The organism is Streptomyces sp. A0592 (genome assembly GCF_004795115.1).
Classification (GTDB): Bacteria; Actinomycetota; Actinomycetes; order Streptomycetales; family Streptomycetaceae; genus Streptomyces; species Streptomyces erythrochromogenes.
The window spans coordinates 56048-112305 of record NZ_SSBM01000012.1; the positions used below are offsets into that span (position 1 = coordinate 56048).

The 56258-nt window shown below is 73.5% G+C and carries 52 protein-coding genes (2 of these 52 running past the window's edge); 24 read left to right on the plus strand and 28 right to left on the minus strand.

Going from position 1 to position 56258, the window contains the following annotated elements:
- The 4 genes from E6U81_RS18885 to E6U81_RS18900 form a co-directional block, all read right to left on the minus strand.
- Positions 1-248 carry the start of an aldehyde dehydrogenase family protein gene (locus E6U81_RS18885; protein WP_136231270.1) on the minus strand. It extends 1276 nt beyond the left edge of the window, so only the first 248 of its 1524 coding nucleotides appear in the window; the start codon lies at positions 246-248; its stop codon lies beyond the left edge, outside the window.
- A gap of 53 nt (positions 249-301) precedes the next feature.
- Positions 302-1612, minus strand: coding sequence for a helix-turn-helix domain-containing protein (locus E6U81_RS18890; protein ID WP_136231271.1), 1311 nt, complete (start codon positions 1610-1612; stop codon positions 302-304).
- A gap of 154 nt (positions 1613-1766) precedes the next feature.
- Complete coding sequence (locus E6U81_RS18895) at positions 1767-3113, minus strand: SWF or SNF family helicase (RefSeq protein WP_136231272.1); 1347 nt, start codon at positions 3111-3113, stop codon at positions 1767-1769.
- Positions 3110-6061, minus strand: coding sequence for a DEAD/DEAH box helicase (locus E6U81_RS18900; protein WP_240803898.1), 2952 nt, complete (start codon positions 6059-6061; stop codon positions 3110-3112). Before E6U81_RS18900 ends, E6U81_RS18895 begins: the two co-directional genes overlap by 4 nt.
- A 127-nt stretch (positions 6062-6188) precedes the next feature.
- Here E6U81_RS18900 and E6U81_RS18905 point away from each other — a divergent pair, with 127 nt between their 5' ends.
- Positions 6189-6371 (plus strand): hypothetical protein, encoded by a 183-nt coding sequence (locus E6U81_RS18905; protein ID WP_030845327.1) that lies wholly within the window; start codon positions 6189-6191, stop codon positions 6369-6371.
- A 129-nt stretch (positions 6372-6500) separates the two neighbouring features.
- Here E6U81_RS18905 and E6U81_RS18910 read toward each other — a convergent pair whose 3' ends face one another.
- The 3 genes from E6U81_RS18910 to E6U81_RS18920 all read right to left on the minus strand — a co-directional run bounded on the left by E6U81_RS18910 (position 6501) and on the right by E6U81_RS18920 (position 9019).
- On the minus strand, positions 6501-7499 hold the full coding sequence (locus E6U81_RS18910; RefSeq protein WP_206309966.1) for a polyprenyl synthetase family protein: 999 nt from the start codon (positions 7497-7499) through the stop codon (positions 6501-6503).
- Between the two features lie 192 nt (positions 7500-7691).
- A complete protein-coding gene (locus E6U81_RS18915; protein ID WP_136231441.1) occupies positions 7692-8147 on the minus strand; it encodes an SAM-dependent methyltransferase in 456 nt (151 codons plus the stop codon).
- Between the two features lie 92 nt (positions 8148-8239).
- Positions 8240-9019, minus strand: a complete 780-nt coding sequence (locus E6U81_RS18920; RefSeq protein ID WP_136231275.1) for a hypothetical protein — start codon at positions 9017-9019, stop codon at positions 8240-8242.
- Between the two features lie 135 nt (positions 9020-9154).
- Between E6U81_RS18920 and E6U81_RS18925 the strand changes: the two genes are divergently transcribed.
- Positions 9155-10069: an oxygenase MpaB family protein gene (locus tag E6U81_RS18925; protein WP_136231276.1), complete on the plus strand. Its 915-nt coding sequence runs from the start codon at positions 9155-9157 to the stop codon at positions 10067-10069.
- Between the two features lie 100 nt (positions 10070-10169).
- On the opposite strand, the gene E6U81_RS18930 is transcribed toward E6U81_RS18925, so the two are convergent.
- On the minus strand, positions 10170-10769 hold the full coding sequence (locus E6U81_RS18930) for a methyltransferase domain-containing protein (protein WP_136231277.1): 600 nt from the start codon (positions 10767-10769) through the stop codon (positions 10170-10172).
- A 177-nt stretch (positions 10770-10946) separates the two neighbouring features.
- On the opposite strand from E6U81_RS18930, the gene E6U81_RS18935 reads away from it, so the two are divergent.
- From E6U81_RS18935 to E6U81_RS18955, 5 genes are all read left to right on the plus strand, one after another.
- Complete coding sequence (locus E6U81_RS18935; protein WP_136231442.1) at positions 10947-11726, plus strand: MHYT domain-containing protein; 780 nt, start codon at positions 10947-10949, stop codon at positions 11724-11726.
- Positions 11727-11883: 157 nt separating this feature from the next.
- Positions 11884-14526 carry an ATP-binding protein gene (locus E6U81_RS18940; RefSeq protein WP_136231278.1) on the plus strand — a complete coding sequence of 881 codons (2643 nt, stop codon included), beginning with the start codon at positions 11884-11886 and terminating at the stop codon, positions 14524-14526.
- Positions 14526-14969: a roadblock/LC7 domain-containing protein gene (locus E6U81_RS18945; protein WP_136231279.1), complete on the plus strand. Its 444-nt coding sequence runs from the start codon at positions 14526-14528 to the stop codon at positions 14967-14969. The genes E6U81_RS18940 and E6U81_RS18945 overlap by 1 nt, the downstream gene beginning before the upstream one ends.
- A gap of 17 nt (positions 14970-14986) precedes the next feature.
- Positions 14987-15370: a DUF742 domain-containing protein gene (locus tag E6U81_RS18950; protein ID WP_136231280.1), complete on the plus strand. Its 384-nt coding sequence runs from the start codon at positions 14987-14989 to the stop codon at positions 15368-15370.
- Entirely contained in the window at positions 15370-16104 is a 735-nt protein-coding gene (locus E6U81_RS18955) for an ATP/GTP-binding protein (protein WP_240803899.1), read from the plus strand. Before E6U81_RS18950 ends, E6U81_RS18955 begins: the two co-directional genes overlap by 1 nt.
- 23 nt (positions 16105-16127) lie before the next feature.
- Here E6U81_RS18955 and E6U81_RS18960 read toward each other — a convergent pair whose 3' ends face one another.
- Positions 16128-16565: a PPOX class F420-dependent oxidoreductase gene (locus E6U81_RS18960; RefSeq protein ID WP_136231281.1), complete on the minus strand. Its 438-nt coding sequence runs from the start codon at positions 16563-16565 to the stop codon at positions 16128-16130.
- Between the two features lie 106 nt (positions 16566-16671).
- On the opposite strand from E6U81_RS18960, the gene E6U81_RS18965 reads away from it, so the two are divergent.
- Together E6U81_RS18965 and E6U81_RS18970 are read left to right on the plus strand one after the other, a co-directional pair.
- Positions 16672-17070 carry a roadblock/LC7 domain-containing protein gene (locus E6U81_RS18965; protein WP_030657457.1) on the plus strand — a complete coding sequence of 133 codons (399 nt, stop codon included), beginning with the start codon at positions 16672-16674 and terminating at the stop codon, positions 17068-17070.
- A gap of 113 nt (positions 17071-17183) precedes the next feature.
- On the plus strand, positions 17184-18044 hold the full coding sequence (locus E6U81_RS18970) for a DUF6397 family protein (protein WP_136231282.1): 861 nt from the start codon (positions 17184-17186) through the stop codon (positions 18042-18044).
- On the opposite strand, the gene E6U81_RS18975 is transcribed toward E6U81_RS18970, so the two are convergent.
- From E6U81_RS18975 to E6U81_RS18985, 3 genes are read right to left on the minus strand one after another with little or no spacing between them, the layout of a single operon-like run.
- Complete coding sequence (locus E6U81_RS18975; RefSeq protein ID WP_136231283.1) at positions 18008-18409, minus strand: YchJ family metal-binding protein; 402 nt, start codon at positions 18407-18409, stop codon at positions 18008-18010. The genes E6U81_RS18970 and E6U81_RS18975 overlap by 37 nt on opposite strands.
- An 8-nt stretch (positions 18410-18417) precedes the next feature.
- Entirely contained in the window at positions 18418-19341 is a 924-nt protein-coding gene (locus tag E6U81_RS18980) for an acyl-CoA thioesterase II (RefSeq protein ID WP_136231284.1), read from the minus strand.
- A 52-nt stretch (positions 19342-19393) separates the two neighbouring features.
- On the minus strand, positions 19394-21916 hold the full coding sequence (locus E6U81_RS18985) for a DEAD/DEAH box helicase (protein WP_136231285.1): 2523 nt from the start codon (positions 21914-21916) through the stop codon (positions 19394-19396).
- A gap of 142 nt (positions 21917-22058) precedes the next feature.
- Between E6U81_RS18985 and E6U81_RS18990 the strand changes: the two genes are divergently transcribed.
- Positions 22059-22850 carry a metal-dependent hydrolase gene (locus E6U81_RS18990; protein ID WP_031156654.1) on the plus strand — a complete coding sequence of 264 codons (792 nt, stop codon included), beginning with the start codon at positions 22059-22061 and terminating at the stop codon, positions 22848-22850.
- Positions 22851-23071: 221 nt separating this feature from the next.
- Here E6U81_RS18990 and E6U81_RS41090 read toward each other — a convergent pair whose 3' ends face one another.
- Entirely contained in the window at positions 23072-23305 is a 234-nt protein-coding gene (locus E6U81_RS41090) for a hypothetical protein (protein WP_240803900.1), read from the minus strand.
- A gap of 60 nt (positions 23306-23365) precedes the next feature.
- Between E6U81_RS41090 and E6U81_RS41095 the strand changes: the two genes are divergently transcribed.
- Complete coding sequence (locus tag E6U81_RS41095; protein ID WP_240803901.1) at positions 23366-23674, plus strand: hypothetical protein; 309 nt, start codon at positions 23366-23368, stop codon at positions 23672-23674.
- Between the two features lie 19 nt (positions 23675-23693).
- On the opposite strand, the gene E6U81_RS19000 is transcribed toward E6U81_RS41095, so the two are convergent.
- From E6U81_RS19000 to E6U81_RS19015, 4 genes are all read right to left on the minus strand, one after another.
- Positions 23694-25475, minus strand: a complete 1782-nt coding sequence (locus E6U81_RS19000; RefSeq protein WP_136231286.1) for an ABC transporter ATP-binding protein — start codon at positions 25473-25475, stop codon at positions 23694-23696.
- A complete protein-coding gene (locus E6U81_RS19005; protein WP_136231287.1) occupies positions 25472-27367 on the minus strand; it encodes an ABC transporter ATP-binding protein in 1896 nt (631 codons plus the stop codon). Before E6U81_RS19005 ends, E6U81_RS19000 begins: the two co-directional genes overlap by 4 nt.
- Positions 27368-27526: 159 nt before the next feature.
- A complete protein-coding gene (locus E6U81_RS19010; RefSeq protein WP_136231288.1) occupies positions 27527-30460 on the minus strand; it encodes an FAD-binding and (Fe-S)-binding domain-containing protein in 2934 nt (977 codons plus the stop codon).
- Positions 30461-30500: 40 nt separating this feature from the next.
- Positions 30501-30953 carry a MarR family transcriptional regulator gene (locus tag E6U81_RS19015; RefSeq protein ID WP_136231289.1) on the minus strand — a complete coding sequence of 151 codons (453 nt, stop codon included), beginning with the start codon at positions 30951-30953 and terminating at the stop codon, positions 30501-30503.
- A gap of 133 nt (positions 30954-31086) precedes the next feature.
- Between E6U81_RS19015 and E6U81_RS19020 the strand changes: the two genes are divergently transcribed.
- The gene (locus tag E6U81_RS19020; RefSeq protein WP_136231444.1) at positions 31087-32949 is read left to right on the plus strand and encodes an ABC transporter ATP-binding protein; all 1863 of its coding nucleotides are present in this window, start codon (positions 31087-31089) and stop codon (positions 32947-32949) included.
- 63 nt (positions 32950-33012) lie between these two features.
- Positions 33013-33858 (plus strand): endolytic transglycosylase MltG, encoded by an 846-nt coding sequence (gene mltG / locus E6U81_RS19025; protein WP_136231290.1) that lies wholly within the window; start codon positions 33013-33015, stop codon positions 33856-33858.
- Positions 33859-33867: 9 nt separating this feature from the next.
- Here mltG and E6U81_RS19030 read toward each other — a convergent pair whose 3' ends face one another.
- From E6U81_RS19030 to E6U81_RS19065, 8 genes are all read right to left on the minus strand, one after another.
- Positions 33868-34512 carry a response regulator transcription factor gene (locus tag E6U81_RS19030; RefSeq protein WP_136231291.1) on the minus strand — a complete coding sequence of 215 codons (645 nt, stop codon included), beginning with the start codon at positions 34510-34512 and terminating at the stop codon, positions 33868-33870.
- On the minus strand, positions 34503-35648 hold the full coding sequence (locus tag E6U81_RS19035; RefSeq protein WP_136231292.1) for a sensor histidine kinase: 1146 nt from the start codon (positions 35646-35648) through the stop codon (positions 34503-34505). Before E6U81_RS19035 ends, E6U81_RS19030 begins: the two co-directional genes overlap by 10 nt.
- A 149-nt stretch (positions 35649-35797) precedes the next feature.
- Complete coding sequence (locus E6U81_RS19040) at positions 35798-36451, minus strand: DedA family protein (protein ID WP_136231293.1); 654 nt, start codon at positions 36449-36451, stop codon at positions 35798-35800.
- Positions 36452-36669: 218 nt separating this feature from the next.
- Complete coding sequence (locus E6U81_RS19045) at positions 36670-37773, minus strand: FAD-dependent oxidoreductase (RefSeq protein ID WP_168714683.1); 1104 nt, start codon at positions 37771-37773, stop codon at positions 36670-36672.
- 50 nt (positions 37774-37823) lie between these two features.
- Positions 37824-39194, minus strand: a complete 1371-nt coding sequence (locus E6U81_RS19050; protein ID WP_136231294.1) for a cytochrome P450 — start codon at positions 39192-39194, stop codon at positions 37824-37826.
- Positions 39195-39271: 77 nt separating this feature from the next.
- A complete protein-coding gene (locus E6U81_RS19055) occupies positions 39272-39958 on the minus strand; it encodes an HAD family phosphatase (protein WP_136231295.1) in 687 nt (228 codons plus the stop codon).
- A 55-nt stretch (positions 39959-40013) separates the two neighbouring features.
- Positions 40014-40493: an Lrp/AsnC family transcriptional regulator gene (locus E6U81_RS19060; protein ID WP_136231296.1), complete on the minus strand. Its 480-nt coding sequence runs from the start codon at positions 40491-40493 to the stop codon at positions 40014-40016.
- Positions 40494-40518: 25 nt separating this feature from the next.
- A complete protein-coding gene (locus E6U81_RS19065) occupies positions 40519-41322 on the minus strand; it encodes a YoaK family protein (protein WP_136231297.1) in 804 nt (267 codons plus the stop codon).
- Positions 41323-41346: 24 nt separating this feature from the next.
- Here E6U81_RS19065 and E6U81_RS19070 point away from each other — a divergent pair, with 24 nt between their 5' ends.
- From E6U81_RS19070 to E6U81_RS19085, 4 genes are all read left to right on the plus strand, one after another.
- Positions 41347-41940, plus strand: a complete 594-nt coding sequence (locus tag E6U81_RS19070; protein WP_136231298.1) for a histidine phosphatase family protein — start codon at positions 41347-41349, stop codon at positions 41938-41940.
- A 121-nt stretch (positions 41941-42061) separates the two neighbouring features.
- Positions 42062-43570 (plus strand): APC family permease, encoded by a 1509-nt coding sequence (locus E6U81_RS19075; RefSeq protein ID WP_136231299.1) that lies wholly within the window; start codon positions 42062-42064, stop codon positions 43568-43570.
- Between the two features lie 9 nt (positions 43571-43579).
- Complete coding sequence (locus tag E6U81_RS19080) at positions 43580-44005, plus strand: universal stress protein (protein ID WP_031156686.1); 426 nt, start codon at positions 43580-43582, stop codon at positions 44003-44005.
- 199 nt (positions 44006-44204) lie between these two features.
- Entirely contained in the window at positions 44205-44714 is a 510-nt protein-coding gene (locus E6U81_RS19085) for a GNAT family N-acetyltransferase (RefSeq protein ID WP_136231300.1), read from the plus strand.
- 35 nt (positions 44715-44749) lie between these two features.
- Here E6U81_RS19085 and E6U81_RS19090 read toward each other — a convergent pair whose 3' ends face one another.
- The 3 genes from E6U81_RS19090 to E6U81_RS19100 all read right to left on the minus strand — a co-directional run bounded on the left by E6U81_RS19090 (position 44750) and on the right by E6U81_RS19100 (position 48320).
- Complete coding sequence (locus E6U81_RS19090; RefSeq protein WP_136231301.1) at positions 44750-46027, minus strand: cation:proton antiporter; 1278 nt, start codon at positions 46025-46027, stop codon at positions 44750-44752.
- A complete protein-coding gene (locus E6U81_RS19095; protein WP_136231302.1) occupies positions 46014-46634 on the minus strand; it encodes a flavin reductase family protein in 621 nt (206 codons plus the stop codon). Before E6U81_RS19095 ends, E6U81_RS19090 begins: the two co-directional genes overlap by 14 nt.
- An 84-nt stretch (positions 46635-46718) precedes the next feature.
- Entirely contained in the window at positions 46719-48320 is a 1602-nt protein-coding gene (locus E6U81_RS19100; protein ID WP_136231303.1) for a tryptophan halogenase family protein, read from the minus strand.
- A 183-nt stretch (positions 48321-48503) separates the two neighbouring features.
- Between E6U81_RS19100 and E6U81_RS19105 the strand changes: the two genes are divergently transcribed.
- The 7 genes from E6U81_RS19105 to E6U81_RS19135 form a co-directional block, all read left to right on the plus strand.
- On the plus strand, positions 48504-49502 hold the full coding sequence (locus E6U81_RS19105) for a BTAD domain-containing putative transcriptional regulator (RefSeq protein ID WP_136231304.1): 999 nt from the start codon (positions 48504-48506) through the stop codon (positions 49500-49502).
- 135 nt (positions 49503-49637) lie between these two features.
- Positions 49638-51149 (plus strand): aldehyde dehydrogenase family protein, encoded by a 1512-nt coding sequence (locus E6U81_RS19110; RefSeq protein WP_136231446.1) that lies wholly within the window; start codon positions 49638-49640, stop codon positions 51147-51149.
- A complete protein-coding gene (locus E6U81_RS19115) occupies positions 51146-52978 on the plus strand; it encodes a non-ribosomal peptide synthetase (protein WP_136231305.1) in 1833 nt (610 codons plus the stop codon). The genes E6U81_RS19110 and E6U81_RS19115 overlap by 4 nt, the downstream gene beginning before the upstream one ends.
- 3 nt (positions 52979-52981) lie before the next feature.
- Positions 52982-53728 carry an alpha/beta fold hydrolase gene (locus E6U81_RS19120; protein WP_136231306.1) on the plus strand — a complete coding sequence of 249 codons (747 nt, stop codon included), beginning with the start codon at positions 52982-52984 and terminating at the stop codon, positions 53726-53728.
- Positions 53729-53768: 40 nt separating this feature from the next.
- Complete coding sequence (locus E6U81_RS19125; protein ID WP_030657510.1) at positions 53769-53948, plus strand: MbtH family NRPS accessory protein; 180 nt, start codon at positions 53769-53771, stop codon at positions 53946-53948.
- 1 nt (position 53949) lies between these two features.
- Positions 53950-55164, plus strand: coding sequence for a cytochrome P450 (locus E6U81_RS19130; protein ID WP_136231307.1), 1215 nt, complete (start codon positions 53950-53952; stop codon positions 55162-55164).
- Positions 55165-55179: 15 nt separating this feature from the next.
- Positions 55180-56258, plus strand: the 5' end (the start) of a protein-coding gene (locus E6U81_RS19135; RefSeq protein ID WP_136231308.1) for a non-ribosomal peptide synthetase. 2860 nt of this gene lie beyond the right edge of the window; only the first 1079 of its 3939 coding nucleotides appear in the window; the start codon lies at positions 55180-55182; the stop codon falls past the right edge of the window.

Here is a 56258-nt window from a genome sequence, read left to right on the forward strand (position 1 = left end):
GACGACCGGTCGGCTACCGAGGTCCGGCCCCAGGCGGGAGCCGCCGCGTGCGCCGCGTCCAGCGCCCGCTCCACGTCCTCCGCGGTGCCCCGGGCGACCTCCGTGAAGGTCTGGCCGGTGACGGGGGAGGGGTTCGCGAAGTACCGCCCGCGGGCGGGCGCGACGTACTCGCCGCCGATGAAGTGGTCGTAGCGCGACGCGTACGACATGAGCGCACCGTCGGTACCGGGCGCAGCGTAACGGGCCATGGAGTCCTCCCCTGCCGGGCGCCGGCCGCCGTCGGCCAGCGCTCGGGTGGAGGCTAGGAGCGGGCGGGTTGCGGATACGTTGCACTCCGCCCGCGCCGGCCCGGCCGGGCGGCCAGCTCGCGGTCCAGGGCGCGTACCCGGGCCAGCGCGGCCGGCCTGCCCTCGGGCGGCAGCGCCGCCGCCAGCGCCCGCCACGCCTCCGGGTCGTCCGCGCCCCACGCACTGCACACCCAGTCGGCCAGCAGTCCCGCGTCGGCCCGCGCGATCAGGGCCGCCCGCGCCTGGTCCTCGATCCGCCGGCGCAGCCGGACCACCCCGGGAGCCGTAGAGGCCGGCAGCAGCGGGCCCGGATACGCGTGGAGTGCCGCGGAGACCGCTCCCGTCGCCAACTGCCGCGTCAGGGTGGTGAAGTCCGCGTCCAGCGGACCGGCCGTGCGATAGGGGCGCGACAGCGGCGCCGAGGTCCCCAGCAGCGCGCGCAGCCGGGACATCTCGGCGCGCAGCGTCACCGGGGACACCGACTCGTCCTCGTACAGGGCGATCGCCAGCTCCTCGCCCGACAGGCCCTCGGGGTGATGCGCGAGCAGGGCCATGATCTCGCTGTGCCGGCGCCCCAGCCGCACCCGTCGGCCCCCGGTCACCAGCAGCGCCTCGTCCCTGCCGAGGGCCGTCAGGCAGTCCCGCCGGGCCGGCGGACCCTCGTCGAGCAGGGCCAGCTGGACCTCCGCCGCGCGGGCCACCGCCCGTACGAACGCCAGGGAGTGCGGGTGCGCGAGGCCGTCGCCGCCGGTGATGTCCACCGCGCCCAGCAGCCTGCCGGTGCGCGGATCGCGCACCGGCGCCGCCGCGCAGGTCCACGGGTGCACCCGGCGGCTGAAGTGCTCGGCCCCGAAGACCTGCACGGGCTCGCCCAACGCCACCGCCGTACCGGGGGCGTTGGTCCCCATTGCGCTCTCCGCCCAGCGTGTGCCCGGGACGAAGCCCAAGCCCTCGGCCCGCCGCAGGGTGGCCGGTTCGCCCTCCACCCACAACAGGCTGCCCCGCGCGTCGCACACCGCCAGCAGGTGCGCCCCGTGGGCGGCGAACGCGCCGACGAGATCCCGGAACAGCGGCATCACCCGTGCCAGCGGGTGGTCCTCCCGGTACGGACGCAGCTCCGCCTCCGCCAGCGCCGCCCCCGGTGCGCACTCCGGGCTCAGCCGGGCCCGCGCGCACCGCCGCCAGGACCGCGCGATGACCGCCCGCACCGGGGTCTCCACCCGCCCGTCCCGGGTGAACGCGGCGTGCGCCCGGCGTAGTTCGCGCGAGCGGGCCGCCGGATCGGCTCCGTCCGGCAGTGCCACCGAAGGATCCCGGTCGCCCATGTCACCCTCCCGTGGTGCCGCGGTACCGGAGCGCCCCCATCGTCGTCGCCGCACCGTGTCCCGGCAAGCCGTACGTCGGCCAGGGCGCGGGCCGGGCTCCGGCCGGTTCGGGCCGCAGCCCGTGCGGCGGGCGGCGGCCCGGCGCCCGGGGGCATCAGTCCGCCGGGTCGGCCTCCAGCGCCGACGCGGGGTCCGGCGCCGACGGGCCCGACGGGATCCAGCGGCCCTCCTCCCGGCGGTACGGCCACCAGCGGCCCTCCCGGCCCAGCCGGATCTGGCGGCCCGCCCCCGCCTGCGTCCAGCGCGCCCGGACCCTGCGCAGCACCGGAGCCCCTCCGCCGGTCCCGCCGCCGCCCACCTCGCCGATTGCATCGCCGGCCCCACCGCCGGTCTCCGCGTCCGACCAGGCGGCGGCCAGTGCCGCCCGGGCACGGGCCAGCGCGGCCCGGTCCGGCGTCCAGTCGTCCTCCAGCGCGGCCAGACCCGGGGCCCCGCCGAAGCCCCAGGCGAGCACGGCCAGTTCCATGTCGGCCCGGCTGCGCCCGGTAGCCGCCGCCAGACGGGAGCGGACCCGGACGTCATCGGCCTCCCGCGTGAGGCGTACGGCGTCCTGCGCCTGTGTGAGCGCGGCCGGTACGGCACGGTCGGCGTGGCCCGGAGCGACCGCCTCCGCGAGCAGCCGGAAGGCCTCGGACGCCGCCGCCTGCGCGAGGAACTCCACCGCGTCCACGTCGAGCCCGTCCGGTTCCGCCTCCGTGTCCAGGGCCGGCGGCTGCCCCGGGGCCCGCGGCAGGTCCGGCAGCGGGGGCAGCGGCGGCAGACCCGCCCGCGCCGCCCCGTACGCCACGTCCGCCGCAACACCCGCCGCGGCGGCGGCGTCCCGGTCCGAGGTCTGCGCCTGGGCCTGGGCCTGTGCCTGGGCGTTCGCCGCGCTGCGCGCCTCCAGCCCGTCCAGCAGCTGCCGTTCGCCGCGGCCGCGCAGAAGCAGCAGGACGAAGGGATCCTGGTCCAGGAGCCGGGCCACCTGGTGGCAGAGCGCGGCCGTGTGCGGGCAGTGGTCCCACTCGCCGCAGTCGCAGCGCGGATCGAAGTCCCCCATCCCGGGCAGCAGTTCCACCCCGGCCGCCGCCGCGTCCTCCGCCAGCTCCGGCGGAACCTCCCGGTCCAGCAGCGCCGCGATGTGCCCCGACTCCGCGGCCGCGAGCCCCAGCAGCCGGTCCCACTCGGCCTGCGAGAACTCCTGCACCAGCACGTCCGTCCGGTGCGCCGTCCCGTCCCGGTCGCGCACGACCGCCGTGAGCCCGCCCGGACGTACCGTGACCGCCCCCACCGCCCCCGAGCGAGCGACCCGGCGCCCCTGCCGGACCTGTTCGCCGTCGAGCGCGCTGTCCTCCAGGGCGCGCAGCCAGGCCTGGCCCCACCAGGTGCGGGCGAAGCCGCGCCCGGGCGCGGGCGGGAGCGCCGCGAAAGTCTTCTCGTACGGGTCCCCGGTGTCGTTCATCGCCCACTCCCCGCGGCCGGGCGCAGCGCCACGAGCTCGGCCAGTTCGGCATCGGTCAGTTCGGACAGCGCGCTCTCGCCGCCCGCGAGGACGGCTTCGGCCAGCGCCCGTTTGCGTTCCAGGAGGCGGGCGATGCGGTCTTCGACGGTGCCCTCGGCGATGATGCGGTGGACCTGTACGGGCTGGGTCTGGCCGATGCGGTAGGCGCGGTCGGTGGCCTGTTCCTCGACGGCCGGGTTCCACCAGCGGTCGAAGTGGACGACGTGTCCGGCGCGGGTGAGGTTCAGGCCGGTGCCGGCGGCCTTGAGGGACAGCAGGAAGACGGGGACCTCGCCGGCCTGGAAGCGGTCCACGAGTTCCTCGCGGCGGGCGACCGGGGTGCCGCCGTGCAGGAGCTGGGAGGCGATCCCGCGGGCCGACAGGTGCCGCTCGATGAGCCGGGCCATCGTCACGTACTGGGTGAAGACCAGCACCGAACCGCCCTCGGCGACGATCGTGTCCAGCAGCTCGTCCAGGAGCTCCAGCTTGCCGGAACGCGCGCCGCCGGTGGCGCCGCCGTCCCCCAGGTAGTGGGCCGGGTGGTTGCAGATCTGTTTGAGAGAGGTCAGCAGCTTGACCACGAGCCCGCGCCGTTCCATCCCGTCGGCCTCCGCGATCGCCGCGAGGGTCTCGCGTACGACGGCCTCGTAGAGCGCGGTCTGTTCGCCGGTGAGGGACACCGGATGGTCGGTCTCCGTCTTCGGCGGCAGCTCGGGCGCGATACCGGGGTCGGACTTCCTGCGCCGCAGCAGGAACGGCCCCACCAGCGAGGCCAGCCGGGCCGCCGCCTGCGGGTCGCGGCCGCTCTCGACCGGTTCGGCGTAGCGGGAGCGGAAGGTACCGAGGCGGCCCAGGATCCCCGGCGTCGTCCAGTCGAGGACGGCCCACAGCTCGGAGAGGTCGTTCTCCACCGGGGTGCCGGTCAGCGCCACCCGGGCCCGCGCCGGGACGGTCCGCAGGGCCTTGGCGGTGGAGGAGTGTGGGTTCTTGACGTGCTGCGCCTCGTCGGCGACGACCAGGCCCCAGTCGGTGGCGGCGAGTGCGTGCGCGTCCAGGCGCATCGTGCCGTACGTGGTGAGCACGAACGCCCCGGTGCCGGGCGCGAGGCCGGCCAGACTGCGGGCGGGCCCGTGGAAACGGCGTACGGGGGTGCCGGGCGCGAACTTCTCGATCTCCCGCTCCCAATTGCCCAGCAGCGAGGCCGGGCACACCACCAGGGTGGGGCCGGCGGTGGCCGCGCCCGGGCGGTTGCGGTGCAGGTGGAGCGCGATGAGGGTGACGGTCTTGCCCAGGCCCATGTCGTCGGCGAGGCAGGCCCCGAGGCCGAGCGAGGTCATCCGGGCCAGCCAGCGCAGGCCGCGCAGCTGGTAGTCGCGCAGGGTGGCCCGGAGGGCGGGCGGGGCAGCGATCTCGTCGGCTTCCGGTGCGTCGCCGGTGAGTCGCGCGCGCAGGCGTTCCACCGCGCCGGCGGCCTCCACGCAGACCCGCTCGCCGTCGATCTCCGCAGACCCGGTGAGTACGGCGGCCAGCGCGTCCGCGGCGGTGACCGTACGGTCCTGGAGCGCGCGGGCCCGGCGGGCCTCGGCGGGGTCGATCAGCACCCACTGGTCGCGCAGCCGCACCAGGGGGCGGTTGGCCTCGGCGAGGCGGTCCAGCTCGGCGGGGGTGAGGTCCCCCCGGTCGCCGAGGGCGTGGCGCCAGCTGAAGGAGAGCAGGGCGCCGGGCGAGAGCAGACCGGAGGGAAGGGCGCTCCCGGCGGTGTCCTGCGGGTCCGGGGAGCCGGGACGTCTCGGGGACGGGGTGGCGACGACGGCGCGGGCGGTCAGTCCGCGGACGAGCCCGCGCGGCCAGTGCACCTGCACCCCGTCGGCGGCGAGCGCCGAGGCGGCTTCGCCGAGCAGCTCCGTGACCTCCTCGTCGGCGAGCTCGACGGCGTCCGGGACGGCGGCGCCCAGCAGCGGGGCGAGCGGTGGCCACAGCCTGGCCGCCCGGCGCAGGGCCCGCAGGGCGTCCAGCCGGGCGCCGGGCGGGAAGGCGGCAGCGGCGGCTCCGGAACCGGCCCAGACGTCGGCGGCGTCGGCCACCGTTGCAGCATCGGCCGGGCTGTGCATCTGGAGGACGGCGCGGAAGCCCCCGGCGTGCCCGGCGGGTTCCGCGGCTTCGGGCACCCGGCCGGGTTCTCGGGTGAGCTCGATCCGGAGGGAGAGGCGTACGCCGGCGTCATGGCCGGAGGCCACCTCCGCGGCCCACGCGCGCAGGCCGGGACGGCGTGCGGGCGGGCGGGCCGCGAAGGCGGGCCCACCGGTGGCCGTGGGCGCGGCGGGGGAGCGCGGCAGGGTGTCGGCGACCGAGTCGAGGAAGGCGCGCAGCAGCGGCTCCGCGGCGGGCAGCCGGGGCGGCACCTCCGGCACCAGGGGCCCTTCCGGCACCAAGGGCCCCTCCGGGTCCAGCGGCACGCAACGGGCGGTGGGGGGCATGGCGGCGGCCAGGGCGCGCACCTCGTCGAGGTCGGCCCCGTCCAGTGGCCCGATCCGCCAGGAGTCGTGGCCGGCGGGGCTGAGGCCCGGCAGCAGTTTGCCCTGCGCGGCGAACCGCAGGGCCAGCAGCGCGGCGGCTCCCCAGAAGGCGGTGCTGGCCCTGTGGGCCGCGGTTCCCGCTCGGGCACCGGCGCGGGCGCGGGTGAGCACGGGGAGGGCCTCGTCCATGGTCAGCACGAGTGCGCGCACGGGAGTCCGGCGCAGGTCGGGGGTGACGACGGTCAGCTCCTCGCAGCTGCCCGCGCCGGAGCCCCCATGGGTGCCCGCGTCTGCGCAGTCCGTCCGCCAGAGCGCGATTCGGCCGGCGCGGGCCGGGTCGCCGGGAAGGAAGACGGCGGAGTGGTGGATGAGGTCGGAGATCTCGTGGAGCACGCATTCCTCAAATTTGACTACTGGAGCCGGGGTGGCCGAGGGTACCTCAACCGGTGCCCGGGGAACGCGCGGTCGTGGCGGCGCGTTGAGGGGGTAGTGGTCGACGTCACAAGGAAGGTGTCCGCATATGTCCAACAGCGGAAAGGTCGCGGTTGCCGGAGTCGTGGCAGCCATCGTGTTGTTCTGGGCGGTGGGCTTCTGGGCGGGCCTGCTGGTTCTCATCGGGGTGCCGGCCGCGGCCTACCTCCTGCTGGACTCCTCCCAGCGCCGGCGGGTGCGCGGCCTGTCCAGAAAGCAGATCGGCCGCTGACGGCGGCGCGCGTCGCGATGTGAAGCCCGTAGCGGGGCGAGGAGCGGCCGGGCTCCGGCTGGTGGGCGGAGCCCGGCGGGCATGGCCGCGCGGCCCGTGTTCGGCGCGGGTGCGCCCGGAGCGGCCGGCTCAGGCCGCGCCGCTCACGACCACGGGCGGCAGGTCGGCTTCGAGCAGCATCTGGGACGCGTGGTCCACGAGGTTGCGCAGCACCGGCTGGTAGGCCTCGTCGCCGCCCAGCTGGTCCAGGATCCGGTAGGCCTCGCCTCGGAAGGCGTCGATCTCCGCGCGGTAGCGGTCGAGGGCGACGGGCGTGCGCAGCAGGCTCGCGAGTTCCGACCTGGCCTGATGCGACCGGTTCGCGGCGGCGCACAGCCCCAGGATGTGTTCGCGGGAAAGCGGCGACGCGTCCTCGAGCACGGAGGCGAGCAGATAGGTCACCGTGCCGTTGAGCAGGTCCTCGTCGCGGCCGGACAGGATGTCTTCCTGATCGTTGAAGATCTGCCACAGGATTCCGAAGACGTAGCCGAATTCACGCCACAATTCGATCTTCTCGTCCGTGGTGCCCGAGAATATGGCGGCCATTGCCGTGATCATGCCGAAGGGCGCCCCGGATTTGCCGCGGTACGTCTCCACCACCGATTTGCGGGAGGCGCTGCAGATGTCTCCGCGCATGTCGTCTATCTGGCCGTCGGCGCCTATGATCCAGCCGTTCAGGATCTCGGATATCAGAGCGCCGTGCGCCGCCTCCGGGAGATCTTGCGCCAGGATGATCTGAATGGGCAGCGCATTTCCGGTGATGACGGAGGCGAGCAGTGCTTCGTCCTCGGTGAGCTCGCCGGAGATCGACGCGCCATTGGCGTCGGCCAGGTCGTCGAGATAGCAGGCCGAGGTCCACCACAGCAGGTGCACCGCCGACAGGGGGAGAGCCGGTCCGGGATTCCCCGTTTCTATCGCGTGCGTGAGCAACGGAAGTACCGACAGGGGATGTCTCAGTTTGCGCTGCTCCAAGAGCTTGGCCACCGAGTTCCTGGTGGTCGCCGCGACCGGGCCGAGCCGGTTCAGAGCGGTTTCGATCTCCGCATCGATGTCCTGTGCGACCTTGCGGTGCAGGTCCAGGTACGACATGGAATTCAAGAGTGGCCTCCATCATGGAATGAGCGTGGGGGTGAGGTGCGCACCCTTTGAGCCGCGTGACTGGCCGATTCGATCATTCCGGAGGAAGGGGATCCAGAGCGATTTTCAGTCGCCCTGTCCGGATCCCATTAGTTGACGCGTTAAACTACCGGCGGTAACTATCATTTTCCGCCATTGAGTCGATCAGTAGTAGCCATCCATCAGGGCGGTTGCCCACTCGGGCTGTCGCAGTTCACCGCGTGGCCCGAATTCGACCATGTAGGGCTTCAGGTCGAGGACCGGTGTGCCGTCCACGGCGTCGAGCCCCTCCACGTGGACGTCCAGTCCGTCCACCTTCACCACCCGGCACCGCGAGACGCCCAGGCGGTTGGGCCGGTTCTTGCCGCGCTGCGCGAAAATGCCGACCAGCGGCCAGTCCGGGTTGTTGCGCGGGTGCCGCGCACCCGTCTCGACCTGCTCCGCCGGCACCCGGTCGAAGTGGTAGACGACCTCGACGTGCGAGAAGTCCTCCAGCCCGTAGAGGGCTTCCGGACCGAACCGGCCGCCGTCCAACCGGATCACGGCCGTCTCCCGCCCCCAGTCGTCGTCCACGACGTCGGCGCGACCACCCACGACCACACCCACCGGTTCCGACTCCACCACCGTGTCCCCCTCGTGCCGTCGCCCGCGCGCACGCCGTTCGCCCGCGCGCAGCGCTCCGTTCGCCTCCCTCGGCCCGGTCGGGCCGAGGGTCACGCCGGCCGGACCGCGACGCGGTCGAGCGCCGCCAGCAGGTCCGGCAGATCGGGATCCCCCTTGCGGGGGACCGTGAGCACCTCACCCGGTTCCTCGTCCAGGAGGACGAAGGCCGCCTCGCCGGTGCGGGCCACCAGCGACCAGCCGGGCCCGTCCACGCGCAGGGTCCGGGCCCCCTCGCCGGCGAAGGAGGACCGGACGCGGCCGGGCGGCGGCGGGGTCCGCGTGTACTCCAGCGCCTGTTCCAGCGCACGCGCGAGTCCTGGATGCGCCGCGGCCGCGGCTCCGCCGTCCGTCGCCACGCGCTCGCGCCAGTCGGCCCACTCCCGTGCGATCTGGTCCGCGCCCAGTCGTCGCTGCACCGGGCCCCATGCCTCCGCCGAGGGCGGCGCCAGGGGTACCCGCCCCGTACCGTCCGCACCCTGCTCCGGATCGTGCGGCTCCGGGATCCCCGATGCGGCCACCGACAACTCCACCGGCCAGCCCGCCAGTGAGACCACGATCGTCCGCTCGTCGGGCGACAGGTCGTACTCCATGCCGCAGTCCCACGAGGCGATCGCCGCGGCCACGAGCGAGACGTCGTCGACGACGACCGTCCAGCGCGCGCCCTCCTCGTCCTGGCCCAGCACCAGCCCGTACCCCTCCCGGTTGGGCGCCACGCCCAGCAGGGAGCAGGCCTCGGGGAAGTCGTCGCCCAGGAAGCTGGGGAACTGCGCGGGGGTCAGGAGTACGGCGGTCAGCACATACAGCGAGCCGCCACCTTCGTCGTCGGTCACCTGGCCTCCAGCCTGCTCTCTTGTCGGCGCACCTTAACCAGCGGGTAACCCGCGCGTCGAGAGCTTGCGGGCCACGATTTCCAAGGCTGCTACCTGCACGTAGAGTTGGGGGCCTGCCACAGAAAGGGACACCCGGTGCAGCGTTACGACCGGCTGAAGGAGATCCTCCGGCTCGACCCGGACCAGGACTTCCTCACCATCTACCGGCTCACCGCCACCTACGAGTTCCCCTGGGACTTCACCCGCGCCCTGGAGCTCGCGCTGTTCCGGACGTACGCCGTCCCCAGTATCGGCGGCCTGCTGGCCGAGACCGCCGAGTTCACCGACCGCGCCCAGAAGCGCTACGACGACACCGCCCTGCTCCTCGACGCGGTCGTCGAGCACGGCTTCGACAGCGACACCGCGCGCACGGCGATCCGCCGCGTCAACCAGATGCACCGCAGCTACGACATCTCCAACGACGACATGCGCTACGTGCTGTGCACGTTCGTGGTGATTCCGTCCCGCTGGCTGGACGCCTACGGCTGGCGCCCGATGACCCACCACGAGCGCCGGGCGAGCGCCAACTACTACGCCACCCTCGGCCGACACCTGGGCATCACGGACATCCCGGGCTCCTACGAGGAGTTCGAAGCCACCCTCGTCGCCTACGAAGCGGCCCATTTCGGCTGGGACGAAGGCGCCCGCAGGGTCGCCGACTCCACCCTCGACCTGATGGCGTCCTGGTACCCGGCGCCGCTCGCACCCGCCGTGCGCCGCGGGGGGATCGCCCTCCTCGACGATGCGCTGATCGAAGCCTTCCGGTACGAGGTCCCCAACGCCGGTGTCCGGAAACTGGTGCAGGGCGCGCTGCGGCTGCGCGGCCGCGCGGTCCGGCTGCTGCCCCCGCGCGCGGCTCCGCACTACGCCCGCCAGAATCCGGAGATCAAGGGCTATCCGGGTGGCTACGACGTGGGCGAGCTCGGCACCTTCCCCGTGCCCGGCTCGGGCGGCTGCCCCGTGCCGCATCCGCGCCGGCCCGCCGGAGCGGAGGCCCAGCCCCCGGCCTGATCCCGGGTACCTCCGCGGGCGCCGGGCGCGGTGCCGTCGTACAGGTGTGGTATCGGGACTCGCCCGTGCCCGGGCACGGGCGAGTCGGGGCGCAGGGGTGTCAGGGCCGGCGTACGGCCAGGGCCAGGAAGCGGTGGTCCTCGTCGGCGTACGAGGTCATGTCCCAGCCCGCGGCGGACAGGAGCGGGCCGAGGTTGCGCTCCGCCCGCAGGTCCTGCGGGGTCAGCTCGCGGCCCTGGCGCGCGGCGAGTGCCGCCCGCCCGATCGGGTGGAAGAGCGCCAGCCGGCCGCCGGGGCGGACCACCCGCGACAGCTCGCGCAGGTTCGCCGCCGGATCGGGCAGGTGCGCGATCAGCCCCGCGGCGAACACCGCGTCCAGCGCCTCGTCGCGCAGCGGCAGCCGGGCCGCGTCGGCCTGCAGCAGCGCGCCCTCGGCGGCGCGCCCGGCCCGGCGCGCGGAGGCCAGCATCTGCGGGGTGAGGTCCACGCCGAGCACGGTCCCCTCGGGCCCGACGGCGGCCCGCAGTGCGCCCAGGGCCCGCCCGGTGCCGCAGCCCGCATCGAGCACGCGGTCCCCGGGCCGCAGCCCGAACTCCGTGACGGCGGCGGCGAAGGCGGGTCCGTCCTCCGGGAACTTGCGGTCCCAGTCGGCGGCCCGCGCCCCGAAGAACTCCTGCACGTGCGTGTGGTCCTCGCTCATGGGCCCATGATCCCCCACTCCCGCCCGCCCGGGTGTCCGCGGACCGTGCGCAAGGTGGCACGCGGGGTGATCGAAGGTGAACGTAGCTCTGTCATATTCCAGCACTTCCAGCTGCTTTCGAAATGCGCCCCCTGTTCGCGCCCTCACCCGGACTAGCGTCCGTTGGCCATGGGACACCTGGGACATCTGGACCACGCCGCCTACGGCTGGCTGACACCCGTGCTGTCATACGTGATGGCATCGATCGGCGCCGCCCTCGGGCTGCGCTGCACCGTCCGCGCCCTCGCCGCGACCGGAGCCGTCCGCCGCAACTGGCTCCTCACTGCGGCCTCGGCCATCGGAACCGGCATCTGGACCATGCACTTCGTCGCGATGCTCGGCTTCGAGGTCACCGGCACGGAGATCCGCTACAACGTGCCGCTCACCGTCCTGAGCCTGCTCGTCGCCATGCTGGTGGTCGGCGCCGGAGTCTTCGCCGTCGGCTACGGCAAGGCGCGCGGCCGTTCCCTCGTACTGGGCGGCCTCACCACCGGACTCGGCGTCGCCAGCATGCACTACCTGGGCATGGCGGCCCTCCGCCTGCACGGAGAGGTCGCCTACGACCCGCTCGTCGTCGGCCTCTCCGTCGTCATCGCCGTGGTCGCGGCCACCGCCGCCCTCTGGGCCGCGCTCAACATCAAGTCGCCCCTGGCCGTGGCCGCCGCCTCCCTCGTCATGGGTGCCGCCGTCAGCAGCATGCACTACACCGGGATGATGGCGGTCGCCGTCAGTGTCAGCCCCTCGGACGCGGCCCTGCCCGGAGCCACCGCGATGCAGTTCATCTTCCCGCTGGCCGTCGGACTGGGCTCCTACCTGTTCATCACCGCCGCCTTCGTCGCGCTCTCCCCGACCGCCGACGAGCGCGCCGCCTCCGCCTCCGCCCGGCACCTGGGGGAGCACACCGCGTCCGCGCACTGACCCGGTACGCCCACCCCGCGTGGCCGCGCGCCGCGCACTTCCCACCGCGCTTCCCGCCGCACGGCCCACCGGCCGTCCGACGAGCCACCCCGACCGCATTCGCCGATCCACCCGTCGACCGACCGAACCCGTAGGCACCGCCCGGAACGAGGAGCCCATGCGAACACCCCGCAAACGACCGGAATCAGCGGCGCCGCGGCTGCCCGCGACCCCGGCACGCGGCCGCCGGGCCCACGCCGGGCCACCGGCCGAGGAACCGGCACAGGGCCGTGCCCGGCAGCAGCCGCACCGGGCGGACGGCACCGGCCCGGACGGCACCCGCCCGCCCGGCCCCGCCGTCCCGCGCGAGCGCGGCCCCCGGCTGCGGCTGCGCCCCGCCACCGTCCGCGCGAAGATCGTCTCCCTGCTGATGGTGCCGGTCGTCTCGCTCCTCGCGCTCTGGGCCTTCGCCACCGTCAACACCGCCCAGGACATAGCCCGGCTGGCGCGGGTCCAGCAGGTCGACTCCGAGATACGCGCCCCCGTCGCCGCCGCTGTCACCGAGCTCCAGGCCGAACGGCGCGCAGCCGTCCGCCTCCTGGCCGACCCCGCCGCCGACGCGGGCGCCCTCGACCAGCAGGCCCGCCGCACCGACAGCGCCGTCCGCAGCCTGCGGCTGGGCGACCGCCACACCGTCGCCGACTCCGGCGGCTACCGCTCGGACACCGTGGTCCGGCTGGACGCGTTCGTCGTCGCCGCCGAGGCGCTGGGATCGGCACGCAAGGACATCACCGACCGCCGTGCCACCCCCGAGGCCGCCTTCGCGATCTACACCCGGGTGGTCGACGCCGCATTCGCCGTGAGCGGCTCCCTCTCGGGGGGCGAGAACGCCGAACTCGGCCCCGACGCGCGGGTCCTGCTCGAATTCGCCCGCGCCGCGGAACTCCTGTCGCGCGAGGACGCCCTCCTCGCCCTGCCGGGCCAGCGCAGCGCCGAAACCATTCGGCAGCTGACCGGCGCCATCGAGTCCCGCCGCGCGCTCACCGAGGCCGCGGCCCGCGACCTGCCCGCCGCCCAGCAGGACGCCTGGCAGTCCGTCGCCAAGAGCGCCGCCTACGCCGACCTCACCGGCGCCGAGGACCGCGCACTGGCCGCCGGCACCTCCCGGGACGCCCGCGGGGCGCCCGCCGGATGGGAGACCGCCCACAGCGGCATCAGCACCGCGATGCGCGAGATCGAGGAGGCCGCGCACACCGCGGCCGCGGACCGGGCCGACCCCGTCGCCGAGGGGGCGTTCAGCCCGGCGGGCGCCGCCGTACTGCTGGGCCTGGCGGCCGTCGCCGCCTCCCTCGTCATCTCCGTCCGGATCGGCCGGGTCCTGGTCGTCGAACTGGTCTCGCTGCGCAACACCGCCCTGGAGATCGCCCACCGCAAACTCCCCCACGCGATGGAGCGGTTGCGGGCCGGAGAGGAGATCGACGTCGCCGCCGAGACCCCCGCCGGCCCGCCCGCCGACGACGAGATCACCCAGGTCGGCGAGGCGCTGGGCACCGTCCACCGGGCCGCGCTCAGCGCCGCCGTCGAGCGGGCAGAGCTCGCCAGCGGCGTCTCCGGCGTCTTCGTCAACCTCGCCCGCCGCAGCCAGGTCCTCGTGCACAAGCAGCTCACCCTGCTCGACTCGATGGAACGGCGCGCCGACGACCCGAACGAGCTCGGCGACCTCTTCCGCCTCGACCACCTGACCACCCGGATGCGCCGGCACGCGGAGAGCCTGATCATCCTCTCGGGCGCGGCCCCCGGCCGGGCCTGGCGGATGCCGGTCCCGCTCACCAACGTGGTCCGGGCCGCCGTCTCGGAGATCGAGGACTACCCGCGCGTCGAGGTGCGCCAGCTCGCCGAGGCCGCGGTGGTCGGCGGAGCCGTCGCCGACCTCACCCACCTCCTCGCCGAACTCATCGAGAACGCCGCCCAGTTCTCCCCTCCGCACACCAAGGTCAGGGTCAGCGGCGAACCGGTCGGCACCGGCTACGTCCTGGAGGTCGAGGACCGCGGGCTGGGCATGGGCCGCGAGGCCCTGGGCGACGCCAACCGGCGCATCGAGCAGTCCGAGGACCTCGACCTCTTCGACAGCGACCGGCTCGGCCTGTTCGTGGTCAGCCGCCTCTCGGCCCGCCACGGCGTGAAGGTGCACCTGCGCACGTCGCCCTACGGCGGCACCACCGCCGTGGTGCTCCTGCCCCACTCCATGCTCCAGGGGGCCGTCACCGCCGGGGACCCGGCCGCCGGACCCCTCGATGCGGGCCCGGGCCCCGGGCCCCGGGAGGAGCAGCCGGCCGTCCCGGTCCGGTCCGCCGCTTCGTCGCCCGTGCCGTCGCGGCAACCGGCCGCGGCCGCGCAGCAGCCCCCCACCGTGACGGTCGTACGGGACGACGCGCGAGGCCCGGCCGCCGTACGGGACGACGTGCGCGGCATCCCGGCCCGGGACGCGGCCTCCGCGGCGGGCGAGGAACCGCGTCCGGCACCTGTGGCACCCCTGCGGCCGCGCGCCGCCGGCGGCGCGGGCACCCGTACGGAAGCCGCCGCTCCCTCCTCGGCCCCGGCCTCGGTCACGGAACTGCCGCGCCGGGTGCGCCAGGCCAGCCTCGTCCCGCAGCTCCGGGAGGCCCCCGCGCCCCAGGAGCCGGCCGGTGTCCGACTGCCCGAGGACCCACCGGGGCGCAGCCCGGAGGAGGCCCGGGACCGGATGGCGGCCTACCGGGCGGGATGGGTCCGCGGCGCCGAGGAGAACTCCCCCCACGCAGGCAGCGAAGGAGAAGTGTGATGATCGAACACCAGAGGGTCGGCCACGACGGCATCCGCAGGTCGGGGGAGCTCGACTGGCTCCTGGACGACCTGGTGCACCGGGTCGTCGAGGTCCGGCACGCCGTGGTCCTCTCCAACGACGGCCTGGCGGTCGGAGCCTCCAGCGCGCTCAGCCGGGAGGACGCCGAGCACTTGGCGGCGGTGGCCTCCGGGTTCCACAGCCTGGCCAAGGGCGCGGGCCGGCACTTCCACGCCGGGGGCGTGCGCCAGACGCTGGTCGAGATGGACGAGGGCTTCCTCTTCGTCGCGGCGGCCGGCGACGGCTCCTGTCTGGCCGTGCTCAGTGCCGCCGGCGCCGATATCGGCCTGATCGCCTATGAGATGGCCCGGCTGGTGAAGCGGGTCGGCGAGCACCTCTACACCCCGCCCCGGTTCGCGGCGCGGCCGCCGGCCGCCGGCTGAGGGCGGCGGTCCGGCACATGAACGGCCAGTGGTACGACGCCGAAGCGGGCCCGCTCGTCCGCCCGTACGCCATGACCGGGGGGCGTACCAAGCCGGGGCCGCACGGGGTCCGCTTCGACCTGATCGCCCTGGTCGCGGTGGATCCGCAGGGCGGCGCGGACGCGGCGGCCGAGTCGCTGCTCGGCCCCGAGCACCGGGCACTGCTGGGGCTCTGCCGGTCCGAGACCCAGTCGGTGGCGGAACTCGCCGCCGACGCCGACCTGCCCGTGGGAGTCGTGCGGGTACTCCTCGGGGACCTGCTGGAGGGCGGGCACGTCAAGGTCAGCCGCCCGGTACCGCCCGCCCAATTGCCGGACGAGCGGATTCTGCGTGAAGTCATCGAGGGATTGAGAGCGCTTTGATGGGACACCACGACAACCGAACCTTCGGATCCGCCGGTACTTCCGGTTCTGCCGGACGGGCCGGCGACGCCGACACCGATGTGGAGGCCGACGTGGAGGCCGACGCTCCGGACGCGGAGCCGGGAACGGTGGAGGAGGACGGCGAACTGGCCGCGCTCGCACTGAAGATCCTCGTGGCGGGCGGTTTCGGGGTGGGCAAGACCACGCTGGTCGGCGCGGTGAGCGAGATCCGGCCGCTGCGTACCGAGGAGCAGCTGAGCGAGGCGGGTGAACTGGTCGACGACACGGGCGGCGTGGCCCAGAAGACGACCACGACCGTGGCCATGGACTTCGGGCGGATCACCATCCGGTCCGGGCTGTCCCTCTACCTGTTCGGCACACCGGGGCAGGACCGGTTCTGGTTCCTGTGGGACGAGCTGTCCACGGGGGCGCTGGGTGCGGTGGTGCTCGCCGACACGCGGCGGCTGGAGGACTGCTTCCCCGCGGTCGACTATTTCGAGCACCGGCGCATCCCGTTCGTGGTGGCCGTCAACTGCTTCACGGAGGCGCGGCGGTACGGGGCGCACGACGTCTCGCGCGCACTTGACCTGGAGCAGGGGACGCCGGTGGTGCTGTGCGACGCCAGGGACAAGGACTCGGGGAAGGAAGTGCTGATCAGGCTGGTCGAGTACGCCGGGCGGGTGCACACCGCCCGGCTGCTGGACTCGGTGGGGCCGCAGGCCGGTTCCGTGTGAGCCGGGACTGTTGCGGGGGTGGGTCAGTCGGACACTCCGGCGACGGCGAGCACCTTGTCGATCGGGACGCGCACCAGGAGCTCGCCGGGGACGGCGTTGCGGCGGCCGAACGCCTCGGCCTGCGCCTCGCCCATGTAGCGGGCGGCGATGCGGGTCGCCCAGGTGAGCATCTCGTCCGCGCCGTCGGCGTGTTCGCTGATCTCCGCGCGGCCCTGGAGGACGACGTAGGAGAAGGGCGGCCGGTCGTCGTCCACGCAGAGTGCGACGCGGCCGTCCCTGGCCAGATTGCGCCCCTTGACCGTGTCCTTACCGGTGTTGAAGACGAAGGAATCGCCGTCGAGTACGAACCAGATGGGGGCGACGTGCGGACTTCCGTCCTCACGGACCGTGGAGAGCTTGCCGGTGCGGGTGGAATGGGAGACGAATGCCCGCCATTCCTCTTGAGTCATCTTCTTCGCCATGGGCACATCCTCCTTGCCCGAAAGGCGCTGGTGGGGAAGGCTTGCGGCACGACTACGCGGGGTGGGGCGCGGCCGAGCGGGCCGCGTCAACGGGGAGGGGCTTGGAATGGCACTGGACAAGCAACTGGACTGGCTGCTGGACGACCTGACACGCAGGGTCCCACAGGTGCGGCACGCGGTGGTCCTGTCCAATGACGGCCTGGTGACGGGGGCGAGCGCGGGGCTGCCGAGGGAGGACGCGGAACACCTGGCGGCCGTCGCGGCCGGGCTGCAGAGCCTGGCGAAGGGCTCGGGTCGGCACTTCAGGGCCGGCGAGGTCCGGCAGACGATGGTCGAGTACGACGACGGGGCTCTCTTCGTCATGGCGGCGGGCGCGGGCAGTTCCCTGTGCGTGCTGAGTGCGGCCGAGGCGGACATCGGGCAGGTCGCGTACGAGATGACGCTGCTGGTCAACCGGGTGGGCGAGCACCTGGGAGTGGCGGAGCGACGCATCACCGGCGGCTGAGCGCGCGGTCGCGCGGGGCGGGTGGTGGAGGTTGTCCACAGCCCTCGCGAGTGGCGTTGCAGCGAGTTACGGTCTTCACACAGAGTAATCATTGCTCGTGGGGGAGGACCGTGATGACGCAGATGGTGACCGCGCCGCCGCAGGACAGGGCCGCGCACGAGGGGGACAAGGCAGCCGTACGTGCCACCCGGGCCGCCGACGGCGCCGCCGGGGCGCTGATGGGCAGCGCGCAGGCCGCCGGGGAACTGGGCTTGACCCGTGGCGAGTTGGCCAGGGCCGTCCAGCTGGGGATCGTACGGGCCGGGCCGCCGACGGCCGGTGGGGCCGCGCGCTTCACGCGGGCGGAGCTGGCGAGGGTGCGGGCCGAAGCCGCCGACCGGCCGGACGCCCTGCGCCGACAGGTCGAAACGGTGGCCGGGGCCCAGGCGGCGGCCGAGGTGCTGGGGGTGGGCCCGAGCAGGTTCACCCGGCTCGCGCGCTGCGGACACCTCACGCCCGTCGGCTACCGGATCAACCGCTACCGCGCCGTCGTGTGGCTCTATCTGGCTGCGGAGCTGAGGGAGTTCGCCGACCGGGAGCCCCGGATGCTGCGGGGGACGGCGTCCGCCGAGGACCGGGAACTATTGGCGGCCAGGGGGGACCTGCGCCCGCGCACCTGGCGCGGACGGCACGTGGGGCACCTGCTCGGACGGACCGCCGATCCATGGGCGCGCGCGGCCGTACTGGCCGGCGTACTCCCCGAGGGCGAGCTGTGCGAGGCCGTGCCCGATCCGGCGGAGCGGATCGTCCTGGCCGCGCTCGCCCCGCCCCCGCCGTACGGGCATCCGCAGGTCCCCGCCGCCGCGGCGGTGGCGGAGGGGCTGTTGCGGGCCGGCCCGCCGGACGAGGTCCACTGGTACCGCACCAGCCTGGAGTTCGCCCTGACGGGTGCCCGGGGTCAGTCGAAGTCGACGGGGGAGAGGGGGCCGACGTAGACCCATGCCCCGGCCTCGCGGGCGAAGCTGCTGTGCTCGTGCAGTGAGCCGGTGTGCCGGCCCTCGCGGTAGTGCGCGCGGAACTCCACCGCGCCCTCCGTCTCGAACATCCCGCCGCGTTCCGTGGCGAGGATCTCCAGTCGCTCCCAGCGCTGCCCCGGATCCAGGTCGAGGACGGCCGGGCGCGTCGAGGGGTGCCAGGAGCGCAGCAGATAGGCGGTGTCACCGACGGCGAACGCACTGAAGCGGGAGCGCATCAGAAGCTCGGCGGTGGGGGCCTGCCGTTCACCGGAGTGGAAGCGGCCGCAGCACTCCGGATAGACGGCGGACAGCCCGCAGGGGCACGGCATGGCGGGGGTGGACATGGGTCTGCTCAGTTCCTCGGTGCGTGATCGGACGGTCGGCCCGACTGGTCCGGGCGCGGCGGCTTGGCCGGGTACGGGCGGAAGAGGCCTTCCTGGACCACGGAGACCAGCAGCCTGCCCTCCAGGTCGTAGATGCGGCCCCGGGCCAGGCCGCGGCCGCCGTGCGCGATGGGTGACTCCTGGTCGTACAGGAACCACTCGTCCGCCCGGAACGGCCGGTGGAACCACATGGCGTGGTCGAGCGAGGCCATGTCGAAACCGCGCATGCCCCACAGGGGTTCCACGGGGATGCGCACGGCGTCGAGGAGGGTCATGTCACTGGCGTAGGTGAGGGCGCAGGTGTGCACGAGCGGGTCGTCGCCCAGCGGGCCGACGGCGCGCATCCACACCGCGCTGCGCGGATCGGCGCCCTCCAGTTCCTCGGGGGTCCAGCGGAGCCGGTTCACGTAGCGGATGTCGAAGGGCTGGCGGCGGGCCATCCGCTCCAGTGCCTCCGGCAGCTCCCCGAGGTGCTCGCGGATCTCGTCCGCGACCTTGGGGAGCGTGTCGGGATGGGGGCAGTGATGAGGAGGCAGCTGGTGCTCGATGCTGCCGTCCTCCGGATGATGGAAGGAGGCGGTGAGATTGAAGATCGTCTTGCCCTGCTGGACCGCGGTGACCCGGCGCGTGGTGAAGGACCGCCCGTCGCGCACCCGCTCCACCTGGTACACGATCGGCACCCCGGGGATGCCGGGGCGCAGGAAGTACGCGTGCAGCGAGTGGACCGGGCGGTCGCTCTCGACGGTGCGGCCCGCGGCCACCAGCGCCTGGCCGGCGACCTGGCCGCCGAAGACGCGCTGGAGGGACTCCTGCGGGCTGGCGCCGCGGAAGATGTTGACCTCGATCTGCTCCAGGTCGAGCAGATCGACCAGTCTCTCGGCGGGGTTCGTCATCAGAGGATCTCCACTGTCGGGTCCGGGCGGTCCGGCGGCGTGCCGGATCAGGTCACAAGGCGCCGAGTTCGCCGACCGAGGTGACCCGGACGACCGCCCGGCCCTCCTCGTCGGACGCGGCCAGGTCGACCTCGGCGCTGATGCCCCAGCCATGGTCGCCGCCCGGGTCGGCGAAGGTCTGGCGGACGCGCCACAGGCCGTGCGCGGGATCCTCCTCGATCTGGAGGAGCTTCGGGCCGCGGGCGTCGGGGCCGGTGCCCAGGTCGTCGTACTCGTCCCAGTACGCGTCCATGGCCTCGCCCCAGGCGTCGGCGTCCCAGCCCGACTCGGCGTCCAGCTCGCCCAGCGCGTCGACGTTGTCCAGGGCGGCCAGCTCCACCCGGCGGAACATGGCGTTGCGGACCAGGACGCGGAAGGCGCGCGCGTTCGCGGTGACCGGCTTGACCTGGTCGGCCTTCTCCTGGGCCTGCTCCGCCGTCTCCACCTCCGGGTTCGCCAGCTGCTCCCACTCGTCGAGCAGGCTCGAGTCGACCTGGCGGACCAGCTCGCCCAGCCAGGCGATCAGGTCCTCGAGGTCCTCGGACTTGAGGTCGTCGGGGATGGTGTGGTCCAGCGCCTTGAACGCACTGGCCAGGTAGCGCAGCACGATGCCCTCGGTGCGGGCCAGTTCGTAGAAGGAGGTGAACTCGGTGAAGGTCATCGCGCGTTCGTACATGTCGCGGATGATCGACTTCGGGGAGACGGGGTGGTCGCGCACCCACGGGTGGCTCTTCGCGTACACGTCGTAGGCGTGGGAGAGGAGCTCTTCCAGCGGCTTGGGATAGGTGACGTCCTGGAGCCGCTCCATCCGCTCCTCGTACTCGATCCCGTCGGCCTTCATCTGGCCGACCGCGATGCCGCGCTCCTTGTTCTGCTGGGCGGCCAGGATCTGGCGCGGGTCGTCGAGCGTGGACTCCACGACGGACACCATGTCCAGCGCGTAGGAGGGGGACTCGGGGTCCAGCAGGTCGAAGGAGGCCAGCGCGAAGGTGGACAGCGGCTGGTTGAGCGCGAAGTCCTGCTGGAGGTCGACGGTGAGCCGGATGGTGCGGCCCTCGGCGTCCGGGGTGTCGAGCTTCTCCACGACGCCGCCGTCCAGCAGCGAGCGGTAGATCGCGATGGCCCGCCGGATGTGCCGCAGCTGGGCCTTGCGCGGCTCGTGGTTGTCCTCCAGGAGGTGGCGCATCGCCTGGAAGGCGTCGCCGGGCCGGGCGATCACCGACAGCAGCATGATGTTGGTGACCTTGAACCGAGAGGTCAGCGGCTCCGGGTCGGCGGCGATGAGCTTCTCGAAGGTGGTGTCCGACCAGGCGACGAAGCCCTCGGGCGCCTTCTTGCGGACCACCTTGCGGCGCTTCTTCGGGTCGTCGCCCGCCTTCGCGAGGGCCTTCTCGTTCTCGATGACGTGCTCGGGCGCCTGGGCGACCACGAAGCCCGCCGTGTCGAAGCCGGCCCGTCCGGCCCGTCCGGCGATCTGGTGGAACTCGCGGGCGCGCAGCGTGCGGACCCGGTTGCCGTCGTACTTGGTGAGCGCCGTGAACAGCACCGTGCGGATCGGGACGTTGACGCCGACCCCGAGCGTGTCCGTACCGCAGATGACCTTCAGCAGACCGGCCTGCGCGAGCTTCTCCACCAGGCGCCGGTACTTGGGCAGCATGCCGGCGTGGTGCACGCCGATGCCGTGCCGCACGTAGCGCGAGAGGTTCTGGCCGAACTTCGTGGTGAACCGGAAGTTGCCGATCAGCTCCTGGATCTTGTCCTTCTCCTCGCGGGTGCACATGTTGATGCTCATCAGCGACTGCGCCCGCTCGACCGCCTGGGCCTGCGTGAAGTGCACGATGTAGACGGGAGCCTGCCGGGTCTCCAGCAGCTCGGTGATCGTGTCGGTGATCGGCGTGGTGACGTACTCGTAGGACAGCGGGACGGGCCGGCTCGCGGAGCGGACCACCGAGGTGGGCCGACCGGTGCGCCGGGTCAGGTCCTCCTCGAACCGCTTCACGTCGCCGAGCGTCGCCGACATCAGGACGAACTGCGCCTGCGGCAGCTCCAGCAGCGGGATCTGCCACGCCCAGCCGCGGTCCGGCTCGGCATAGAAGTGGAACTCGTCCATCACGACCTGGCCGATGTCGGCGTGCTTGCCGTCGCGCAGGGCGATGGAGGCCAGCACCTCGGCGGTGCAGCAGATCACCGGCGCGTCCGCGTTCACCGAGGCGTCGCCGGTCAGCATGCCGACGTTCTCGGTGCCGAAGAGCTTGCACAGGTCGAAGAACTTCTCCGACACCAGCGCCTTGATCGGGGCGGTGTAGAAGGTCACCTTGTCCTGGGCCAGCGCGGTGAAGTGCGCACCGGCAGCGACCAGGCTCTTGCCGGAGCCCGTCGGGGTGGACAGGATCACGTTCGCCCCGGAGACGACCTCGATCAGCGCCTCCTCCTGAGCCGGGTACAGGGTGATGCCCTGGTCCTCCGCCCACGAGGAGAAAGCCTCGAAGAGGGCGTCGGGGTCGGCGGTCGGCGGGAGCTGATCAATGAGGGTCACGCCCCCATCTTGCCTGGCTTCCCCCCGGATCAGGGAACCGGAGGACGGAAGGAAGATCACCGACTGTACGCTGTGCCGTCGATGCGGCCCGAGCGAACCGGTCAACAGGGCCCGACACACACCAGCGGGGCGGGGAACGACCATGATGGGTCCGGCGCACTCACTGTCCGGGGCGGCGGCCTGGCTGGGGGTGGGCGCGGCCACTGCCGCCGCCGGCCACCCCATGCCCTGGCCGGTCCTCGTCGTCGGCGCTCTGATCTGCGCAGGCGCCGCACTCGCCCCGGACCTCGACCACAAGTCGGCGACGATCTCCCGCGCCTTCGGTCCGCTGTCCAAAGGCCTGTGCGAGGTGGTCGACAAGATCTCCTACGCCGTCTACAAGGCCACCCGCTCCACGAAGGACGCCCGCCGCTCCGGCGGCCACCGCACCCTGACGCACACCTGGCTCTGGGCCGTGCTGATCGGCGGCGGAGCCTCCGCGCTCGCCGTGACCGCCGACCGCTGGGGCGTGCTCGCGCTGCTCTTCGTGCACCTGGTGCTCGCGGTCGAGGGCCTCCTTTGGCGGGCCGCCCGGATGTCCAGCGACGTCCTGGTCTGGCTGCTCGGCGCAACCAGTGCGTGGATCATGGCCGGAGTGCTCGACCAGCCCGGAAACGGGGCGAACTGGCTGTTCACCGAGCCGGGGCAGGAGTACCTCTGGCTCGGCCTGCCCATCGTGCTCGGGGCCCTGGTCCACGACATCGGCGACGCGCTGACGGTCTCCGGCTGCCCGGTCCTGTGGCCCCTGCCGATCGCCGGGAAGCGCTGGTACCCGATCGGCCCGCCGAAGGCCCTGCGCTTCCGTGCCGGCAGCTGGGTGGAGCTGAAGGTCCTCATGCCCGTCTTCATCCTGCTGGGCGGCTTCGGAGGCGCCTCGGCCCTCGGCTTCATCTAGGTCGTCTCTTTCGGATCTTGTCGGTCGGGCCCGCGTCGTCCGGTGCCGTGGCCGGCAGGGCGGAGGGGCGCCCGTGTACTGGACGTACTCGGGCGCCTCGACAACGCGGCCGGGTGCGGTGCCGGGCGGCGCGGGCCCGGCAAGATCCGGAAGAGACGGCCTAGACCGGGCCCGGCGGGTGCCCGGCGAGCAGGGCGGTCCCCCGACCGGACGATGCCGCCCTAGCCAGGGCGGATGTCCGGTACGCACCACCTCTGGCCGCAGGCTCCGTCCTCCGAGACCGACTGGCTGACGGAACGCTGCGGTGACGGCACGACCGGCTTCCCGGGGGCCTCTCCCACCACGAACTGCGGCAGGCGGCCCTCGCCGCGGGTGCCATCGAGCCCGCCCGCCTCGGGAACATCGACCTCGAAATCGGCACCGCCACCGGCGGCGGTCTCGGACGCGCCGAGCATCCCGGACCGTCCTACCGCCGACTGCGATGGGCCGAGCTCGCCGCCCGGTGCGGTGACCCGATGGTCCCCGACGGGAAGTACCCGTCCTTGCGGTGCTTCCCGTCCGCGCGGCTGGACGACAGCCGGCCCGTCGGCATCGAGCCGCCCACGGAGGGCAGCCTCGACCGCCCGACATGGGACCGGCTCGTCGACGTGCTCGTGGCACACAGCACGCAGGGCCCCTCCAACCTGTGGTCCGAGGACCGCTCGTGGATCCTGTGCACCGACTACGACCTGTGGGCCACCGAGGTCGTCGGCCCCGAGCACCTGGTCGAAGCACTGCTCCGTGACCCGGTGATCGAGGCCGTACGCCTTCCCCGGACCAGCTGACGGACCCGCCGCCGCGGGATCAGCCGTGCCAGGAGCGCCACAGGGCCGCGTACGCCCCGTCCGCCGCCACCAGCTCGTCGTGCGAGCCGAGTTCGCTGATCCGGCCGGCCTCGACCACGGCGATCACGTCCGCGTCGTGGGCCGTGTGGAGCCGGTGGGCGATGGCGATGACCGTGCGGCCGTCCAGCACCCGGGCCAGGGAGCGTTCCAGATGCCGCGCGGCCCGGGGGTCCAGCAGCGAGGTGGCCTCGTCCAGCACCAGCGTGTGCGGGTCCGCCAGCACCAGCCGGGCCAGCGCCACCTGCTGCGCCTGCGCCGGGGTGAGCGCCGTGGCGCCGGAGCCGACCTCGGTGTCCAGGCCGTCCGCGAGGGACCGGGCCCAGCCGTCCGCGTCCACCGCGCCCAGCGCCGCCCACAGCTCGGCGTCCTCGGCGCCCGTCCGCGCGAGCCGGAGGTTGTCGCGCAGCGATCCCACGAACACGTGGTGCTCCTGGTTGACCAGGGCCACGTGCTCACGCACCCGCTCCGCCGGCATCCGCGACAGCCGGGCCCCGCCGAGGGTGACCTCGCCGGTGCGAGGCCCGTAGATGCCGGCGAGCAGCCGCCCCAGGGTGGACTTGCCCGCGCCCGAGGGGCCGACGAGCGCCATCCTGGTGCCGGGCGGCACCGACATGGACACCTTGTGCAGGACGTCGACGCCCTCCTTGTAGCCGAAGCGGACATCCTCCGCCCGCACGTCCCGGCCGTCGGGCGCGACCTTCGCGTCACCGGCGTCCGGTTCGATCTCCCGCACCCCCACCAGGCGGCCCAGCGACACCTGGGCGACCTGCAGCTCGTCGTACCAGCGCAGGATGAGGCCGATCGGATCGATCAGCATCTGTGCGAGCAGCGCGCCCGTGGTCAGCTGACCCACCGACATCCAGCCCTGCAGCACGCAGTAGCCGCCGATCAGCAGCACCGAGCCGAGAATCGTCACGAAGGTGACGTTGATGACGGGGAAGAGGACCGTCCGCAGGAACAGCGTGTACCGCTCCCACGCCGTCCACTCCTTGATCCGCCGCTCCGACTTGGCGATCCGCTCCGGACCCAGCCGGTGCGCCTCGACCGTGCGGCCCGCGTCCACCGTCTCGGTGAGCACGGCGGCGACCGCGGCGTAGCCCGCCGCCTCCGAGCGGTACGCCGAGGGCGCCCGCCGGAAGTACCAGCGGCAGCCGATCACCAGGACCGGCAGCGCGACCAGCGCGGCCAGCGCCAGCGGCGGCGCGGTCACCGCGAGGGCGCCGAACAGCAGCCCCGCCCAGACCACGCCGATGGCCAGCTGCGGCACGGCCTCGCGCATCGCGTTGGCCAGCCGGTCGATGTCGGTGGTGATCCGCGACAGCAGGTCACCGGTCCCGGCGCGTTCCAGCACGCCCGGCGGCAGCCCCACCGACCGCACCAGGAAGTCCTCGCGCAGATCGGCGAGCATCTCCTCGCCCAGCATCGCCCCGCGCAGCCGTACCAGCCGCACGAAGCAGGTCTGCACGGCGAGCGCCAGCGCGAACAACACCGCCATCCGCTCCAGTTGCAGCTCGCGCGCACCCGCCGCGAGCTCGTCCACGACCCGGCCCAGCAGGTACGGGCCGACCATGGAGGCGATCACCGCGACCGCGTTGACGCCCACCAGCACCAGGAAGGCCCGCCGGTGGCGCCGGAACAGGTCGCGCACATAGCCCCGTACGGTCGCCGGCGTGCCCACGGGCAGCGTCGCGGCCGTCTCGGGGGCCGCCGGATCGTACTCCGGCGGCGCCACGCCGATCATGCGGATTCCTCGATCTCTGTGAGTACTTCTTCCAGCTCTGGCATGGCGAGTCCGGCGAGCCGCTGCTCCTCGTCCGTCTCGCGGGTGACGACCGCCCGGTAGAGCGGCTCGCGGTGCAGCAGCTCGCGGTGGGTCCCGACGGCCGCCACGGCGCCGTCGTCGATGAGCACGACCCGTTCCGCGCGGTCCAGCAGCAGCGGCGAGGACGCCAGTACGACGGTGGTGCGCCCGGCGCGCAGGTCCGCGATCCCGTCCGCGATCCGTGCCTCGGTGTGCGAGTCGACCGCGGAGGTCGGCTCGTCGAGCACGAGCACCTCCGGGTCGGTGACCAGGGACCGGGCCAGCGCGAGCCGCTGGCGCTGGCCGCCGGACAGCGACCGGCCGCGCTCGGTGATCCGGGCGTCCATCGGGTCGTCGACCCCGTCCGGCGCCGACTGCAGCAGCGCGTCCAGTACGTCCGCGCACTGGGCGGAGGCGAGAGCGGCGCCCGGGTCGACGGCCCCGGAGGCCGGTACGTCGAACAGCTCGCGCAGGGTGCCCGACAGCAGCACCGGGTCCTTGTCCTGTACGAGGACCAGCCTGCGGGCGGTGTCCAGTGCGAGGTCGTCCAGCGCGACCCCGCCGAGGAGCACCGAAGGACCGTCCTTGGCCTCCCGCCCGCTGTCCCGGACCCGCTTGCCGTCCCGGTCCCCGTCGCCGTTCCGGTCCGCGTCCCCTTCCTCCATGGCGTGGCCGCCGAGGCGTTCCGCCAGCCGGCCCGCCAGGTCCGGGTCCCCGCATACGACGGCGGTGAACCGGCCGGCGGGTGCCAGCAGCCCGGTCCGCGGGTCGTACAGGTCCCCGCCCGCGGGCGGCTCCGCCACCGGTCCGGTCTGCTCGGGCCGCTCCGCGGCGTCCGTCCGGGTCAGCGACAGCACCCGTGCCGCCCGCTGGGCGGAGGGGCGCGAGAAGGAGTAGGCCATGGCGATCTCCTCGAAGTGGCGCAGGGGGTAGAGGAGCGTCGCCACCGCGCTGAAGGCCGCGACGAGTTCACCCACCGCGATGCGCCCGTCCAGGGCCAGGGAGGCGCCGTACCAGACGACCGTGATCAGCAGCAGGCCCGGGAGCACCACCTGGATCGCGGAGATCAGCGCCCACATCCGGGCACTGCGCACCGCGGCCTTGCGGACCTCCTGCGAAGCCTCGCGGTACCGGCCGAGGAACAGCTCCTCGCCGCCGATGCCGCGCAGCACGCGCAGGCCCGCGACGGTGTCCGAGGCCAGCTCGGTCGCCCTGCCCGCCTTCTCCCGCTGGATGTCGGCGCGCCGGGTGGCCCGCGGCAGCAGCGGCAGCGAGGCCAGGGCGACCACCGGCACGCCGACGGACACGACCACGCCCAGTTCGGGTGCGTAGAACATCAGGCCCACGCAGACGAGGACGATGGAGAAGACGGCGGCGAGGAAGCGGGAGACCGCCTCGACGAACCATCCGATCTTCTCCACGTCGCCGGTGGACACCGCGACGACCTCACCCGCGGCGACCCGGCGGGTCAGGGCGGAGCCCAGCTCGGCGGTCTTGCGGGCGAGGAGTTGCTGCACGCGGGCGGCGGCGGTGATCCAGTTGGTGACGGCGGTGCGGTGGAGCATGGCGTCGCCGACCGAGATGGCGACGCCGATCAGGACGAGCAGTCCGCCGACGAGCAGCAGGCGGCTCGCCTCGCGGTCCACGACCGCGTCGATGCCCAGGCCCACGGCGTACGGGAGTCCGGCGACGCCGCCGAAGTGCAGCATGCCCCAGCACAGGCTCTTGAGCTGTCCGCCGAGCTGACCACGCCCCAGCCACAGGAGGAAACGGGGGCCGGAACGAGCGTCTGGCACCCCCGGATCCGGATACGGAAGATCGCTGATCTGCATGACGCCCCATGACTGGTCGAGTGGTCCAAACCGTGCAAGGTTCGCCTTCCGGGCCGGGGGCGGGCAATTGATTTTCCGTCCCTTCGGGTCCCGGCGAGAGAGGCTTTCGTACGCGGAGCTCCTCCGGTGCCTGGTCGCGGGGGCCGCGCACACCGGCGCTCACGGGCGGGTGGCGCGCTCCAGTTCGACGAGGACCGAGTGGTAACTGCGGCCGGTGGCCCGGTCCATGCCCACTTCGCACATCCGGTTCGCCGACAGATGGGCGTCGAAGGACCGCGCGGTCACCTCCGCGGCCTCCCGCGCCGTCGCCGCGGCCGTCAGCTCCGGGTGCAGCATGCCCCGGTCGCCCGCGAAGGCGCAGCAGCCGGCGTCGTCCGGGACCACCACCTCGTCGGCGCAGGCCTCGGCGACCGTCCGCAGCTGCGGTACGTCGCCCAGGTGCAGCATCGAGCAGGTGGGGTGCAGGACGGCCGAGCCCACCGTGCGCCGGACCTCCAGGTGCGCCAGCAGCTCCTGCGCGGCCCACACGACCGAGTCGACGATCCGCAGCTCCTCGTGCAGGGAGCGGTTGTCCGGCGTGAGGTACGGGACCACCTCGCGGGCGATGCCCAGGGTGCAGGAAGAGGCGTCGACGACCAGCGGCAGCCGCCCGCCGGCCGTCCAGCCCCAGGCCGCCTCGACGATCCGGTTGGCCATCACCCGGTTCCCCTCCTCGTAGCCCTTGGAGTGCCAGATCGTCGCGCAGCAGGTGCCGGTCACGTCGCGGGGGATCCAGACCGGCTTGCCGGCCCGCTGCGACACGGCCACGAGGGCCTGCGGCAGCGACGGACCGGGGCGGCCCTCCGGGCCGCCGAAGATCCGGTTGACGCAGGCCGGGTAGTAGACGGCCGCGGCGCCCGAGCGCCGTGTGACGGGCAGTCTCCCGGCGGCGCCCGGGATCTGCGGCAGCCACCGCGGCACCAGGTCCGGTCGTACGGCCTTGCGCGCGGCCCCGGTGGCCGCCTCCAGCAGCCGGTCCCCGACCCGGTCGGGGATCCGGCCGGCGAGGGCGACGGCTGTCCGGGCGGCGGCTTCGACGGCGCGGAAGCGCCGGGCGGCCAGCGCCGCGGCGGCCTCCTCGCGCGCACCGTGGCGGCGGTGGCGGAAGTCCCTCATCAGCGCTCCGGTGTCGATCCCCACCGGGCAGGCGAGCCGGCAGGTGGAATCCCCCGCGCAGGTGTCCACCGCGTCGTAGCCGTAGGCACTGAGCAGTCCGTCCAGCAGGGGCGACCCCGGCTGCTGGCGGACCATCTCGCGGCGCAGCACGATGCGCTGGCGCGGAGTGGTCGTCAGGTCCTCGCTCGGGCAGGTCGGTTCGCAGAACCCGCACTCGATGCACGGGTCCGCCACCGCCTCCACCTGCGGAATCGTCTTCAGGCCGCGCAGATGGGCCTGCGGGTCGCGGTCGAGGAGGATCCGCGGGGCGAGCACCCCGGCCGGATCGACGAGCCGTTTGGTGCGCCACATCAGGTCGGCGGCCCCGGGGCCCCATTCCAGTTCCAGGAAGGGGGCCATGTTGCGGCCGGTCGAGTGCTCGGCCTTCAGGGAGCCGTCGAAGCGTTCCACGGTGAGCCGGCAGAAGGCCTCCATGAAGGCCCCGTACCGCGCGACGTCGGCCGGGTCGGCGGCGTCGAAGGCGAGCAGGAAGTGCAGGTTCCCGTGGGCGGCGTGGCCGGCGACCGCGGCGTCGAATCCGTGCTCCGCCTGGAGTTCGAGGAGGGCCGCGCACGCTTCGGCCAGCCGGGACGGCGGAACCGCGAAGTCCTCGGTGATCAGGGTGGTGCCGCGGGCGCGGGCACCGCCGACGGCGGTGACGAAGGCCTTGCGGGCCTTCCAGTAGCCGCTGATGGTCCCCGGGTCGCTGGTGAAGCGGTTGGTGATCGAGGGCACGGGGGCGATCAGGTCGAGCCCTTCGAGGGCCGTTGCCGCGCGGCGTGCGCAGGCCTCGCGGCCGGCCGCGTCCGGAGCCCGGAACTCCACGAGCAGGGCCGTGGTCGTCCCCGGCAGTCCGGCCCAGTCGGCGGGCACCCCCTCGACGCTGACCGAGGCCCGCAGGGTGTTCGCGTCCATCAGCTCGACGGCGAGTGCGCCCGCCTCGTTGAAGCGGGGAACGGCCGCGGCCGCGGCGGGCAGGGAGGGGAAGAAGAGCAGGGCGGTCCACAGTTCGCGGTCCAGCGGCAGGGTGTCGAAGACGACCTCGGAGATGAAGCCGAGGGTGCCCTCCGAGCCGACCATCAGCCCCCGCAGGATCTCGACGGGGGTGTTGCCGTCCAGGTAGGCGTCGAGCCGGTAGCCGGTGGTGTTCTTGATCTCGTACTTGGCGCGGATCCGGGCGGTCAGCGCGGGATCGGCCTCGATCTCCCGCTTGATCGCCATCAGTCCGCGGCACAGGGCCGGTTCGGCGCGCGCCAGTTCCTCGTCGGCCAGCGGGTCGGCCGTGTCCACGACGGTGCCGCCGGGCAGGACGAAGGTGAGGGAGGACAGCGTGCGGTAGGAGTTCCGCGTGGTGCCCGCCGTCATCCCGGAGGCGTTGTTGGCGACGACCCCGCCGACGGTGCAGGCGATGGCGCTGGCCGGGTCGGGGCCGAGGATCCGGCCGTGCCGGGCCAGCGCGGCATTGGCCCGCAGCACGGTGGTGCCGGGCCGGATGCGGGCCCGCCGGCCCTCCTCCAGGACCTCGACGCCGGCCCAGTGGCGGCGTACGTCGACCAGGATGTCCTCGCCCTGGGCCTGGCCGTTGAGCGAGGTCCCGGCGGCGCGGAAGACGACCTCGCGCTGCCGGCCGTGGGCGTAGGAGAGGACTGCGGAGACGTCGTCGAGGTCCTCGGCGATCACCACGACCTGGGGCACGAAGCGGTAGGGCGAGGCGTCGGAGGCGTAGCGGACCAGGTCGGAGACCTTCCCCAGCACCTTCTCGGCCCCCAGCAGCTCGGTCAGCTCGGTGCGCAGGGGTTCCGGTGTGCCGCCGACCCGGTGCGGGGGGACCCGGTCGGGTGAGGGGCCGCTGATGCTGCGTGGGCGCAGGGCCCCCGCCTTCGGTTCCAGCAGCGGCATGTGCGACCCCTCGCCTCGGTACGGCCCTCGGGTGGCCCAGTCAGCAGGTGCGCTCCGCCGGGGCGTCCGACAGGGCGTTCAGCAGACCGCCGAGCACCTCGCGCTGGTCGGCGGTCAACGGAGCCAGGATCTCCTCTGCCGCGTCGGTCCGCGCGTTGCGCAGACGGCGCAGCGTGGCGCGTCCGGTGTCGGTGAGCTCGATCCTGATGACGCGGCGGTTCGCCGGGTCGGGCACGCGCCGCACGCACTCGGCCGCCTCCAGGCCGTCGACGAGGGTGGTCACCGCACGGGGGACGACCTCGAGCCGGGCGGCGAGGTCCGACATCCGGGGCGGCTGCTCGCCCTCGTAATGCGAGACGAGGCGCAGCAGCCGACTCTGGGCGGGAGTGATCCCGAGCGGCACCATGTGGCGCTTCTGGATCCGGTGGAGCCTGCGCGTCAGGCGCAGGAGCTGCTCGGCGAGGAGGCGATCGGTGTCGGAGGCGGAGCTCATGCGGGAACGATATCAGGACCCCGTTCATTGTGAGTATAGGTAACAATGACCTATGCTCCAATGGTGCCGGCTCTGCCCGAGCCGGCGCCGCGAAAGCCTTCGATCCCCGTCCCCCGACCCTGAGAGGGTGCCCATGCCGCACGACGAACCGAAGTGGACCCCATCGAAAGACCCCCTCGATCCGACCCGACCCGCCCCGGCCGAGCAGCCCCGCGAGCTGCGCCGGATCGTCGCGCTGTTCCGCCCCTACCGCGGCCGGCTCGCCGTCGTCGGCCTGCTCGTCGGCGCCTCCTCGCTGGTCGGCGTCGCCTCGCCGTTCCTGCTCAAGGAGATCCTCGACGTCGCGATCCCGCAGGGCCGCACCGGACTGCTCAGCCTGCTCGCGCTCGGCATGATCGCCACCGCCGTCGTCACGAGCGTCTTCGGCGTGCTCCAGACGCTGATATCCACCACGGTGGGCCAGCGCGTCATGCACGACCTGCGCACCGCCGTCTACGAGCAGCTCCAGCGGATGCCGCTCGCCTTCTTCACCCGGACCCGCACCGGAGAGGTGCAGTCCCGCATCGCCAACGACATCGGCGGCATGCAGGCCACCGTGACCTCCACCGCGACCTCGCTCGTCTCCAACCTGACGGCCGTCATCGCCACCGTGGTCGCCATGCTCGCGCTCGACTGGCGGCTCACCCTGGTCTCGCTGCTCCTGCTGCCCGTCTTCGTGTGGATCAGCCGGCGGGTCGGGAACGAGCGCAAGAGGATCACGACGAAGCGGCAGAAGCAGATGGCCGCCATGGCCGCGACGGTCACCGAGTCCCTCTCGGTGAGCGGCATCCTGCTCGGCCGCACCATGGGCCGCTCCGATTCGCTCACGGCCGCCTTCTCCGCGGAGTCGGAGAAGCTCGTCGACCTCGAAGTGCGCTCCAGCATGGCCGGGCGCTGGCGGATGTCCACCATCGGCATCGTCATGGCCGCCATGCCCGCGCTCATCTACTGGGCCGCCGGAATCGCCCTCCAGACCGGTGCCCCCTCGCTCTCCGTCGGCACCCTCGTGGCCTTCGTCACCCTCCAGCAGGGACTCTTCCGGCCCGCCGTGAGCCTGCTGTCCACCGGTGTGCAGATACAGACCTCGCTGGCGCTGTTCGCCCGCATCTTCGAGTACCTCGACCTGCCGGTGGACATCACCGAGCGCGCGGACCCGGTGCGGCTGGACCGGGCCAGGGGCGAGGTCGCCCTGGAGGGCGTGCACTTCGCCTACGACGCCGAGAACGGCCCCACCCTCTCCGGGATCGACATCACGGTCCCCGCCGGCGGCTCCCTCGCCGTGGTCGGTCCGACGGGCTCCGGGAAGAGCACCCTCAGCTACCTCGTGCCGCGGCTCTACGACGTGACCGGCGGGCGGGTCGCCATCGACGGGGTGGACGTGCGCGACCTCGACTTCGACTCGCTGGCCCGCTCCATCGGGGTGGTCTCGCAGGAGACCTACCTCTTCCACGCCTCGGTCGCGGACAACCTGCGCTTCGCCAAGCCGGACGCCACCGACGAGGAGATCGCCCAGGCGGCCCGCGCCGCCCAGATCCACGACCACATCGCGTCCCTGCCCGACGGCTACGACACCCTGGTCGGCGAGCGCGGCTACCGCTTCTCGGGCGGCGAGAAGCAGCGCCTCGCCATCGCCCGCACCATCCTCAGGGACCCTCCGGTGCTCATCCTCGACGAGGCCACCAGCGCCCTCGACACCCGTACCGAGCACGCCGTCCAGCAGGCCATCGACCACCTGTCCGCGGGCCGCACCACCATCACCATCGCGCACCGCCTGTCCACCGTGCGCGACGCCGACCAGATCGTGGTCCTCGACGGCGGCCGCATAGCCGAGCGCGGCACCCACGAGGAACTCATCGAGGCGGACGGCCGGTACGCGGCCCTGGTCCGCCGGGACCGGGACGCCGCGCTCGCCCCCGAGCCGCCGAAGGGCACGCAGCTCGCTCCGGTGAACGTATGACTGTATGACCGGCACGCGGGTCGGATGTCGGAAAAGTGGTGGTCTGCGGGTTAGCGTTCCCGCATGAGTCATGAGTACCGGCCGCCCCAGCGCCGATCCCGGCTCACCCGCCGGGGCCGACTGGCGCTCTTCCTCGGCGTGCTGCTCGCGATCGGTGCGGTCGTCCTGATCCCGGTCCTGCGGGGTGCCCAGGAGCCCGAGAGACCGCGCCGGCTGACGATCCCCGAGGGCTGGCGCGCGGCCCAGGTGTACGCGGCGGTCGACCGCGAACTGAAGCTCCCGCCAGGGTCCGCCAAGTCGGCGGTGCCCACCGTCGCACCGGCCCTGCCCCCGGAAGCCAAGGGCAACCCGGAGGGGTACCTCTTCCCGGCGACGTACCCGGTGACCTCGAAGACCACCCCGGCGGCACTCCTCGCCCACATGGTGCGCACGGCCAACGAGAAGCTCGCCACCAAGGCCGTGGCCGACGGCGGCAAGGCCCACGGGATGACCCCGTACCAGACGGCGACGATGGCCAGCGTCATCGAGGCGGAGGCCGACACCCGCGCCGACATGGGCAAGGTCGCCCGGGTGGTGCACAACCGGCTGGCGAAGTCGATGCCGCTCCAGATGGACTCCACCCTCAACTACGCGCTGAACCGCAACACGGTCGACACGACGCTGAGCGACACCCGGATCGACAGCCCCTTCAACACCTACGAACGCCAGGGCCTGCCGCCCACGCCCATCGACAGCCCGGGCCTGGAGGCGATGGCGGCGGCGGTCGCGCCGACACCGGGCGACTGGCTGTACTTCGTCACCGTCAAGCCGGGCGACACCCGCTTCTCGGCGACGTACGCGGAGCACAGGAAGCACGTGGCGGACTTCAACAAGCACCGCGCCGCCCCAGCGGGCCCGCGCACCGGCTGACCCCGCCGCCTACGTCTCCAGGTAGCGGAGCACCGCGAGGATGCGGCGGCTGTAGCCGGTGGTGTGCGACAGCTCCAGCTTGTCGAAGACCGCGTTGAGGTTCTTCTCGACCGAACTCAGCGAGATGTGCAGCTCGTTCGCGATGGCCGTGTTCGTCAGCCCCTGGGCGAGGGCCTCCAGCACCGTGCGCTCGCGCGGGGTGAGCCGGGCCAGCGGATCGCCGTGGGTGGTGCGGACGACCAGCTGCCGCACCACCTCCGGGTCGATCACGGCCCCGCCCGCGCGGATCCGCTCCAGCGCGTCGAGGAACTCCTCCACCTGCGCCACCCGGTCCTTGAGGAGGTATCCCACCCGCTCCGCGTTCGACGCCAGCAACTGGGCGGCATAGCTGCGCTCGACATGCTGCGACAGCACCAGCACCCCCACCTCCGGCCGGCGTTCGCGGATCTCCACGGCGGCCCGCAACCCCTCGTCGGTGTGCGTCGGCGGCATCCGGATGTCGACCACGACGACATCGGGCCGCTGCTCCTCCACCTCCTTGAGCAGGGTGACCGCGTCGGGCAGCGCGGCGAGCACCTCGTGGCCCTCCTCCACGAGCAGCCGTACCAGGCCCTCCCGCAGCAGGGTCGAGTCCTCGGCGAGGATCACACGCATGGCAGCTCCGCGGTGACGGTGGTGGGTCCCCCGAGGGGGCTGTCGACATGCAGCAGGCCGTCGAGCGCCGCCACGCGGCTGAGCAGGCCGGTCAGCCCGGTGCCCGCCGGATCCGCGCCGCCCTTGCCGTCGTCGTGTATCCGCACGGTCAGGACGGGGCCGAGCCGCGCCACCCGCACGGTGACCGCGGTGGCCCCCGAGTGCTTGGCGGCGTTCGTGACGGCCTCGGAGACCACGAAGTAGGCGGCGGTCGACACCGGTTGCGGCAGCGGCCCCGCGACGGCGAACTCGGTGCGCAGCGGGATCGCGCAGCGTTCGGCCACCCCGCCCAGCGCCTCCTCCAGCCCCACGCTGTCCAGCGCCGAGGGGTACACGCGCCAGGCCACCTCGCGCAGTTCGGTCAGGACCTCCTGCGACTGGCGGTGCGCCTGGTCGAGCAGGGCGTCGGCCTGCCGGGGGTCGCGCTCGCGGCCGCGGCGGGCCCGGCCCAGCAGCATGGCCAGGGCCACGAGCCGCTGCTGGACCCCGTCGTGCAGATCACGTTCGATGCGCCGGCGCTCGGCGTCCACGGCCCGCACGACCGCGGCCCGGCTGGTGGCCAGTTCGTCGATGCGCCGCTGGAGCAGCTCGCGCTCGGAGGGGCCGAAGCACGCGCGGGCGAGCCGCGCGTCGAGGGCGGCCAGCGAGGCCAGGCCCTGTACGTCGAGGAAGAGCAGGACCCCGCCCAGCAGGACCTGGGTCAGGAGCTCGGTCCAGGCCGGTGTGCCGCGCACCGCCGCACCGAGGAGCAGGGCGGCCAGGACCGTGCCGAACCCCAGCAGCCCGACCACGACGGTGCACAGCAGCCCCGCGCAGCAGCGGGCCAGGAGGAAGCGCAGGGTCTTCCCGTCGCCGGTCTCGTACGCGTCCGGGAAGAGGTCGCCGAAGAACACCGAGCGGCGCATCCGCTCCAGCGCCGCCAGCCGGTGAGCACCGCCGGCGAGGATGCCCAGCGCGTCCGGGCGCGTGCGGGGCCACAGGAGGAAGGGGCCCAGTGCGATGCCCGTGACGAGGAAGTACGCGAGGCTGATCAGGGCGGTGCCGCAGCCGAGCAGCACGCCGAGCCAGCGGCGCGGCCACGACGCGCGTCGGATCACGGCCCGGCCCTCGGGAACGCGGCCTTCCGCAGCCGCCCCCGGTAAGTCCCCTCGCACGGAGCCCGAGCCTAGTGCGGTCGGACCGCCCGGACAAGATCGTCCGGGCGGTCCGGGGAGCGCGGAGCGCCCCTCGCGCGCGCCGCCCGCGGTCACGAGGCGCGGCGGTGCCGGGCGGAGCCGCGGCCGCGCAGGCGCACGGCCAGGTAGGCCGCGAGCGCCACGGCCACCACTGCCAGCACCACCTTGGACAGCACGCCGACGTAGCCCTCCACCAGCTCCCAGCGGTCGCCCAGCCAGTAGCCGGCCATGACCAGGACGCCGTTCCAGATGAGGCTGCCCAGCGTCGTGAGCATCAGGAAGACCGGCAGCGGCATGCGCTCCACCCCGGCCGGTACCGAGACGAGGCTGCGGAAGATCGGCACCATCCGGCCCAGGAAGACGGCCTTGGTGCCGTGCCTGGCGAACCACTCCTCGGTGCGGACCAGGTCGGAGGCCTTCACCAGCGGCAGCGTGGCCCAGATCGCGTGCATCCGCTCCCGGCCGAAGAGCGCGCCGAGCCAGTAGAGGGCCAGGGCTCCCGCCACCGAACCGAGGGTGGTCCAGAACAGGGCCGAGGCCAGACTGAGCACACCCTGCCCGGCCGCGAAACCGGTCATCGGCAGGATCACCTCGCTCGGCAGCGGCGGGAAGAGGTTCTCCAGGGCGATGGCGAGGCCGGCCCCGGGGCCGCCCATCGTGTCGACGAGGTCGGTGGCCCAGCCGGCGAACCCGCCGGCCGGCTCATGGGGGAGCGCCGTGGTCATGACGTGCGGCATGCTGAGGTCTCCAGGGAAGTGGGGCGGTTGCCCGGGGCGGCTGCCCCTTGCACCTCCACGCTAGAAACCGCAGCTCAGGGCCGGTATGAGGGTTTCCATCCGGCACGCTGCGGTTTTCCGCAGGTCCGGACCCTGCGGAAAACCGCAGGGTCCGGTGGCCCGGAGGACCCCGCCCCCGCCCCGCCCTGCGCCGGCCCCCGGCCGGATCAGGGCGCGGGCGCGACCGCCGGGTCGCGGCTCAGCAGGCGGCGGATGTCGCGGACCGCGGCGCCGCCGGCGCGGTTGGCGCCGATGGTCGAGGCCGACGGGCCGTAGCCGACCAGGTGGATCCGTTCGTCGCGGACGGCGCGGGTCCCCTCGACGCGGATGCCGCCGCCCGGCTCGCGCAGGCGCAGCGGCGCCAGGTGGTCGACGGCCGCGCGGAACCCGGTGGCCCACAGGATGACGTCCGCGTCCACGCGGCTGCCGTCGGCCCAGGCGGCACCCGTGGCGGTGATCCGGTCGAACACCGGCAGGCGGTTCAGGACGCCCGAGGCCAGACCGGCCCGGACGGCCTCGTTGAGCGGGAGGCCGGTCACGCTGACCACGCTCTGCGGCGGCAGCCCACGGCGCACCCGCTCGTCGACCAGGGCCACCGCCGCCCGGCCCTCGGCCTCGCCGAAGCCTCCGTCGCGGAAGACCGGGGGCCGCCGGGTCACCCAGGTGGTCCGCTCTGCCACCCCGGACATCTCCAGCAGGTGCTGGACCGCCGACGTGCCGCCGCCCACGACGATCACCCGCGCACCGGTGAACTCCTGCGGCCCGGGGTAGTTCGCGGTGTGCAGCTGGCGGCCGCGGAACGTCTCCTGACCCGGGTAGCGCGGCCAGAACGGCCGGTCCCAGGTCCCGGTCGCATTGATCAGGGCCCGCGCCGACCAGACACCGCCCGAGGTCTCCACGCGCAGCCGTCCGCCGTTCCCCTCGCGCACCGCCGACACGTCCACGGGTCGCCGTACGCGCAGGCCGAACCGGTCCTCATAGGCGGCGAAGTACTCCCCGACCACCTCCGACGAGGGACGCAGCGGATCGGCGCCGGTGAGTTCCATGCCGGGCAGGGCGTGCATGCCGTGGACCCTGCCGTAGGTGAGCGAGGGCCAGCGGTACTGCCAGGCCCCGCCCGGGCGGGGTGCGTGGTCGAGGACCACGTGGTCGAGCCCCGCCCGTGCCAGGTGGTACGCGCTGGACAGGCCCGCCTGCCCGGCCCCGACGACCACCACGTCCACATCCACCCCCGCGTGCCCGTCCGTGCCCGCGCCCGCGTCCCGCCTCAAATAGTTCACGGTTCTACCAACTCGTGGCGGTCGCGGGATCTTCCCCGCCGCTACGCCCCCTGCGCGCCGGCGGGCCGCAGCGTGGCCAGGACCGGCCGGTCCGGCTGGAGCGTGAGGCCGGGGAAGACCCCGGCCCGTTCGCTCCCGCTGTCCAGGTGGAACCGCTGCCCCAGCACGGCCAGCACGAGCGCGGCCTCCACCAGCGCGAACCGTGCGCCCAGGCAGGCCCGCGGGCCGCCGCCGAAGGGGAACCAGGCGTGTTCGGGCACCCGGTGCGGGGCGTCGTCGTCCCACCGCTCGGGGCGGAAGGCCTCCGGGTCCGGGAACCAGCGCCGGTCGCGGTGCACCGACCAGGGGCTGGTCCACACCGACGTCCCCGCCGGCACCGGCCGCCCGCCGAGGGTCGCGCCCTCGGTGGCCACCGCCGAGATCAGCCAGATCGGCGGATAGATCCGCAGCGTCTCCTTGACCACCTGCCGGGTCCACGGCAGCAGCGCGTAGTCGTCGTACGTCGGCAGGCGCCCGCCGAGTACGCGGTCCAGCTCCTCCGCCAGCCGGGCCCGGGCCCCGGGCGCCCCCGACAGCAGCTGCCAGGCCCAGGTCAGGGTGGTGGAGGTGGTCTCGTGCCCGCCGATGTAGAGGGTGATCGACTCGTCCCGCAGCTCCTTGCGCGACAGCGGCCCGCCGTGCTCGTCACGCGCCGCCAGCAGCCGGCTCAGCAGGTCGTCGCGCTCCGCACCGGCCGCCGACGCCGTCTCGTGCTCGCGTATGACGTGCTCGATCTCCCGGTCGAGGACCGCCACGGCCTCGCGCATGCGGCGCCGTCCGGGAGTGCGCACCCACGGCGGGAGGAACAGCGTCAGCCCGCGGAACTCCGCCCCCAGTTCGCGCTGCGCCGTGGCCATGGCCGCGCTGATGGGAGCCTCGCGGCCTGCGGCGTCGCTGCCGAACAGCGTGCGCACGGCGATCCGCTGGGTGAGGCCGGCCATCTCCCGGTGCACGTCGATCCGCGCGCCCTCCTGCCAGCCGCCGGCCAGCGCGTCCGCGCACTCCACCATGGTGGCGGCGTACGAGCGCACCTGGCGCGGCCGGACGGCCGGCTGGACCAGGGCCCGCTTGCGCCGCCAGTCGTCGCCGGTCGCGACGACCACCCCGTCGCCCAGCAACTGGTGGAAGGCCCAGCCCAGTTCCGTCGGCCTGAAGGTGGATTCGACGGCGCCGAGCAGTTCACCGGCGTGCTCGGGCAGGGAGACCAGCACATTGCGCTTCGGGCCGAGGGACCACGGCACCCAGTCCCCGTAGTCGTCGCGCAGGGATTCGAAGAAGGCCAGCGGATCGCGGGCGAAGGCGGGCAGGTTCCCGAGCAGGGGCCACCGGCGCGGGCCGCCGCCGCGGGTGCCCGGGTGCAGGGTCGCGGTCACGCACGCATGGTGACAGCCGCGCCCCCAGGGCACCAGGGGCCGGAACGCTCCGCCCGGCGGATCTCCCCGCCGATCCGTCAGGCGGCCCGGCCCGCGAACCGCGCGCGCAGCCACTCGTACGCGGCGTCGGCGCTGAACTCCGGCTGCCCGCCGCGGAAGAGGAGCCCGGCGGACGTGAAGGCCGGGTCGTCCGCGATCTCCGCCGCGTACGGGACCACGATGCACCCCATGCCCGCGGCGCGGGCGGCCCGCGCCCCCGGCGCCGCGTCCTCCACCACCACGCAGTCGGCCGGCGCGGCGCCCAGCCGGCGGGCCGCCTCCAGGAACACGTCCGGAGCGGGCTTGCCCTGCGCGACCTCCTCCGCGGACCCCACGGTGGTCAGCAGCGCGTCCAGGCCGGTGCCCGCCAGTACGGCGTCGATCGCCTCACGCGAGGAACCGGAGGCCACGGCCATCGCCGCCCCCTCGGCGCGCAGCCGTGCGACGAGTTCCCGCATCTGCGGGAAGACCTCGGTCCGGGTGCGCGCGAGCTCCAGGTAGGCGGCGTTCTGCTGGGCGAGGAGCTGCTCGACCGGTGCCGGGATCCCGTACCGCTCCTTGAGGATCTCCAGGGTCTCCAGCGTGCCGATGCCGATGAAGCGGGAGTGCTGTTCCCACGTGAAATCGGGGACGCCGTGCCGCTCCAGCGTGCGGCGCCCGGACTCGTAGTAGTTCGGCTCGCTGTCCACGAGGGTGCCGTCGAGATCGAATATGACGGAGATCATCCGCTGTGCCCGTCCTGCCTGTCGCGTCCTGGCCCATCCCGTACCGGCCATCTTGTCAGGTTTTGCGGGCATTTCTCCCCACTGCTTCGACCAGGGGCAGCAGCCGGTGGGGGACCCGCTCGCGCAGCGCCACCTCGGTCCGCGTGCGGACCACGCCGGGGAGCTGGATCAGCCGCTGGATCACGTCCTCCAGATGCCCGTTGTCCCGGGCCGCCACCCGGGTCAGCAGGTCCCCGCCACCGGTGATGGAGAAGGCCTCGATGATCTCCGGTACGGCGGCCAGCGCGTCGCCCACGTCGTCCAGATGGCCCTGGGTGACCTCGATGTGCACGAAGGCCAGCACCGGGTGGCCCAGCGCCGCGGGGGAGAGCACCGGTCCCGTCCCGGTGATCACGCCCGTGCGCTCCAGCCGGTCCAGCCGGGCCTGGAGGGTGCCGCGCGCGACACCGAGGATCCGGGCGTACTCACGGACGCTGGTGCGCGGCTGCTCGATCAGCAGGCGCAGGATCTTGGTGTCGAGCTCGTCCACCGCCATGCCGTGACTGTACCAACGGCCCCGTTCACCGCGGCCCTTCCCGGCCAGGGGCCTGCCCGGTGTGCAGCGGAGGCTGCTTGCGGTAGGCCAGGCCCACCACCAGCACCGCGGCGGCGGGCGGCAGCAGCAGCCAGCCGACCGTCGCGCCGGCATGGATCAGCAGCGCCCCGAGGACCCCGCCGGCGAACATGGCCAGGACGGACACGCCGCGCAGCTTCCAGCCGGCCGACCCGTATCCGTAGACGGCGTCGCGCCCCATGGCGGATCCGCCGAGGAAGGCCGTCATGGACCGGGTGACCAGCGTCGTCGGCACCCCCGGCACGTTCGCCCGCATGATCGTGGTGTTGCGCATGCCCATCGCCAGCGCCAGGACCGCCGTCACCGCCAGGTGCCGCGGGGTCGGCGACCCGTACCGCGGAACCAGTCCCCACGCCGCCGCGGCTGCGGCCAGGATCAGCCCCGCCTCGACGAGGAGGCCCATGACGAACCAGCGGCGCCCGCGGGCCTCCGTCACGGACTCCAGGTGGGAGCCGCAGAACACCCCGAGGACGAACGCGGCCAGCGAGATGCCGGCGGGCAGTGTCGGCAGATCGGGCGCCTGCGCGACGCCAAAGGCCAGGAACAGCACGTTGCCGGTCTGCATCGCCGTGAAGGCCGGACCGAGCGCGAGCAGGCTCACCGCCTCGATCACCCCGGTCACCGCGGTCAGGGCGACCATCAGCGCAGGCATGTGCGGCGGGAGCCGCGAACCGGCCGTCCGCGCGGCCTTCCGGTCCTCGTCCATGACGCCCGACAGTGACACGCCCGCCGGGCCCTGCGGCGACGACATGCCGGAAGGCGTAGGGTCCGGAGGGTGAGTGATCTTCTGCTGGTGAGGCACGGTGAGACCGCCTGGAGCGCCAATGGGCGGCACACCGGGCGCACCGACATTCCGCTGACCGCGCGCGGGGTGGAGGAGGCCATCTGCCTGGCCCCCTACTTCCGGGACCGGCGGCCGGCCCTGGTGCTGACCAGCCCGCTGCGCCGGGCCTGCGCCACCGCCGAACTCGCCGGGCTGCCCGGCGCCGGCATCGACTCCGACCTGTACGAGTGGGACTACGGCGGCTACGAGGGCATCACCACCGCCGAGATCCACCGGACCACCCCCGACTGGTCCCTGTGGACCCACGGCGTCCCGCCCGGCGACGCGGACCACCCCGGCGAGAGCGCCGCCCAGGTGGGCGCCCGCGCGGACCGGGTCCTGGCCCGGGTCGCCCCCGTGCTCCGCAGGGACGACGGAGACGTGGTGCTCGTCGCCCACGGCCACTTCCTGCGCGTCCTGACCGCCCGCTACCTGCGCCTGGATCCGGAGTACGGCCGGCTCTTCCTGCTGCGCACGGGCACCGTCAGCACGCTCTCGACGGAGCGCGGGCTCCCGGTGATCGCGGGCTGGAACGCCCGGGACTGACCCCGCCCTCGACTCCGCCGCCGACCCGGTTGCGGACGCCCGTGCCCGGCCGCGTACCGGCCGCGTCCGGGCGGCCCCCGCTCGCCTCGCGCGCCGGGGCCGCCTGCGTGACCATTCGTACATGAGCCATGACGGTGCGGGCGACGGCCCCGGTACGCCCACCCAGGAAGCGGGGCTCAAGGCCAACGCGATCGGCTTCCTCGACGCGCTCGTGATCGGCCTGAACTCGACCTCGCCCGCCTACTCCCTCGCCGCCGTCCTCGGACCGATCGTGGCCCTCGTCGGGATCTACGCGCCGGGCGTCATGCTGGCCTCCTTCGTGCCGATGCTGCTCATCGCGGCCGCCTTCTACTACCTGAACAAGGTCGACCAGGACTGCGGGACGACCTTCTCCTGGGTGACCCGGGCCATGGGCCCCTGGGCGGGCTGGCTCGGCGGCTGGGCGATCGCCATGACGGGCGTGCTGGTCATCGGCTCGCTCGCGGACGTCGCCGTCAACTTCGGGCTGCTCGCCTTCGGACTGGACGACTGGGCCGCCAACGCCTGGATCCGGCAGAGCCTCACCGTCGCGGTGATCCTGGCCATGACCGCGATCTGCGTCATCGGCACCGAACTGTCGGCCCACCTCCAGGACATCCTCATCCTCGCCCAGGTCTTCTTCCTCCTGACCTTCGCGGTGGTCGCCATCTACCGCATCTACGCCGGCACCAGCACCCTGGAGGAGATCGAGCCGAGCATCAGCTGGCTCAACCCCTTCGGCGCCGGCGGCGCCGCCCTCACCGGCGGACTGCTGCTCGGCGTATTCATGTACTGGGGCTGGGAGTCCGCGGTCAACCTCACCGAGGAGGTCGAGAACTCCGCGACGGCCCCCGGCAAGGCCGGGATCTGGTCCACGGTGATCCTCCTGGTCACCTACCTGTCCGTGGGCTTCGCGGTCGTCGGCTACGCCGGCACCGTCTTCCTCGCCGAGAACGCCGCCGAGGAGGAGGCCATCTTCGCCGTCCTCGCCCACGAGGTCATGGGCGGCTGGGACTGGGTCGTGCTCCTCGCCGTCTGCACCTCCGCACTCGCCTCCACCCAGACCACGATCATCCCGGCCTCCCGCACCGCCCTGTCCATGGCCCGCCGGCACGCCCTGCCCCCGCCCCTCGCGCACATCCACCCGCGGTTCCGGACCCCGGACGTGAGCACCTGGTGGGTGGCCGGCATCGCCATCGGCTGGTACCTCGTCGTCAACCAGATCAGCGAGAACGCGCTCCTGGACTCGCTCACCGCGCTGTCCCTGCTCATCGCCTTCTACTACGCGCTCACCGGCCTGGCCTGCGCCGTCTACTACCGCCGCCACCTGACGGAGAGCCCGCACAACCTCCTGCTCATCGGCGTCGGCCCGGTGGTCGGCGCCGGCCTGCTGATCTGGCTGCTGATCGAGTCGATCGGCGACATGTCGAACCCGGAGAACTCGGCGAGCGGCGTCTCCTGGTTCGGCCTCGGCCCGCCGCTCGTCATCGGGATCGCCATCGCCCTCGTCGGCGTGCTCGTCATGTGCTTCTGGCGGGTCCGGGACGGCCGGTTCTGGCAGGAGCGGCGCACAGTGGTCGACCCGGCCCTCGTCCACACCCGCAAGCGCTGAGGAGTCCCGATGTCCGTGGTCCTCGGATACGACGAATCACCGGGCGCCGAGCGGGCCCTGCAGGTCGCCCTGGAGGTGGCCACCGCCTTCGGCGAACCCCTCGTCCTCGTCTACGGCGCGGCCGCCCCGGGCCCCACCGGCGAGGAGTCCCGCGCCCACCGGGAAGCCGTCCGCCAGGCGGGCCGCAGCGCCCTCGCGCATGCCGTACAGGAGGCCGACGCCGCCGGCGTGCCCTCCACGGTCGAGGTGGCCGACGAGAAGCCGGCCCAGGCGCTGCTCGACGCCGCCCGGCGCCACGACGCCCGCGTCATCATCGTCGGCAGCTGGGGCGACAGCCCGATGCGCGGCGCCCTGCTCGGCTCCACCCCGCACAAGCTCCTGCACCTCTCGCCGATCCCCGTGCTGTGCGTACCGACGGAGAGCACGCCGCGATGAACCGGGCCGGAGGGCCGCGACCTGCCCAGTGCTGTGACCGGAAAGGTGCACCGGGTCGCGGCGCCCGGCACGGCACCTCGCCGCGTTGTCGGACCACGCGAGTACGTCCGGTACGGGCCGTGGCCCTCCGCCTTGCGATCCACCGCACCGGACACCGCGACCCGGCGAACCTTTCCGGCCACAGCACTAGGATGCTTCGATGACGGAACTCCAGCGGCTCCGAGCCGAACACGCCCCGGCCCTGCTCGCGTTCGAGAGCGCCAACCGCGCCTACTTCGCGCAGTCGGTGCCCGACCGCGGGGACGCGTACTTCGCCGACTTCGACTCCCGCCACGGCGAACTCCTCGCCGGGCAGGAGGCCGGGCGTGACCACCTCCACCTGATCATCGGCGGCGACGGGGAGGTGCTGGGACGGATCAACCTGATCGACGTCGAGGACGGCTCCGCCGAACTGGGCTTCCGCGTCGCGCAGGAGGCCGCCGGCCGGGGCCTGGCCACCAGCGCCGTCCGGCAGGTCCTGCTGCTCGCCGCGGACACGTACGGGCTGCGGACCCTGCGCGCCGCGGCCGCCGTCGACAACACCGGATCGCGCACGGTCCTGCTGCGCACCGGATTCCTGCCGGTGGGGGAGACCGTCCTGGACGGCCGCCCCGCGATCCGCTACGAACGGGACCTGGCGGCGGTACGGCAGCAGCCGGCGAGCGCCTGAACATCCGTCAGGCACCCGCCGGCCGGGTCCGGTCGTCAGGGTCGGGAGAGGGCGCTCTCGGGCGGGGCCAGGGCCCCGTCCGGCCCGGGGGACTCCTTGGCGCGCAGCCGGGTGAGCGCCGGGCTGGTGATCGCCGTCGTCACCAGCGCCATCAGCACGAGCATGGTGAACAACTGCGGTCCGATGACGCCCAGTTCCAGTCCGACATTGAGCACCACCAGCTCCGTCAGCCCCCGGCAGTTCATCAGGGCGCCGATCGACAGGGCCTCCCGCCACGGTCTTCCGCAGGCGCGCGCCGCGCCCGAGGCGCCGCCCCACTTGCCGAGGAAGGCGACCGCCAGGATCGCGGCCGTCCAGAGCCACAGCTCGGGCGAGGCCGTCAGCCCCCCGATGTCGGTGCGCAGGCCCGTGTGTACGAAGAACAGCGGCAACAGCACGGGCACGGTGAAGGCGCGCAGCCGGGCCGCCGAGACCTCGATGCGGCCCCCGGCGCGCGGGGTGATCACGCCGAACAGGAACGCGCCGAACAGCGCGTGCACGCCGATCAGGTCGGTGGCCAGCGCGGACACGCTCAGTCCGCTGAACAGCGCCACCAGAACCGCCGCGTCCCCGGTGCGGTCGGCGCGGCCCGCCCAGCGGGCCAGCAGCGGCCGTACCGCGTACAGCATGAACAGCGTGAAGGCCACGGCGAGCCCGGCCGTGGTGGCCGCCTCCATCGGTGACCCGGCCGAGGAGAGGGCCACCACCAGGGCCAGCAGGCACCACGCGACGACGTCGTCCACGGCCGCGCAGGCCATGGCGAGTGCCCCGAGCGGCGTCCCGTACAGGCCCCGGTCGATGAGGATCCGGGCCAGGACCGGGAAGGCCGTGATGCTCATGGCCACCGCCATGAACAGGATGAACGGCATCCGGCCCACGCCGTCCGGGGCGAATCCGTCGTACATGGCTATCGCGAGGAGTGCGCCCAGGGCCAGCGGCAGGAGCATCCCGGCCTGGCTCACCGCGACGGCCACGCGGGTGTGGCCGCGCAGGCTCTTCAGATCGAGCTCCAGCCCGACGAGGAACATGAAGGCGAGCAGGCCGAGTTGTCCGAGGACCGAGGTGTACGGCAGGACGGACGCCGGGAACAGCGCGTGCTGGGCCTGCGGCCAGATCCAGCCCAGCAGGGACGGGCCGAGCAGGATTCCGGTGGCGATCTCGCCCACCACCGGGGGCTGGCCGAACCGGCGGCAGACGGAGGCGCCGACCTGGCAGGCGAGGATCACCGCCGGGACGGCGACCAGCAGCGCGGGCAGCGGGTCAGCGGACGACACGGGCGTCTCCTTCGGGGGCTCCGGGGCGCAGGGCGGCGGACGGGTCGAGGTGGGCGGCCGGCGGTGGTATCGCGGCCGCCTGCGACCACTGGGCGTACCGGCGCAGGCCGTACAGCAGGGGCTGCGGATCCTCCCGTACGGTCACCCGGTGGACCTGGGCGAACACGGCGGTGTGGTCCCCGAAGCCCACGGTCCGGACCACGGCGCAGTCCGCGACGGCGTGCGTGTCCGCGGTCAGGTGCGGCCCGCCCGCACCCAGCGGCAGCCGCCACTCGACGCGCTCGAAGCGGTCGGGCGCACCGGAGGCGAACAGGTCGGAGGCGCCGCGGGCCCGCTCGTGCAGCAGGTTGAGGGCGAAGGCACCCTGGTCGAGGATCACCGCGAGGGTCGGGCTCGCCGCCCGTACGCACACCACCAGCGTGGGCGGATCGAGTGCGACGCTCGCGACGGAACTGCAGGTCAGGCCATGGGGCACGGTGTCCGAATCCAGGGTGGTGACGATGGACACCCCGCTGGGGAAGGCGGCCATGAAGGGCCGGAGGTCCGCGCGGCGGTCTCTTGCCGACTCGTCCGGCGCGGCGGGATGGGGCGCGGAGCGGTGGGGCATGTCTGACTCCTGAGGTGGCTGGAAGCGACTGCGGCCCGGCAGCCGGCCAAGAGCCGTGCTGCCGGGCCGCGGTCGCGGAGGGCCTTACGCGCCGTGCAGTTGGCGCAGGTAGTCGTACGCGCTGGGGAGGGTCTCCAGCAGGTTCTGCTGCTGGCGCTTGACGGTGTCGAAGAGGGGCTCGGCGCCGGCCACCGATTCGGGCCGGTGCGCGAGGGTGGGCAGCGGGGCGTCCGGCTCCAGACCGAGGCCGGCGAAGATGCAGTAGTAGCTGCCGTTGGTCCAGAAGTTGCGGAACTCCGCCTCGAAGTTGCCGTAGTACGTGGACTCGTCGGTGATCGGGGAGTTGATGGGCAGACCGGCCTTGTAGGCGGAGATCTTCTGCTTGATGTTGTCGGGGAGGACCAGCTTCTTGTTGGCCTGCCAGAACGGCGTGTCGTTGCGCGGCGCGTAGAAGAAGTGCGCCTGGATGAAGTCGCGGGTGTCGTCGAACATCACCTCGATCTCGTGGTTGAAGCTGTCGACCAGACCCTCGTTGAAGGTCTTGTCCGGGAAGTGCTTGGCCAGCTGGTAGATCGCGGCCGTGATGAAGTAGATGCCGGTCGACTCCAGCGGCTCCAGGAAGCAGGACGACAGGCCGATGCTGACGACATTCTTCACCCACGCGCGGCGGTTGCGGCCGACCCGGAAGCGGATGTGGTTGAACTTCGTCTCCTCCACGTCCAGGCCCCACATGTCCGCGAACTCGCGGGTGGCGGTGTCCTGGTCGGCGAACTTGCTGGAGTACACGTAGCCGGTGCCGAAGCGGCCCAGCATGGGGATCTTCCAGGCCCAGCCCGACGACATGGCGATCGCCGAGGTGTACGGCTCCACCCCGCCCGCCGCGTCGTCGTGCGGGACGGCCGTGGCCACCGCGCTGTCGCACAGCAGGTGGTCGCTCATGTCGATGAACGGCTCCTGCAGCGCCTGGTTGATCAGCAGCCCGCGGAAGCCCGAGCAGTCCACGAACAGGTCGGCGTCCAGCGCCAGCCCGCCCTTGGTGTGCAGCGTCGTGACGTACCCGCGGGAGTCCTGCTCGACCCGGACCATCTCGTCCTGGACATGGTTCACGCCCTGCTTCTCGGTGGCGAAGCGGCGCAGGAAGTCGGCCACCAGCTGGGCGTCGAAGTGCCAGGCGTACCGGGTCGCCGGGCGGCCGTCGAGCCAGCGCGGGGCCTTCATCGCGTCCATCACGGGGGGCTCGCGGAAGCAGGCGTAGTCGAACGGCTCGGTGGTGCGGCCCTCGTACTTGCGCTTGAACCAGTAGTGCGACAGCGGCGTCTGGTCGTAGTCCGGCAGCAGCCCGAAGGGGTGGTAGAAGTGGTCCGGGCCGCCGCCCGGCAGCTCCCGGGCCGTCGACTCGCCCTGCCCGTCGGTGCGCCAGTTCACGAAGCGCACGGCCATCTTGAAGCTGGCGTTGCACTCCCGCATCCACTCGTCCTCGGCGATCCCGAGGTAGTCGAAGAACGAGCGCTGGAGATTGGGCACGGTCGCCTCGCCGACCCCGATGCGGGGGATCGTCGGCGCCTCGAGCACGGTGATGTCGACCGTTCCCTGGAGCGCCTTGCCGAGATACGCGGCCGTCATCCAGCCGGCCGTGCCGCCTCCCAGGATGACGACCTTCTGAAGCCGGGTGTCGGTGCTGGTCATGAAACAGCCCTCATTTCGGAGTCGGCGGTTCGGGGGTTCGGGTGGTCGTGCTCATCAGTGTCGAAAAACGCCCTATCACCGCCCTACACCGCAAAGATCCGGCCGTTGTAGGCCCGATATAGACCCTCCGAACAGACTCTTCGCAGGCAGAGCGGCAGGCGGGACGACGACCGGGAGGACGCGATGACCACCGCAGCGACCGAGACAGCGGGGCCGGCGGTACGCGTCCGCTTCCTGGGCGATTTCGAGCTGACCGTGAACGGCACCCCCGTACGCCGCTGGCGGGCCGGCAAGGCCCGCGGCCTCTTCCAGTACCTCGTGGTCCACCGCGGCCAGATGCTCACCCGCGACCGGCTCTACGAGTCCCTGTGGCCCGGCACCGACAGCACCGCGGGCAGTTCGCTCAAGGTCGCCGCCCACGCCCTGCGCCGGGTGCTGGACGCCCACCCCGACCGCCCCGGGGACTCCGGGATCCAGCTGGTCTACCGCGACTTCGGCTACGTCCTGCACGTCGCCGGCCTGTGGTCCGACCTCGACCGCTTCCAGGAGCTCGTGCACGCCGGCCTGCGGGCCGCCACCGCCGGAGACACCGCGCTCGCCCGGACCCGGCTGCGGGCGGCGATCGCCCTGTACGGCGGCGAGTTCCTGCGCGGCGAGAACGCCGACTGGGTCGTCGAACAGCGCGAGTACCTCAGGGCGCTGGTCCTGCGCGCCCTGGGCGTGCTGCGCGCCGACGCCGAGGACCGCGAGGACTTCGTGGAGCTCATCGGGCTCTGCAAGCGCACGCTGGAGATCGACCGCCACCACGAGGAGACCTACCGCGCGCTGATGGCGGCACACGGCCGCCGCGGCGAACTGGCCTGCGTACGGCGCTGGTACGAGCTGTGCGCCCGCCGGATGCGCGACGAGCTGGCCGTGGCACCCGGCCACGAGACCCAGCGGCTGCTGCGCACCCTGATCCCGGCCGCCGCCCGCGGCGCCGCCCCCGCTCAGGCCCCGGCCTCCGTCGGGGGCGCCCCCGCCACGGTCCGCGCCCTGCGGCCCGCCGGGCGCCAGCCCGGAACACCCCCGTGGAGCGCGGAGGTCCGGGGCCCCGCCCTGGCCCGCCCCGTCCGCAGGGCCCGGCCCGACAACCGGGCCCCGGCCGTCCTGGCCCGCACCGCGGACCCCGCGACCGCGTGACCGCGTGACCGACGCAGCTGTTCAGCGAGCCCGTGAATCCCGTGACCGAGTGAGGAACCCACCGTGACCGTGCTGACCGTGCCGACCGCGCCACAGGACTCCAGACCACCCGGCGGCGAACCGAACGCGGCCCCCCTGCCGCCCCGTTACACCGACCAGTGGATCGGCGGCGCCTGGGTGGCCTCCGAGGCCGAGGGCCGCCTCGTCGTGACCGACCCCGCCACCGAGCGCGCCCTGGCCACCGTGCCCGCCGGCACCGCCCGGGACGCCGACCTCGCGGCCCGTGCCGCCGCCGCGGCCTTCGAGGGCTGGGCGGCCACCCCGCTGCGCGAACGGACCGCTCTGCTGCGCAGGGTCGTCGAGGCCATGGAGGTACGCGCCGACCGCTTCGCCGACATCATCACCGCCGAGGTCGGCGCACCCGCCCGGATGGCCCGCCACACCCACGTCGGACTGTCCCTCGGCATGGCCGCGCACTGCGTCGAGACCGCCGCCTCCTACGCCTTCGAGGAGCGGGTGGGCCACTCGCTCGTCGTGCGCGAGGCCGCCGGAGTGGCCGCCTGCATCACCCCGTGGAACACCCCGCTGCTGCTCACCGTGCAGAAGATCCTCCCGGCGCTCGCGGCCGGCTGCACCGTCGTGCACAAGCCGAGCGAGATCACCCCGCTGCACGCCCGGCTGCTCGCCGAGGCCATCGCCGACGCCGACCTGCCGCCCGGCGTCTTCAACATGGTCGTCGGCACCGGCGACACCGTCGGCACGGCGCTGGTCACCCACCCGCTGGTCGACGTGGTCTCCCTGACCGGCTCGACCCGGGCCGGACGCGACGTCTCCGCGCTCGGCGCCGACCGCGTCAAGCGCGTCCACCTCGAACTCGGCGGCAAGAACGCCAGCCTCGTCCTCGACGACGCCGACCTGGCCCCGGCCGTCGCCGCCACCGTCGACCAGATGCTCTTCAACACCGGCCAGACCTGCCTGCAGTGGAGCCGCCTGCTGGTGCCGCGCGAGCACCAGGACGAGGCCGTCGAGCTCGCCGTCCGGGCCATGGAGGGCTACGTCACCGGGGATCCGCGCGATCCCGCGACCGACCTCGGCCCGCTGGTGTCCGCCGCCGCGCACGCCCGCGTCACCGGATACGTCCGCCGCGGCGCCGAGGAGGGCGGAGCCCGCCTGGTCCACGGCGGCCCCGACCGGCCCGCCGGCCTGGACACCGGCTACTACGTCCGGCCGACGGTCTTCGCCGACGTCGACCCGCTCACCACGATCGCCCAGGAGGAGATCTTCGGGCCGGTGCTGTCCGTCATCCCCTACGACGACGAGGAGCAGGCCGTCCGGATCGTCAACGGCACCCGCTACGGGCTGCACGGCGCGGTCTGGTCCGGCGACGACGCCCGCGCCGAGCGGATGGCGCGCCGCTTCCGCTCCGGCCTGGTCGACGTGAACGGCGGCCAGTTCAACCCGGCCGCGCCCTTCGGCGGCTTCAAGCAGTCCGGGATCGGGCGCGAGTGCGGCACGGCCGGGCTGGAGGCCTTTCTGGAGACCAAGTCGATGCAGCTCCCGCAGGGCGCGGGGGGCCAGGTGGTCGGCCCGCGGCTGCGGGCCACCGAGGCCGCCCGCCCCGCGGACACCGAGAGGAACGACGGATGACCGAGCCCCATGCCGGGCCGGCCGGGGCGAACGCCCCGGGCGGGCTCCCGCCGCTGTTCGCCCGCCTGGAACGTTGGACCCGCGAACAGCCGAACGAGACCGCGGTCAAGGCCGTGGACGGCAACCTCACCTACGCGGCGCTGACCGCCCGCACCGCCCGGTACGCCGCCGCCCTCGCCCGCGCCGGGGTCGGCCCGGAGACCTCGGTCGGGCTCCTGCTGGGCCGGTCCCGGGAGAGCGTGCCCGCCCTGCTCGCCGTCTGGAGCCTGGGCGGGACCGCGGTGCCGCTGGACCCCGGGCACCCCGTGGAACGCCTCGGCGGCGTCCTGCGCGACGCCGGGGCCGCCGTCCTCGTCGCCCCCGCGGTACCCGCCGGCCTGGAAGCGGGCGGGACCGTCCTGCTCACCCCCCGCGAGGTCCGCCGCGGCGCCCCGGGTGCGCTCGCCGTGTCCCCGCCCGCACCCGACAGCTGCGCCTACCTCATCTACACCTCCGGAACCACCGGTCGACCCAAGGGCGTCGAGGTCACCTACCGCGGCCTGGACACCTTCGTCGAGGCCCTCCGCGGACTCGGCCTGCCCGCCGGCGGACTCGGACTCAACGCCGTCTCGCCCGCCTTCGACGGCTGGCTCTGGTGCACCCTGCTCTACCTCGTCCACGGCCAGGGGGTGGCCCTCACCGACCTCTCCCTCGACGGACTGCGCCAGGCCGCCGCGGAGGGGCGCGAGCCGCTGCCCGCCGGACTGCGCACGGTCTCCCTCACCCCGTCGCTGCTCGCCGCCCACGGCGCGGGACTCGACTCCGCCGAGGTGGTCGTCGTCGCCGGGGAGGCCTGCCCGGCCGCCCTGGCCGAGCGGTTCGCCCGGGACCGCCGGCTGCTCAACGTGTACGGGCCGACGGAGGTGACCATCGCCGCCACCTGGGCCGACAGCCGACGAGGGGACGACGTGACCAGCATCGGACGACCGCTGCCCGGCTACCGGGCGTACGTGCTGGACGAGGAGCTGCGGCCGGTGCCCGCGGGTACCGAGGGCGAGCTCTACCTCGGCGGGCCCGCCGTCGCCCGCGGCTACCGGGGCCGCCCCGGACTCACGGCCAGCCGCTTCCTGCCCGACCCGTTCCAGGGCGGCGGCACCCGGATGTACCGCACCGGGGACGTGGTGATCCGCCGTGACGGCGGCGAACTGGAGTACCGCGGCCGCCGGGACGACCAGGTGAAGATCCGCGGCCACCGCATCGAGCTCGGCGAGGTGGAGCGCGTCGCCGCCGAACTCCCCGAGGTCGTCGCCGCCGCCTGCTGCCCGCTGGCCGCGGGCCAGACCCTCGGCCTCGCGGTCGTCGCGGCGCCCGGCGTCGCCGACCCGGCCGGGCTCGCCACCCGGGTCGTGGAGCGCTGCCGCAAGCTGCTGCCCGCCGCGGCGGTACCGGCCACGGTGCGGGTACTGGACCGGATCCCGACCCTGAGCACCGGAAAGGCCGACCGTGCGGCGCTGGCCCGGGCCCTGGAGGAGCCGGAGCGCGGCGACGGATCCGGTGCGGCCGGGGGCGGCGCGGTGAGCGCGAGCGAGCGCACCGTGATGACCGTGTGGGCCGAGGTGCTGGCCACCGAGGTCCCCGGCCCCGACGCGGACTTCTTCGACCTGGGCGGGCACTCCCTGGCCGCCGCCCGCGCGGTCTCCGAGCTGCGCCGCACCACCGGACTGCGCGTCGGCCTGGGGGCGCTGCTGGCCCGGCCGACGGTCGCCGACGTGGCCGCCGAGATCGACCGGCTCGCAGCCGAACAGGGCGCGCCCGCAGCCGTCGCGGCCGGTGCCGCCGAAGGGGCGTAGGCCATGGGTACCTGGATCTCCACCTGGACGGCGGACCCCGCCGACCCGGCCCTGCCCGTGCTGCTGTGCCTGCCCCCGGCCGGGGCCGGCTGCCAGCAGTTCCGTGCCTGGCAGCCCGCGCTGGAAGGCACCGCGCAGGTGCACGGCGTACAGCTGCCGGGACGGGAGAACCGCTGGCGCGAGCCCATGCCGGACACCTTCGACGAGGCCGTAGAGGCCATCGTGGCCGAACTGGTGTCCACCGTCGGGAGCCGGCCGCTGATCGTCTTCGGCCACAGCTTCGGCGGTCTCCTCGGCTACGAGGTCTCCCGCCGGGTCACCCCGCGCGCCCTCGTGATCAGCGGTTGCCGGGCCCCCGGCCACTGGACCGGAGCCGGCCGCGGCATCGTCGACGACGGGGAGGAGCTGGACAAGCTCTTCGACACGGCAGACCTCGACCCCCGCCTGCTCGACGAGGACACCCGGGCCCTGATGGTCGGGATGCTCCGCAAGGACGCCCAGCTGTCCCTGAGCTACGTCCACACGCCGGGCACCCGCCTCTCCGTACCCGTGCACGCCTGGGGCGCCGACGGCGACGAGACCGTCAGCGCGGCCGACCTGGACGGCTGGGCGGCGGTCACCACCGCCGGGTTCACCCGGCACACCACCACCGGCGGACACCACGCCGTACTGCGCCGCCCGCAGCCCGTACTCGACCACCTGAGCGCCCTGCTGCGGGGCGAGGGCGCCTCCCTCGCCCCGACCGCCTGACAGCCCGCCCGCACCCATCGGCCCGAGCCCGGAGGACACCGTGCCCACCACCCACCAGGTCCTCGTGAACCACGAGGGGCAGTACGCGCTGTACCCCGCCACGCGCGAGACGCCCGACGGCTGGACGCCGGCCGGCTTCGACGGCACCGAGGACGAATGCGCCGCCTTCGTCGACGCCCACTGGCCCGACATCCGCCCGCTCAGCCTGCGAGGAGCCTGAGATGGAGATCGACCTGCTCGACCCGGGCCCCTTCGGCCGCAACGACTTCTGGCCGACGTTCACCTGGCTGCGCGCCAACTCGCCGGTCCACTGGCACCCCGAACCCGGCAGCGACGACGGCGGCTTCTGGGCGCTCAGCCGGCACCGCGACATCATGAAGGCCTACGCCGACAGCGACACCTTCCTGTCGGCCCGCGGGATGCGGCTGGGCAGCGACCCCGCCGCCGTCGCCGCGGTCGCCCAGCGCATGCTCATCGTCTCCGACGTCCCGCACCACACCCGCCTCAAGCGGGCCCTCGGACAGGCCTTCGGCCCGCAGCAGATGCCGCGCCTGGAGGCCCTCGTCGAGCAGGTCGTCGCCGACCTGGTCACCGAGGCCGCCGAACGCGACGAACTGGACTTCATCGACCTCGCCAAACAACTGCCCAACCGGGTGGTCTGCGCCATCCTCGGCATCCCGCGCGCCGACTGGGCCTGGATCGGCGCCCTGACCACCGACGCCTTCGACTCCCCGGACGAAGCGGTCCGCAGCAGCGCCCACTCGGAAATCTTCCTCTACTTCATCGAACTGCTCGCCGAGCGCCGGGCCCGCCCCGGCGCCGACCTGGTCAGCCAGATCGCCCACGACACCCTCGTGGACGAGGGCGACGGCACCGAACGCCCCCTCAGCGACCACGAGATCGTCTTCAACCTCAACGGCGTCCTGTCCGGTGCCAACGAGACCACCCGCTACTCGGCGGCCGGCGCGGTCCACATGTTCGCCGAGCACCCCGACCAGTGGCGGCTGCTGCGGGCCCTCGGCCAGGACGGCATCGCCCCGGCGGTCGAGGAGATCCTGCGCTGGACCACGCCCGGGGTGCACGCCCTGCGCACCGCCGCCCGCGACACCGAGATCAACGGGATCCCCATCGCCGCGGGCGCCCGGGTGACGCTGTGGAACGTCTCGGCCAACCGGGACGAGGACGTCTTCGCCGACCCGCACTCCTTCCGGGTCGACCGCCGCCCCAACCGGCACGTCGCCTTCGGGCACGGCCGCCACCTCTGCCTGGGCGCCCGCCTCGCCCGCTTCGAACTCGGCGCCCTGCTCACCGAGATGCTCGCCGTACTGGACGGGTTCGAACTGACCGGTCCCGCCACCTTCAACTCGTCCAACTTCACCTGGGGGATCAACAGTCTCCCCGTGCGGCTGCTGCGCAGCCGAGCCTTCGCGAAGTAAGAAAGGGCCCGTACTGTGACCACCGCACTCGTCGACTCCAACCGTTCGGACGCCGCGTTCCCCACGACCGGGTACCCGGAACTCCTCGCCGGACAGGCCGCCCGCACCCCCACGGCCACGGCGCTCGCGCAGGGCGACCGCACCTGGACGTACGCCGAACTCCAGGCCGCCACCAACCGTCTGGCGCACGCGCTGATCGCCCGCGGCGCCGGTCCCGGGACCAGGATCGGCCTCTGCTACCCGCGCAGCGCCGAGTACGTCCTCGGCTCCCTGGCGATCCTCAAGACGGGCGCCGCGATCGTCGCCCTCGACCCGGTCAACCCCGACGACCGGCTCGCCGCGATGATCGCCGACGCCGATCCGCTGCTCGTGCTCACCCCGGCCGAACTCGCCCGCCGGATACCCGAGGACGTCCCGCGGGCCGAGGTCGCCACCGCCGGACAGGGCCACCCGGACACCGCGACCGCGTCCGTGACCGGGCCCGACACCGTCAGCCACCTCATCTACACGTCCGGCTCCACCGGCACCCCCAAGGCCGTCCTGGAGCGGCACGGCGCGCTCACCAACCTGGTCCACTGGACCACGCGCGCCTACGGGGTCCGCCCCGGCGACCGCGCCTCCTGGATGTCCACCCCCGGCTTCGCCGTGCAGATCATGGAGTGGCTCGCCTACCTGCCGGCCGGCGCCGCGATCCACATCCCCGAGGCGGGCCAGGCACAGACCCCCGAGCAGATCCGCGACTGGCTGGCCGGCGAGGGCATCACCCACACCATGCTGGTGGCCGCGCTGGCCGAGCCCGTGTGGGGCCTGCAGTGGCCCGCGGACACGGCGCTGCGGATCCTGGTGACCACGGCCGAGCGCGTCCACAGCTGGCCGCCCGTGGACACCCCCTTCCGCGTGGTGATGACGTACGGCACCACCGAGACCACCAACGTCCTGTCCTGCCTCGACCTCGGCGCCGGAACCGACTTCACCAGCCAGGCCACCTCCGAGGAGGTCCGCGCCACCCGGCAGGTCCCGGTCGGCGTGCCCATCGCCAACCTCCGCGTCCACCTCCTGGACGACGAAGGCCGCCCGGTCCCCGAGGGCGAGGT

What these genes read in the sequence shown, in the direction of transcription:
- E6U81_RS18910 (WP_206309966.1), bottom strand. Translation starts at nt 7,499, where the DNA reads ATGTCGTACCTGGACCTGCACCGCAAGGTCGCACAGGACATCGATGCG.
- E6U81_RS19030 (WP_136231291.1), bottom strand. Translation starts at nt 34,512, where the DNA reads ATGCGTGTGATCCTCGCCGAGGACTCGACCCTGCTGCGGGAGGGCCTG.
- E6U81_RS18975 (WP_136231283.1), bottom strand. Translation starts at nt 18,409, where the DNA reads ATGTCCACCCCCGCCATGCCGTGCCCCTGCGGGCTGTCCGCCGTCTAT.
- E6U81_RS19115 (WP_136231305.1), top strand. Translation starts at nt 51,146, where the DNA reads ATGACCGAGCCCCATGCCGGGCCGGCCGGGGCGAACGCCCCGGGCGGG.
- E6U81_RS18960 (WP_136231281.1), bottom strand. Translation starts at nt 16,565, where the DNA reads ATGGCGAAGAAGATGACTCAAGAGGAATGGCGGGCATTCGTCTCCCAT.
- E6U81_RS18950 (WP_136231280.1), top strand. Translation starts at nt 14,987, where the DNA reads ATGAACGGCCAGTGGTACGACGCCGAAGCGGGCCCGCTCGTCCGCCCG.
- E6U81_RS18965 (WP_030657457.1), top strand. Translation starts at nt 16,672, where the DNA reads ATGGCACTGGACAAGCAACTGGACTGGCTGCTGGACGACCTGACACGC.
- E6U81_RS19130 (WP_136231307.1), top strand. Translation starts at nt 53,950, where the DNA reads ATGGAGATCGACCTGCTCGACCCGGGCCCCTTCGGCCGCAACGACTTC.
- E6U81_RS19120 (WP_136231306.1), top strand. Translation starts at nt 52,982, where the DNA reads ATGGGTACCTGGATCTCCACCTGGACGGCGGACCCCGCCGACCCGGCC.
- E6U81_RS19095 (WP_136231302.1), bottom strand. Translation starts at nt 46,634, where the DNA reads ATGCCCCACCGCTCCGCGCCCCATCCCGCCGCGCCGGACGAGTCGGCA.
- E6U81_RS41090 (WP_240803900.1), bottom strand. Translation starts at nt 23,305, where the DNA reads ATGCTCGGCGCGTCCGAGACCGCCGCCGGTGGCGGTGCCGATTTCGAG.
- E6U81_RS19105 (WP_136231304.1), top strand. Translation starts at nt 48,504, where the DNA reads ATGACCACCGCAGCGACCGAGACAGCGGGGCCGGCGGTACGCGTCCGC.
- E6U81_RS19000 (WP_136231286.1), bottom strand. Translation starts at nt 25,475, where the DNA reads ATGATCGGCGTGGCGCCGCCGGAGTACGATCCGGCGGCCCCCGAGACG.
- E6U81_RS19020 (WP_136231444.1), top strand. Translation starts at nt 31,087, where the DNA reads ATGCCGCACGACGAACCGAAGTGGACCCCATCGAAAGACCCCCTCGAT.
- E6U81_RS18955 (WP_240803899.1), top strand. Translation starts at nt 15,370, where the DNA reads ATGGGACACCACGACAACCGAACCTTCGGATCCGCCGGTACTTCCGGT.
- E6U81_RS19055 (WP_136231295.1), bottom strand. Translation starts at nt 39,958, where the DNA reads ATGATCTCCGTCATATTCGATCTCGACGGCACCCTCGTGGACAGCGAG.
- E6U81_RS19085 (WP_136231300.1), top strand. Translation starts at nt 44,205, where the DNA reads ATGACGGAACTCCAGCGGCTCCGAGCCGAACACGCCCCGGCCCTGCTC.
- E6U81_RS18970 (WP_136231282.1), top strand. Translation starts at nt 17,184, where the DNA reads ATGACGCAGATGGTGACCGCGCCGCCGCAGGACAGGGCCGCGCACGAG.
- E6U81_RS41095 (WP_240803901.1), top strand. Translation starts at nt 23,366, where the DNA reads ATGGTCCCCGACGGGAAGTACCCGTCCTTGCGGTGCTTCCCGTCCGCG.
- E6U81_RS19075 (WP_136231299.1), top strand. Translation starts at nt 42,062, where the DNA reads ATGAGCCATGACGGTGCGGGCGACGGCCCCGGTACGCCCACCCAGGAA.
- E6U81_RS19060 (WP_136231296.1), bottom strand. Translation starts at nt 40,493, where the DNA reads ATGGCGGTGGACGAGCTCGACACCAAGATCCTGCGCCTGCTGATCGAG.
- E6U81_RS18945 (WP_136231279.1), top strand. Translation starts at nt 14,526, where the DNA reads ATGATCGAACACCAGAGGGTCGGCCACGACGGCATCCGCAGGTCGGGG.
- E6U81_RS19040 (WP_136231293.1), bottom strand. Translation starts at nt 36,451, where the DNA reads ATGACCACGGCGCTCCCCCATGAGCCGGCCGGCGGGTTCGCCGGCTGG.
- E6U81_RS18890 (WP_136231271.1), bottom strand. Translation starts at nt 1,612, where the DNA reads ATGGGCGACCGGGATCCTTCGGTGGCACTGCCGGACGGAGCCGATCCG.
- E6U81_RS19080 (WP_031156686.1), top strand. Translation starts at nt 43,580, where the DNA reads ATGTCCGTGGTCCTCGGATACGACGAATCACCGGGCGCCGAGCGGGCC.
- E6U81_RS18930 (WP_136231277.1), bottom strand. Translation starts at nt 10,769, where the DNA reads ATGAGCGAGGACCACACGCACGTGCAGGAGTTCTTCGGGGCGCGGGCC.
- E6U81_RS19010 (WP_136231288.1), bottom strand. Translation starts at nt 30,460, where the DNA reads ATGCCGCTGCTGGAACCGAAGGCGGGGGCCCTGCGCCCACGCAGCATC.
- E6U81_RS19100 (WP_136231303.1), bottom strand. Translation starts at nt 48,320, where the DNA reads ATGACCAGCACCGACACCCGGCTTCAGAAGGTCGTCATCCTGGGAGGC.
- E6U81_RS18990 (WP_031156654.1), top strand. Translation starts at nt 22,059, where the DNA reads ATGATGGGTCCGGCGCACTCACTGTCCGGGGCGGCGGCCTGGCTGGGG.
- E6U81_RS18895 (WP_136231272.1), bottom strand. Translation starts at nt 3,113, where the DNA reads ATGAACGACACCGGGGACCCGTACGAGAAGACTTTCGCGGCGCTCCCG.
- E6U81_RS18980 (WP_136231284.1), bottom strand. Translation starts at nt 19,341, where the DNA reads ATGACGAACCCCGCCGAGAGACTGGTCGATCTGCTCGACCTGGAGCAG.
- E6U81_RS19015 (WP_136231289.1), bottom strand. Translation starts at nt 30,953, where the DNA reads ATGAGCTCCGCCTCCGACACCGATCGCCTCCTCGCCGAGCAGCTCCTG.
- E6U81_RS18940 (WP_136231278.1), top strand. Translation starts at nt 11,884, where the DNA reads ATGCGAACACCCCGCAAACGACCGGAATCAGCGGCGCCGCGGCTGCCC.
- E6U81_RS19065 (WP_136231297.1), bottom strand. Translation starts at nt 41,322, where the DNA reads ATGTCGTCGCCGCAGGGCCCGGCGGGCGTGTCACTGTCGGGCGTCATG.
- mltG (WP_136231290.1), top strand. Translation starts at nt 33,013, where the DNA reads ATGAGTCATGAGTACCGGCCGCCCCAGCGCCGATCCCGGCTCACCCGC.
- E6U81_RS18905 (WP_030845327.1), top strand. Translation starts at nt 6,189, where the DNA reads ATGTCCAACAGCGGAAAGGTCGCGGTTGCCGGAGTCGTGGCAGCCATC.
- E6U81_RS19005 (WP_136231287.1), bottom strand. Translation starts at nt 27,367, where the DNA reads ATGCAGATCAGCGATCTTCCGTATCCGGATCCGGGGGTGCCAGACGCT.